Annotated in this window: 54 protein-coding genes (1 of these 54 cut by a window edge); 34 read left to right on the forward strand and 20 right to left on the reverse strand. The window is 66.9% G+C overall.

What is annotated here, in order from left to right; translation table 11 throughout:
• Positions 1–155: 155 nt before the first annotated feature.
• Positions 156–407: a hypothetical protein gene (locus ACQR1B_RS20655; RefSeq protein WP_434833393.1), complete on the reverse strand. Its 252-nt coding sequence runs from the start codon at positions 405–407 to the stop codon at positions 156–158.
• A 12-nt stretch (positions 408–419) separates the two neighbouring features.
• Positions 420–1,181 (reverse strand): DUF899 domain-containing protein, encoded by a 762-nt coding sequence (locus ACQR1B_RS20660; protein ID WP_434833394.1) that lies wholly within the window; start codon positions 1,179–1,181, stop codon positions 420–422.
• 86 nt (positions 1,182–1,267) lie between these two features.
• On the opposite strand from ACQR1B_RS20660, the gene ACQR1B_RS20665 reads away from it, so the two are divergent.
• Both ACQR1B_RS20665 and ACQR1B_RS20670 read left to right on the forward strand, forming a co-directional pair.
• Positions 1,268–2,488, forward strand: a complete 1,221-nt coding sequence (locus tag ACQR1B_RS20665; protein WP_434833395.1) for a helix-turn-helix domain-containing protein — start codon at positions 1,268–1,270, stop codon at positions 2,486–2,488.
• A 36-nt stretch (positions 2,489–2,524) separates the two neighbouring features.
• Positions 2,525–3,169 carry a Vgb family protein gene (locus ACQR1B_RS20670; protein ID WP_434833396.1) on the forward strand — a complete coding sequence of 215 codons (645 nt, stop codon included), beginning with the start codon at positions 2,525–2,527 and terminating at the stop codon, positions 3,167–3,169.
• Between the two features lie 76 nt (positions 3,170–3,245).
• Here ACQR1B_RS20670 and ACQR1B_RS20675 read toward each other — a convergent pair whose 3' ends face one another.
• Positions 3,246–4,385, reverse strand: coding sequence for a hypothetical protein (locus ACQR1B_RS20675; protein WP_434833397.1), 1,140 nt, complete (start codon positions 4,383–4,385; stop codon positions 3,246–3,248).
• A gap of 206 nt (positions 4,386–4,591) precedes the next feature.
• Between ACQR1B_RS20675 and ACQR1B_RS20680 the strand changes: the two genes are divergently transcribed.
• Genes ACQR1B_RS20680 through ACQR1B_RS20705 form a run of 6 tightly spaced genes read left to right on the forward strand, consistent with a single transcriptional unit; the run spans position 4,592 to position 10,849 of the window.
• Positions 4,592–5,413, forward strand: coding sequence for a sugar phosphate isomerase/epimerase family protein (locus ACQR1B_RS20680; RefSeq protein ID WP_434833398.1), 822 nt, complete (start codon positions 4,592–4,594; stop codon positions 5,411–5,413).
• A 47-nt stretch (positions 5,414–5,460) separates the two neighbouring features.
• A complete protein-coding gene (locus tag ACQR1B_RS20685) occupies positions 5,461–7,098 on the forward strand; it encodes an ABC transporter substrate-binding protein (protein WP_434833399.1) in 1,638 nt (545 codons plus the stop codon).
• A gap of 4 nt (positions 7,099–7,102) precedes the next feature.
• Positions 7,103–8,077 (forward strand): ABC transporter ATP-binding protein, encoded by a 975-nt coding sequence (locus ACQR1B_RS20690; protein WP_434833400.1) that lies wholly within the window; start codon positions 7,103–7,105, stop codon positions 8,075–8,077.
• Positions 8,074–9,066, forward strand: a complete 993-nt coding sequence (locus tag ACQR1B_RS20695; RefSeq protein ID WP_434833401.1) for an ABC transporter ATP-binding protein — start codon at positions 8,074–8,076, stop codon at positions 9,064–9,066. The genes ACQR1B_RS20690 and ACQR1B_RS20695 overlap by 4 nt, the downstream gene beginning before the upstream one ends.
• Positions 9,066–9,995 carry an ABC transporter permease gene (locus tag ACQR1B_RS20700; RefSeq protein ID WP_434833402.1) on the forward strand — a complete coding sequence of 310 codons (930 nt, stop codon included), beginning with the start codon at positions 9,066–9,068 and terminating at the stop codon, positions 9,993–9,995. Before ACQR1B_RS20695 ends, ACQR1B_RS20700 begins: the two co-directional genes overlap by 1 nt.
• A gap of 11 nt (positions 9,996–10,006) precedes the next feature.
• On the forward strand, positions 10,007–10,849 hold the full coding sequence (locus ACQR1B_RS20705) for an ABC transporter permease (protein ID WP_434833605.1): 843 nt from the start codon (positions 10,007–10,009) through the stop codon (positions 10,847–10,849).
• An 8-nt stretch (positions 10,850–10,857) separates the two neighbouring features.
• On the opposite strand, the gene ACQR1B_RS20710 is transcribed toward ACQR1B_RS20705, so the two are convergent.
• Positions 10,858–11,046, reverse strand: coding sequence for a hypothetical protein (locus ACQR1B_RS20710; protein WP_434833403.1), 189 nt, complete (start codon positions 11,044–11,046; stop codon positions 10,858–10,860).
• 107 nt (positions 11,047–11,153) lie between these two features.
• Entirely contained in the window at positions 11,154–12,053 is a 900-nt protein-coding gene (locus ACQR1B_RS20715) for an NAD(P)/FAD-dependent oxidoreductase (RefSeq protein ID WP_434833404.1), read from the reverse strand.
• Positions 12,054–12,321: 268 nt separating this feature from the next.
• Between ACQR1B_RS20715 and ACQR1B_RS20720 the strand changes: the two genes are divergently transcribed.
• Complete coding sequence (locus ACQR1B_RS20720; protein ID WP_434833405.1) at positions 12,322–12,516, forward strand: hypothetical protein; 195 nt, start codon at positions 12,322–12,324, stop codon at positions 12,514–12,516.
• A 114-nt stretch (positions 12,517–12,630) separates the two neighbouring features.
• Here the strand turns inward: ACQR1B_RS20720 and ACQR1B_RS20725 are convergent, their stop codons facing one another.
• The 5 genes from ACQR1B_RS20725 to ACQR1B_RS20745 form a co-directional block, all read right to left on the reverse strand.
• The gene (locus ACQR1B_RS20725; protein ID WP_434833406.1) at positions 12,631–13,416 is read right to left on the reverse strand and encodes an ABC transporter ATP-binding protein; all 786 of its coding nucleotides are present in this window, start codon (positions 13,414–13,416) and stop codon (positions 12,631–12,633) included.
• Positions 13,413–14,186: an ABC transporter permease gene (locus tag ACQR1B_RS20730; protein WP_434833606.1), complete on the reverse strand. Its 774-nt coding sequence runs from the start codon at positions 14,184–14,186 to the stop codon at positions 13,413–13,415. Before ACQR1B_RS20730 ends, ACQR1B_RS20725 begins: the two co-directional genes overlap by 4 nt.
• Before the next feature lie 255 nt (positions 14,187–14,441).
• Positions 14,442–15,386, reverse strand: a complete 945-nt coding sequence (locus ACQR1B_RS20735) for an ABC transporter substrate-binding protein (RefSeq protein WP_434833407.1) — start codon at positions 15,384–15,386, stop codon at positions 14,442–14,444.
• A gap of 131 nt (positions 15,387–15,517) precedes the next feature.
• Positions 15,518–16,252, reverse strand: a complete 735-nt coding sequence (hutC, locus tag ACQR1B_RS20740) for a histidine utilization repressor (RefSeq protein ID WP_434833408.1) — start codon at positions 16,250–16,252, stop codon at positions 15,518–15,520.
• Positions 16,249–17,607, reverse strand: coding sequence for a formimidoylglutamate deiminase (locus ACQR1B_RS20745; protein ID WP_434833409.1), 1,359 nt, complete (start codon positions 17,605–17,607; stop codon positions 16,249–16,251). Before ACQR1B_RS20745 ends, hutC begins: the two co-directional genes overlap by 4 nt.
• A gap of 88 nt (positions 17,608–17,695) precedes the next feature.
• Here ACQR1B_RS20745 and hutI point away from each other — a divergent pair, with 88 nt between their 5' ends.
• The 11 genes from hutI to ACQR1B_RS20800 all read left to right on the forward strand — a co-directional run bounded on the left by hutI (position 17,696) and on the right by ACQR1B_RS20800 (position 31,104).
• The gene (gene hutI, locus ACQR1B_RS20750) at positions 17,696–18,910 is read left to right on the forward strand and encodes an imidazolonepropionase (RefSeq protein ID WP_434833410.1); all 1,215 of its coding nucleotides are present in this window, start codon (positions 17,696–17,698) and stop codon (positions 18,908–18,910) included.
• The gene (gene hutH, locus ACQR1B_RS20755; protein WP_434833411.1) at positions 18,907–20,454 is read left to right on the forward strand and encodes a histidine ammonia-lyase; all 1,548 of its coding nucleotides are present in this window, start codon (positions 18,907–18,909) and stop codon (positions 20,452–20,454) included. The genes hutI and hutH overlap by 4 nt, the downstream gene beginning before the upstream one ends.
• A gap of 9 nt (positions 20,455–20,463) precedes the next feature.
• Positions 20,464–22,134, forward strand: coding sequence for a urocanate hydratase (gene hutU, locus ACQR1B_RS20760; protein WP_434833412.1), 1,671 nt, complete (start codon positions 20,464–20,466; stop codon positions 22,132–22,134).
• Positions 22,135–22,227: 93 nt separating this feature from the next.
• Positions 22,228–23,274, forward strand: a complete 1,047-nt coding sequence (gene bchI, locus ACQR1B_RS20765; RefSeq protein ID WP_434833413.1) for a magnesium chelatase ATPase subunit I — start codon at positions 22,228–22,230, stop codon at positions 23,272–23,274.
• Positions 23,271–25,019: a magnesium chelatase subunit D gene (locus ACQR1B_RS20770; RefSeq protein WP_434833414.1), complete on the forward strand. Its 1,749-nt coding sequence runs from the start codon at positions 23,271–23,273 to the stop codon at positions 25,017–25,019. The genes bchI and ACQR1B_RS20770 overlap by 4 nt, the downstream gene beginning before the upstream one ends.
• A gap of 163 nt (positions 25,020–25,182) precedes the next feature.
• Positions 25,183–26,151 carry an alpha/beta fold hydrolase gene (locus ACQR1B_RS20775; RefSeq protein WP_434833415.1) on the forward strand — a complete coding sequence of 323 codons (969 nt, stop codon included), beginning with the start codon at positions 25,183–25,185 and terminating at the stop codon, positions 26,149–26,151.
• Between the two features lie 33 nt (positions 26,152–26,184).
• Positions 26,185–27,090, forward strand: coding sequence for an alpha/beta fold hydrolase BchO (bchO, locus tag ACQR1B_RS20780; RefSeq protein WP_434833416.1), 906 nt, complete (start codon positions 26,185–26,187; stop codon positions 27,088–27,090).
• Between the two features lie 51 nt (positions 27,091–27,141).
• Positions 27,142–28,680: a phytoene desaturase gene (locus tag ACQR1B_RS20785; RefSeq protein WP_434833417.1), complete on the forward strand. Its 1,539-nt coding sequence runs from the start codon at positions 27,142–27,144 to the stop codon at positions 28,678–28,680.
• The gene (locus ACQR1B_RS20790; protein ID WP_434833418.1) at positions 28,677–29,717 is read left to right on the forward strand and encodes a phytoene/squalene synthase family protein; all 1,041 of its coding nucleotides are present in this window, start codon (positions 28,677–28,679) and stop codon (positions 29,715–29,717) included. The genes ACQR1B_RS20785 and ACQR1B_RS20790 overlap by 4 nt, the downstream gene beginning before the upstream one ends.
• Before the next feature lie 18 nt (positions 29,718–29,735).
• Positions 29,736–29,879, forward strand: a complete 144-nt coding sequence (locus ACQR1B_RS20795) for a hypothetical protein (protein WP_434833419.1) — start codon at positions 29,736–29,738, stop codon at positions 29,877–29,879.
• A gap of 73 nt (positions 29,880–29,952) precedes the next feature.
• On the forward strand, positions 29,953–31,104 hold the full coding sequence (locus ACQR1B_RS20800) for an IS110 family transposase (RefSeq protein ID WP_434833420.1): 1,152 nt from the start codon (positions 29,953–29,955) through the stop codon (positions 31,102–31,104).
• Positions 31,105–31,940: 836 nt separating this feature from the next.
• Here the strand turns inward: ACQR1B_RS20800 and ACQR1B_RS20805 are convergent.
• Together ACQR1B_RS20805 and crtD are read right to left on the reverse strand one after the other, a co-directional pair.
• A complete protein-coding gene (locus tag ACQR1B_RS20805) occupies positions 31,941–32,753 on the reverse strand; it encodes a hydratase (protein ID WP_434833421.1) in 813 nt (270 codons plus the stop codon).
• Between the two features lie 47 nt (positions 32,754–32,800).
• A complete protein-coding gene (crtD, locus tag ACQR1B_RS20810; RefSeq protein ID WP_434833422.1) occupies positions 32,801–34,330 on the reverse strand; it encodes a 1-hydroxycarotenoid 3,4-desaturase CrtD in 1,530 nt (509 codons plus the stop codon).
• Positions 34,331–34,449: 119 nt separating this feature from the next.
• On the opposite strand from crtD, the gene ACQR1B_RS20815 reads away from it, so the two are divergent.
• The 12 genes from ACQR1B_RS20815 to ACQR1B_RS20870 all read left to right on the forward strand — a co-directional run bounded on the left by ACQR1B_RS20815 (position 34,450) and on the right by ACQR1B_RS20870 (position 45,404).
• Positions 34,450–35,319, forward strand: coding sequence for a polyprenyl synthetase family protein (locus ACQR1B_RS20815; protein WP_434833423.1), 870 nt, complete (start codon positions 34,450–34,452; stop codon positions 35,317–35,319).
• Positions 35,320–35,664: 345 nt separating this feature from the next.
• A complete protein-coding gene (locus ACQR1B_RS20820) occupies positions 35,665–36,810 on the forward strand; it encodes a methyltransferase (protein WP_434833424.1) in 1,146 nt (381 codons plus the stop codon).
• 91 nt (positions 36,811–36,901) lie between these two features.
• The gene (gene bchC / locus ACQR1B_RS20825; protein WP_434833425.1) at positions 36,902–37,843 is read left to right on the forward strand and encodes a chlorophyll synthesis pathway protein BchC; all 942 of its coding nucleotides are present in this window, start codon (positions 36,902–36,904) and stop codon (positions 37,841–37,843) included.
• Entirely contained in the window at positions 37,840–38,850 is a 1,011-nt protein-coding gene (locus ACQR1B_RS20830) for a chlorophyllide a reductase iron protein subunit X (protein WP_434833426.1), read from the forward strand. Before bchC ends, ACQR1B_RS20830 begins: the two co-directional genes overlap by 4 nt.
• Before the next feature lie 31 nt (positions 38,851–38,881).
• A complete protein-coding gene (gene bchY, locus ACQR1B_RS20835; protein ID WP_434833427.1) occupies positions 38,882–40,429 on the forward strand; it encodes a chlorophyllide a reductase subunit Y in 1,548 nt (515 codons plus the stop codon).
• A complete protein-coding gene (bchZ, locus tag ACQR1B_RS20840; protein ID WP_434833428.1) occupies positions 40,429–41,880 on the forward strand; it encodes a chlorophyllide a reductase subunit Z in 1,452 nt (483 codons plus the stop codon). The genes bchY and bchZ overlap by 1 nt, the downstream gene beginning before the upstream one ends.
• Before the next feature lie 33 nt (positions 41,881–41,913).
• Positions 41,914–42,141, forward strand: coding sequence for a hypothetical protein (locus ACQR1B_RS20845; protein ID WP_434833429.1), 228 nt, complete (start codon positions 41,914–41,916; stop codon positions 42,139–42,141).
• Positions 42,142–42,312: 171 nt separating this feature from the next.
• Positions 42,313–42,540, forward strand: a complete 228-nt coding sequence (gene pufB / locus ACQR1B_RS20850; RefSeq protein WP_434833430.1) for a light-harvesting antenna LH1, beta subunit — start codon at positions 42,313–42,315, stop codon at positions 42,538–42,540.
• A 16-nt stretch (positions 42,541–42,556) separates the two neighbouring features.
• Positions 42,557–42,745, forward strand: coding sequence for a light-harvesting antenna LH1, alpha subunit (pufA, locus tag ACQR1B_RS20855; RefSeq protein ID WP_434833431.1), 189 nt, complete (start codon positions 42,557–42,559; stop codon positions 42,743–42,745).
• A gap of 166 nt (positions 42,746–42,911) precedes the next feature.
• Positions 42,912–43,757: a photosynthetic reaction center subunit L gene (gene pufL, locus ACQR1B_RS20860; RefSeq protein ID WP_434833432.1), complete on the forward strand. Its 846-nt coding sequence runs from the start codon at positions 42,912–42,914 to the stop codon at positions 43,755–43,757.
• An 18-nt stretch (positions 43,758–43,775) separates the two neighbouring features.
• On the forward strand, positions 43,776–44,702 hold the full coding sequence (gene pufM / locus ACQR1B_RS20865) for a photosynthetic reaction center subunit M (protein WP_434833433.1): 927 nt from the start codon (positions 43,776–43,778) through the stop codon (positions 44,700–44,702).
• An 18-nt stretch (positions 44,703–44,720) separates the two neighbouring features.
• Positions 44,721–45,404, forward strand: a complete 684-nt coding sequence (locus ACQR1B_RS20870; protein WP_434833434.1) for a heme oxygenase (biliverdin-producing) — start codon at positions 44,721–44,723, stop codon at positions 45,402–45,404.
• Positions 45,405–45,678: 274 nt separating this feature from the next.
• On the opposite strand, the gene ACQR1B_RS20875 is transcribed toward ACQR1B_RS20870, so the two are convergent.
• Together ACQR1B_RS20875 and ppsR (ACQR1B_RS20880) are read right to left on the reverse strand one after the other, a co-directional pair.
• Positions 45,679–47,853 (reverse strand): GAF domain-containing protein, encoded by a 2,175-nt coding sequence (locus ACQR1B_RS20875; protein WP_434833435.1) that lies wholly within the window; start codon positions 47,851–47,853, stop codon positions 45,679–45,681.
• Positions 47,854–49,224 carry a transcriptional regulator PpsR gene (gene ppsR, locus ACQR1B_RS20880; RefSeq protein ID WP_434833436.1) on the reverse strand — a complete coding sequence of 457 codons (1,371 nt, stop codon included), beginning with the start codon at positions 49,222–49,224 and terminating at the stop codon, positions 47,854–47,856.
• 374 nt (positions 49,225–49,598) lie between these two features.
• Between ppsR (ACQR1B_RS20880) and ACQR1B_RS20885 the strand changes: the two genes are divergently transcribed.
• On the forward strand, positions 49,599–49,973 hold the full coding sequence (locus tag ACQR1B_RS20885) for a c-type cytochrome (protein ID WP_434833437.1): 375 nt from the start codon (positions 49,599–49,601) through the stop codon (positions 49,971–49,973).
• Between the two features lie 12 nt (positions 49,974–49,985).
• On the opposite strand, the gene ACQR1B_RS20890 is transcribed toward ACQR1B_RS20885, so the two are convergent.
• From ACQR1B_RS20890 to ACQR1B_RS20915, 6 genes are all read right to left on the reverse strand, one after another.
• Complete coding sequence (locus ACQR1B_RS20890) at positions 49,986–50,249, reverse strand: hypothetical protein (RefSeq protein ID WP_434833438.1); 264 nt, start codon at positions 50,247–50,249, stop codon at positions 49,986–49,988.
• Between the two features lie 12 nt (positions 50,250–50,261).
• Positions 50,262–51,473, reverse strand: coding sequence for a geranylgeranyl diphosphate reductase (locus tag ACQR1B_RS20895; protein WP_434833439.1), 1,212 nt, complete (start codon positions 51,471–51,473; stop codon positions 50,262–50,264).
• A gap of 3 nt (positions 51,474–51,476) precedes the next feature.
• Positions 51,477–52,811, reverse strand: coding sequence for a BCD family MFS transporter (locus tag ACQR1B_RS20900; protein WP_434833607.1), 1,335 nt, complete (start codon positions 52,809–52,811; stop codon positions 51,477–51,479).
• A 5-nt stretch (positions 52,812–52,816) separates the two neighbouring features.
• On the reverse strand, positions 52,817–53,743 hold the full coding sequence (gene chlG, locus ACQR1B_RS20905; protein WP_434833440.1) for a chlorophyll synthase ChlG: 927 nt from the start codon (positions 53,741–53,743) through the stop codon (positions 52,817–52,819).
• A 13-nt stretch (positions 53,744–53,756) separates the two neighbouring features.
• Positions 53,757–55,124, reverse strand: a complete 1,368-nt coding sequence (ppsR, locus tag ACQR1B_RS20910; RefSeq protein ID WP_434833441.1) for a transcriptional regulator PpsR — start codon at positions 55,122–55,124, stop codon at positions 53,757–53,759.
• Positions 55,125–55,262: 138 nt separating this feature from the next.
• A complete protein-coding gene (locus ACQR1B_RS20915) occupies positions 55,263–56,159 on the reverse strand; it encodes a cobalamin B12-binding domain-containing protein (protein ID WP_434833442.1) in 897 nt (298 codons plus the stop codon).
• A gap of 229 nt (positions 56,160–56,388) precedes the next feature.
• Between ACQR1B_RS20915 and bchF the strand changes: the two genes are divergently transcribed.
• Positions 56,389–56,485: the start of a 2-vinyl bacteriochlorophyllide hydratase gene (bchF, locus tag ACQR1B_RS20920; protein ID WP_434833443.1), read on the forward strand. 503 nt of this gene lie beyond the right edge of the window; 97 of the gene's 600 nt are visible here — the first part of the coding sequence; the start codon lies at positions 56,389–56,391; the stop codon falls past the right edge of the window.

The following is a 56,485-nucleotide window of genomic DNA, read 5'->3' on the forward strand; positions in this document are numbered from 1 at the left end:
TTCCAGGCCATGAAGCGCGGTGCAAACCTCCTCACGCGAGGCGATGTGTGAATCCGGTAGCCCACAAGGGGAGAGGGCAGCGCCGGCTTCTCCGCACACGCGCTCGGGTGAGGGGTCTCTTTCCGCTGGCGATGCGCGCGGAAGCATACCCCGCATCAATCTTTAGGGAAGCTGCCGCTGATGCGCTTCAGCCAGGGCACGAGGTGGAACGCACTCATCAGCAGATACATCACGGTCATGTCGCCAAGTGGGGCGCCGGCCGGCATGACCGAGCAGATCACGTCCGAGCGGCTGTCGCGGGCCATGGCGTTCAGGACCGCCATCAGCGCGAAGGTCGGCGCCGCAGCGAAGCGCAGGGCATCGGCAACGTCGGGCATCATGCGCCGTCTGGAAGCAAAGAACGCCATGGCTTTGCTCCGTCAGCGGGCCGCGTATTCGTCGTGGCGGCGCCACCACACGCCCTGCTCGTTGCGGCCCTTCGGCGCGCGATCGAGCCACTGATAGGCGCCCCACAGCCCGTCGAGGCCGCGGGCGTAGCTCGAATAGGTGTGATAGACGACACCAGCCTCGACGATGAAGGCGCTCAGGCCCGGGCGATCGCGCATGAAGGTCGCACCGTCCGTGCCGGTGCCCGCTGCGACCTCCGCCACCATGGCGGGGACGTCCGACGGCGTCATCGGAGGGCTGGTGCGATAGTTGTGCTCGGTGCCGCCCCGGCGCTGCTGTTCCTCGGTGATCGCGACGTTGAAGTCGAAATTGAAGTCGCTGCTCGCCGACGACGCCCAGGGGAAGCTCCAGCCCATGCGTGACTTGTAGGCCTTCAGCTTGGCCAGCGGCGCGCGCGACACCGCCCACAGCATCACGTCGTGATTGGCGAGATGGACCTGGAAGCCGTTGAAGCCGTCGGCGATCATCGAGCAGGACGGGCAGCCGGCCTGGAAGTCGGGCCCGAACATGAAGTGATAGACGAGGAGCTGCGTGCGGCCCTTGAACAGGTCGGGCAAGCTGGCGGGCCCATCGTCCGTGTCGAAGCGATAGGCCTTGTCGACGCGAACCCAGGGCAGGGCCTGGCGGCGCTGCGCCAGCTCATCGCCGCGGCGGGTGAAGTCCTTCTCGGCTTGCAGCAGGTCGAGCCGTGCCTTGAGCCAGTCTTCGCGAGTTCCAGTGAGATGCATGGTCATGTCGGTGTTCCCTTTGCGTGTTGACCGCAACTGAGACTAGGATCGGCGCGGGAGGCGCCGGGAGTGACAAGTGTGGCGGGATTTACATGGACTCGCTGATATCGGCTGCAGCGCAGGCGCTCGCCGCCGGTGATCCGCTCGGCGCATTGAACCGCGTCGCGCTGCGCGATGATCCTCCGGCGCTGGCGCTGCGCGGCATTGCCATGGCGCGCCTCGGCGATGTCATCAGGGCGAAGGCGTTGTTGCGGCAGGCCGCACGAAGCTTCGGCCCGAAGGCGGCGCTCGCGCGCGCCCGCTGCGCCGTCGCGGAGGCCGAGATCGCGCTTGCTGCGCGAGACCTGTCGTGGCCGACGAAGGCGCTGGCCGAGGCGCGCGAGACTCTCGAGCAGCAAGGCGACCGCACCAATGCCGCCTATGCCCGCAGCCTCGAAATCCGGCGCATGGTGCTCATTGGTCATCTCGATGAGGCCGAGCGTGGACTGGCGGATCTCGATCCCACGCCACTGCACCCGGCGGCGCGCACGATCTACGAGCTGATCGTCGCGGGATTGGCGCTGCGCCGCCTGCAGATCAAGGCCGCGCAGGCCGCGCTGGAGCGGGCCGCGCGTACGGCCCGGCTGGCGCGCAGTCTGGAGCTGCATGCCGAGGTCGAGCGGGCCGCGGCGACGCTGTCAGCGCCGGCCGCGCGATTGATCCAAGGAAGCTCGCAACGGCTGCTGCAACTCGATGAGGTCGAGGCGCTGTTTCGATCGGACAAACTGATCGTCGATGCCTGCCGTCTCGGGGTGAGACAGGGCGACCGGATCGTGCCGTTGGCGCGGCGTCCGGTGCTGTTTGCGCTCGCGCGGCGATTGGCCGAGGAGGTCACTCATGATGTCACGCGGTCGGCGCTGATCGCGGACGCGTTCCGCGGCAAGGAGGCCGACGAGTCGCATCGTGCGCGTCTGCGTGTCGAGATCGGACGCCTGCGCCATCTGCTGAAGGGCATGGCCGATGTGAATGCCACGCGCGATGGCTTTGCGCTGGTGCCGTGCGACGGCCGCGATGTCGTGGTGCTGGCACAGCCGATCGAGGACGAGAACGCCGCCGTGCTCGCCTGCCTCGCCGACGGCGAGGCGTGGTCGAGCTCCGGCCTTGCGCTGGCGCTCGGCGCGAGCCAGCGCACGGTGCAGCGCGCGCTCGATGCGTTGGCCCTGTCGGGCAAGGTGCAGTCGTTCGGCCGCGGCCGCGCGCAGCGCTGGACCTGCCCGGTGGTGCCGGCATTCGCGACCAGCTTGTTACTCCCGGCCTGGTCCTCCCTCGACTAGCGTGACGCTGTCACAACCAGGACATGGACGGCCAGCATGACGAGAGCGCCTGCAGAGATCATCCGCGAATACGGCCCCTTCGACGGCGCCGATCGCGTCAATGGAGTCACCTATGATGGCGGCCAGGTGTGGATCGCCACCGGGGGCAGCATCAAGGCGTTCGATCCCGCCGACGGCTCGGTGCGGAAATCGATAGACCTGCCGTCTCATGCCGGCACCGCTTTCGACGGCCGGCATCTCTACCAGATCGCCGAGGATCGCATTCACAAGGTCGATCCCGACAGCGGCCGCGTGCTCGCGACGATCCCGGCGCCCTCGGGCGGCGGCGATTCCGGGCTGGCGTGGGCGGAGGGCTCGCTCTGGGTCGGCGCCTATCGCGATCGCAAGATCCACCAGATCGATCCGGCGACGGGACGGATCCTGCGCAGCATCCCGTGCACGCGCTTCGTCACCGGCGTGACCTGGGTCGACGGCGATCTCTGGCACGGCACCTGGGAGGATGACGTCAGCGACATCAGGCGCATCGATCCGACGACCGGCGAGGTGCTCGATCAGCTCGACATGCCCGCAGGTACTGGCGTCTCGGGCATGGAATCCGACGGCGGCGAGACGCTGTATTGCGGCGGCGGCGGCAGCGGCAAGGTGCGCGCGGTGCGGCGGCCGAAGCGGGCGCGCAACTGAGAGCGTGCTGTCAACGTACCGAAGTGTCACGAGCAGGCCATTCGTACGCGTACGGATGGTCAGTCTGCTCAGCGACCTACTTGCCGAGCGACGTATAGGCCGCCTTGCGGAAGTTGGCGTTGGCTTCCTCGCGCGTCTGCAACTGCTGGCCGCTACCACCGCCGACCGGTCGGGTCGGTGTGACCACCGAGAACAGGACGAAGCCGCCGGTCTTGCGCGGGAAGATGAAGTACTCGGCGATATCGGACTTCTCGCTGTCCTCGCAGGACGACATGCCGCGGAACACCACGGCGCTGTCGACCAGCTCGCTGTTGCGCGCCGAAATGAACTTGCCCTTGCAGTCGCGGGCATCGTTGCCGATGATCGTGGCGGCGACTTCGAGGCCATCGACATTGCGCTGCGGCGGCACGATCCGGACGAAGCCGGTGGCGTTGTCCGCTTTCCAGGCGACCCCGCCCGACGTCAGCCACACCGGCCGCTCGCCGCCGCCGAGGATCGCCGGATGCGACAACGCCGCCTTCAGAATGAAATTGGAGGCGATCTGCATTGCTTCGAGTTGCAGCTCGGGAGAGTCCTCCGAGGCCCGGGCCGGCTGCACGCCGGCGGACGCAGCCGGCGCGGGGGCGGCCGCCGGTGCAGCCGGGCGCTGCGCCGAGGGCGCGTTCGGTTGAGCGGTGAAATTCGTCGCAGCAGCCAGTCCGCCGGCATTGATCATGCGCACGCAATTGGCCAGTGACGGCAGCAGCACCGACGTGCCGATCAGATCGAACTGGAACAGATTGCCCTGGGCGAAGGCCGACATTGTGCGCGCGGCCCTGAACGCCTTGATCAGGCTGGAATCGTTCGGCATCGGCACGACGACCATGTTGGCCGACCATACGGAGCCTTCGACGTTGTAGGAATTGCGGCCGTCGAAGCTCAGCACGATCGGAAACTTCTGCCCCTGCGACAGCGACCAGGCGGGATTGATGAAGGCGAGAGCCCAATTGTAGGTCGGCAGCGCGAGCACACCGAAATTGATGCCGCTCTTGTAGCTGGCGGAGGCGATGCAGCTGGAGAATTTTCCGGTGCTGTCGTCGGTGTAGGCGCCGCCCGACCAGCCTGCGACGGAGATGGACCCGTAAGGCCCTTTTGCATGCGCCGGCGCGTTCAGCGCGACCATCGTCAGCGCCAGGAATGAAAGCATCGTTCGAAGCAGCGCACGCCGTACCGTCATCCCAATTCCCCGTTTTCGCCGCATTGTTGCAATTCCCGCGGCTACGTCAAGTAGAAGTGGCGCACCGCCGACCATCCCAGAGATACTGCGAATGGCGGCTGCGCCGCCGAGGAGGCACGACATGTCGCGGTGCTCATCCACAGCCCTTCATGGCACCGTCATCGAACTCAGCTAGCGCTCACGAGGTCTCAAGAAGGGATCTCGCCATGTCCGCCAAGCTGCCCATCCTCGGTGCCGCCCTCTCCGTCAAATCCATCCCTGCCCACACCGACTGGCTGCTTGCGCGTCAGCGCGATCTCGAGATCCAGGACTTCTTCCGCGCCGACCTGCTCGACAGCGACTGGCGGAGCACCGCCAAGGAGATCAAGGCGATGCTGGACGGGCACACCGGCCGGCTCGGCATCCACGGCCCGTTCTGGGGCTTCACCATCGCCAGCCACGATCCGATGATCCGCCGCGCCGTGACCAAGCGCCTGCTGCAGGGTCTCGAAGTCGCCGAGTTTCTCGGCGCCACGCAGATGGTGATCCATTCGCCCTATACGACCTGGGACGCCAACAACATCGACATGCTGCCGGACGCTCGCGAGGCGCTGATCGAGCGTGTCAGGGCCACGCTGTCGGACGTCATCGCCTCGGCCGAGCAGGCGAACTGCGAGCTCGTGATCGAGAACATCGAAGACAAGAATCCGCAGGATCGCGTCGGCCTCGCCAGGGCGCTGGGCAGCAGCAAAATGCGGGTGTCGCTCGACACCGGCCATGCCAACTACGCGCATCATTCCACCGGCGCGCCGCCGGTCGACTACTATGTCGACGCGGCCGGCGACATGCTGACGCATGTCCATCTGCAGGATACCGACGGCTATGCCGACCGCCACTGGGCGCCGGGCGAAGGCAACATCCGCTGGGTCGCGGTGTTCCGCGCGCTGGCGAAGCTCACTTCCAATCCGCGCCTGATCCTCGAATTGCGCAACCACGATCACGTCAAGGCCGGCGCGGCCTATCTCGCGTCGCTCGGCCTCGCCGAATAAGCCGTCCTTATCATTTCGCACAGTCGACAACCTCAAGAGAGATTGCCATGACCAAGCTCACCCGCCGCGGCCTGCTCGGCGCCGGCGCCGCGATCGGCGGCAGCTTCATTTTGCCGCGGGTCTCGATCGCGCAAGCCGACAACCGTCCTTCGGTCACCATTGCCGTGCAGAAGGTGACCAATTCGAACGTGCTCGACGTATTGCGCGAGCAGTCCAATGTCGGCGAGCGCGTATTCTATTCGTCGCTGTGGGAAGGGCTGATCTCGAAGAACTTCCGCGGCAATCTCGAAGCCGTTCCCGGCCTCGCCACCGAGTGGAAGCGCATCGACGACCAGACCGTCGAGCTGAAGCTGCGCCAGGGCGTCAAGTTCCACAATGGCGACGAGATGACGGCCGACGACGTCGTGTTCTCGTTCAGCCGCGAGCGCATGTTCGGCGACAGCGAGGCCAAGAGCCGCTCGACCATCAAGGCGTTCGAGAAGATCCCGGCGCCGCGCCCGGGCAAGGAGCTGCCGCCGGACGTGATCGGCGTCGCCCGACGGATCTGGCCGGATCTCGTTCGCGTCGATGCGGTCGACAAATACACCGTGCGCTTCGTCAATGCGACGCCGGACGTGACCATCGAAGGCCGCCTGATGCGCTACGGCTCCGACATCATGAGCCGGCGCGGCTGGGAGGAGGCGGCGAGCTATCTCGACTGGGCGCGCAAGCCGATCACGACGGGCCCCTACAAGATCGTCGAGTTCAAGCCGGACGTGTCGCTGACGCTCGAAGCCCATGACGAATATTGGGGCGGCCGCCCGCCGCTGAAGCGCATTCGTTTCCTCGAAGTGCCCGAGGTCGCGAGCCGCATCAATGGTCTTTTGTCAGGTGAGTATCAGTTCGCCTGCGACATCCCGCCGGACCAGATTGCCGGCATCGAGAACAATGCGGCGTTCGAGGTGCAGGGCGGCACCATCCTCAATCACCGCCTGACCGTGTTCGACAAGAACCATCCGCAGCTCGCCGATCCGCTGGTGCGCCGTGCGTTCACGCACGCCATCGACCGCCAGGCGATCGTCGACAGCCTGTGGGCCGGCCGCACCCGCGTGCCGAAGGGGTTGCAGTGGGAGTTCTACGGCGACATGTTCATCGCCGATTGGAGCGTGCCGGCGTTCGATCCGAAGCTGGCGCAGGACCTGCTGAAGCAGGCCGGCTACAAGGGCGATCCGATCCCCTACCGCCTGCTCAACAACTACTACACCAATCAGACCGCCACGGCCCAGGTGCTGGTCGAGATGTGGCGGGCCGTCGGCCTGAACGTCCAGATCGAGACCAAGGAGAACTGGTCGCAGATCCTGGAGCGGGCGCCGACCCGCGCGGTGCGCGACTGGTCCAACTCCGCCGCGTTCAACGATCCGGTGTCCTCGCTGGTCGCCCAGCACGGTCCGAACGGCCAGCAGCAGCAGGTCGGCGAATGGAGCAATGACGAGCTCAACCGGCTGTCGGAGTTCCTGGAGACCTCGACCGATCGCGACGCGCGCAAGAAGGCGTTCCGTCGCATGCTGGAAATCGCCGAGCGCGAGGACCCTGCCTACACCGTGCTGCACCAGAACGCGACGTTCACCGCCAAGCCGAAGTCGATCAAGTGGAGGGCCTCGCCGGCCTTCGCGATGGACTTCCGCTCCGGCAATTACGGAGCGTGATGCCGTGGCGTCGCTGGTCAGCATCTCCGGCCTGAAAGTCGCCTTTGACGGCACGCCCGTGCTGCATGGCATCGATCTTGAGATCAGCAAGGGCGAGGCCTTGGGCCTCGTCGGCGAGTCCGGATCCGGCAAGTCGGTGACCTGGCTCGCGGCGCTCGGCCTGTTGCCGGCAAAGGCGAAGGTCTCCGGCTCGGTCCGGCTCGACGGCCGCGAACTGCTCGGCGCTGACGGCGCGGTGCTCGATTCCGTCCGCGGCCGGCGTATCGCGATGATCTTCCAGGACCCGGCGAGCGCGCTCAACCCGGTGCTCACGATCCGCCGGCAGCTGTGCGAGAGCCTCGCGCTGCATCGTGGCCTGCGCGGCGAGGCCGCGCGGGTCGAGGCGCTCAGGCTGCTCGATCTCGTCGGCATTCCTGATGCGAACAGGCGGCTGTCCGCCTATCCGCACGAATTCTCCGGTGGCCAGGTCCAGCGCATCATGATCGCGATGGCGCTGGCCGGCCAGCCTGACCTCTTGATCGCCGACGAGCCGACCACCGCGCTCGATGCCACCATCCAGGCGCAGATCCTCGATCTGCTGGCTGCCGTGCGGCGCGAGTTCGACATGGCGATGGTGCTGATCAGCCACGACCTCGGCGTCGTCGCCGAGAATTGCGACCGCGTGTGCGTGATGTATGCCGGCCGCATCGTCGAGCGCGCGCCCGCGTCGCGGCTGTTCGATGATCCCTGGCACCCTTATGCGCAGGGCCTGATCGGCGCGCTGCCGCCGCTCGACGGCATCCGGCGGAAACTGCAGGCGATCCCTGGCACAGTGCCCGATCCGCGCGCGCTCCCCAGCGGCTGCGCCTTCGCACCGCGCTGCACGTTCGCCGGCGACGGCTGCCATGCCGGCGTGCCGCCGCTCGCGCCGTTCGAGCAGGACCGCGCCGTGGCCTGCCTGCGGCCGCAGCGGCTGCCGGTGGAGCTTGCCGCCGAATGACAGCGCCGCTCGTCGAGATCCAGGGGATCTCGCGCACCTATCGGATGCGCTCCGGCCTGTTCGGGCGTCCGACATCGGTCCACGCCGTCGATGGCCTGAGCTTGTCGATTCTGAAAGGCGAGACGCTCGGCATCGTCGGCGAGTCCGGCTCCGGCAAATCCACCACCGGCCGCATGGTGCTCGGGCTCGAGCCGCCTGACCAGGGCCAGGTCCGCTTCGACGGCGCGCCGATTGCCCCGGTCGGCACGGCGGCGTGGCGCGCCCAGCGCGCGCGCATGCAGATGATCTTCCAGGATCCGCTCGGCGCGCTCGACCGCCGTCTTCCGGTTGCCGAGCAGATCCGCGAGCCGCTCGACATCCACGACATCGGCACGAAGGCCGAGCGCGACGCGCGCGTGCATGAATTGCTGCAGTCCGTCGATCTCAACGACAGCCACGGCCGGCGCTATCCCGGCGCGCTGTCCGGCGGCCAGCGCCAGCGCATCGTGCTCGCGCGCGCATTGGCGACGAAGCCGGACTTCCTGGTCTGCGATGAGCCGGTCAGCGCGCTCGATGTCTCGATCCAGGCGCAGGTGGTAAACCTCCTGATCGATCTGCAGGCCCGGCTCGGACTGACCATGCTGTTCATCAGCCACGACCTGCGCGTGGTCCGGCAGATCAGCAGCAAGGTCGCGGTGATGTATCTCGGCCGCATCGTCGAGCATGGCGATGCCGACGATTTGTTCGCGCGGCCTCAGCATCCGTACACGCAGGCCTTGGTGTCGGCCTCGCCGGCGCCGGGCCGCCGCAGCTCCGGTCGCATCGTGCTGACGGGCGATCCGCCGAACCCTGCCGCGCGCCCGTCGGGCTGCGCCTTTCATCCGCGCTGCCGCCATGCGATCGCGCGCTGCGCCGTCGAGGTGCCGCAGCTTGCGGCCCTCGACGATCGGCGACAGGTCGCCTGTCATCTCGTAACCGGCCCGCAATCGCAGACCCAGGATGCCGCGTGATGCTGCGCTACTTCGCCCTCCGGCTGTCGCGCGCGCTGCTGACGATCGCGCTGGTCGTCACCTTTGCCTTCATCGTGCTCAGGCTGTCCGGCGATCCCGCGCTGATGATCATGGGGCCGGAAGCGCCGCCCGAGGTGATCGCCGCGTTCCGCAAGGCCTGGGGCCTCGATCATCCAATCTGGGTGCAGTATCTCGACTACTTCAAGGCGATCGGGCAGGGCGAGCTCGGCCGCTCGATGCGTGACGGCCGCCCGGCGATCCAGCTCGTCATCGAGCGCATCCCGGCGACGCTGGCGCTGACCATTCCCGCGTTCCTGGTCAAGGTGCTGCTGGGCATTCCCGCCGGCATCTATGCAGCACTGCATCGAGGTTCCGCGATCGATCGCGCCGTGATGATTACGGCGGTGGCCGGCTTCACGGTGCCGAGCTTCGTGCTGGCGCTGATCCTGGTGCTGATCTTCGCCGTCCAGCTCGGCTGGCTGCCGTCGGGCGGACAGGATTCGTGGCGTCATGCCATCCTGCCGATCGTCACGCTCGGCTTCGGCGGCGCCGCCGTGCTCGCGCGCTTCACGCGCAGCGCGATGCTCGAGATTCTCGGCCAGCCTTATATCCGCACGGCGTCGGCCAAGGGCGTGCCCTGGCGCAGGGTCATCACCGATCACGCGTTGCCCAACGCCGCGATTCCGACCGTCACCATCCTCGGCTTCATGGTCGGCAGCCTCATTGCCGGTGCGGTCGTTGTCGAGAGCGTGTTCTCCTGGCCCGGCGTCGGCCGGCTGCTCGTCGTCGCCGTCGCCAACCGCGATCTCGCGGTCGTGCAGTGCATCCTGCTGCTGGTCGCGATGACGATGGTCACGTCGAACCTGATCGTCGACTTTCTCTACGGCCTGCTCGATCCGCGGCTGCGCAGCAAGGGAGCCGAGGCATGACCGACGTTGCGATGAAGGCGCCCGCGGCGCGGCGGCTGCGCTGGCCGAACGTTCCCGTCTCGGTTACGATCGCCGTGGGTTGGATCGTGGCGATGCTGCTGCTCGCCATCTTCGCCGACCAGCTCGCGCCTTACGGCTTCACCAAGTTCGACCTGCGCAATCGCCTGTCCCTGCCGGGCAACCCGGCGCATTGGCTCGGCACCGACGAACTCGGCCGCGATGTGCTGTCGCGCCTGGTCGTCTCGATCCGCATCTCGCTCCTGATCGCCTTCGGCGCCACCGCGATCTCCGCCATCGCCGGCACCACGCTCGGCTTTCTCGCGGCGCATTTCCGTGGGCTCGTCGAGCAGTTCGTGCTGATGCTCGCGGACTTCCAGGCCAGCATGCCGTTCCTGATCCTGGCGCTCGCGGTGCTCGCCTTCTTCGGCAACTCGCTGCCGCTCCTGATCGGGCTGATGGGCCTGTTCGGCTGGGAGCGCTATGCGCGCATCGCGCGCGGGCTGGCGATCTCAGCCAATGCGCAGGGGTATGCCGCGGCCGTGCGGCAGCTCGGCGCCACGCCGCAGCGTGTCTACCTGAAGCACATCCTGCCGAACATCGCCTCGACCCTGATCGTCTCGATGACGCTGGTGTTTCCGGAAGTCATCCTGCTGGAGTCCGGCCTGTCGTTCCTCGGCCTCGGCGTGCAGCCGCCGATGACGAGCCTCGGCAACATGGTCGGCTATGGCCGCGAATATCTGACGCGGGCGCCCTGGATCATGCTGGCGCCGGCGGCCACGATCGTGGTGACGACGCTCGCCGTCTCCGTCATCGGCGATTGGCTGCGCGACCGGCTCGATCCGACGCTGCAATAGAGCCGGGCTCAGCAGCGGGCGCGGTAACGAACCTCTGCAGCGTCAGCGACGGCGACATCGGCCGTCTCGCAGACGATCAGGGCGCGACCGGCGTGCTCACCCGCCAGCGCCGTCCATTTCGAGGCTTCCCGCAGCCACAGCTCGCGGCGGGCCGGATCACGTTCGGCCTCCTCGCGGCAGCTCGAGGCCGCCGTCAAACATGCCGATCTCCTGTCCATGCTGGACGGTCCGCCATCTCAACGATAACGACATTAACATAGTACAATACGATTTTGGGTTGTGATCACGTTTTGCGACGGTGGGCTCAGCCCTGTGATGCCACATAGCGCATCGGCAACGAATGATGGGCGTGGCAGGCGGCAACGGCGGCATGGCCGAACGCCACCGCGATCTGGTGCAGGTCCGTGACGACGTCGCCGATGCCATAGAGCCCATCGACGCCGCAGCGCTGCTTGGCATCCACCTCGAGAAACTCCTCGTCGGTGTGCCGCGCGCCCATCCGGATCGCGAGGTCCGACCGGACCTCAGCGCCCATCGCGGGATACACGATGTCGAAGCGTTCGCTGGCGCCGTCGGCGAACGCGGCCGCGATGCTGCCGTTGCGGCGCTGCAGCGAATGCAGACGCGGCATCACGCGGACCCCGGCCGCGGCCAGCTTCTGCCGCGCCGCATCATCCTGCGCGTCATCCGTGGGGATCAGCGTGACATCCGAGCTGTAGACACGCATGAACAAAGCCTTGCCCGCAGCATGACCGAGCGTGCCGATAATCGCGATCTTGCGGCCCGCGGCCTCGAAGGCGTCGCAGACGGGGCAGTAGCGCAGCTCTCCCTCGCGAACCGCCTCGATCCAGTCGGGCAGCGGAAACTGCTTGTCGATGATGCCCGTGGCCAGGATGACCCGCTGCGCCACGATTTCGCCATCCGCGAAGGACGCCAGGAAGTCGCTCCCGGATCTCACGAGCGATGTGACCGTGTCCCTGATGATGGGAACGCGCAGGTCTTCGACCTGGCGCTCCATCCGCTCGAGGAGTTCAGGTCCCGAAATGCCGTCGGGAAAGCCCGGCAGATTGTGACTGCGCGGGATCCAGGCTGCCCTAGATGCACCGCCGTCGACGATCACGACGTCGCGCCGGAACCGCGCCAGATAGATCGCAGCCATCAGGCCGGCCGGCCCGCCGCCGACGATGAGAACCTCGGTGCGCATTGCCGCTGCCCCGCCTTCAAGGATGAGCCGGTCCGCCAGGAGCAAACGTGTGCAACACCCGCACGCAGATGGTCGGCCGCCGTGTCGACTACGCCGCCGGCGAACCCGAGTTCCGCCCCATCACGAACCAAGGAATACATTTTCTCAAACGGCGGCGGAACACGAATGGAACATTTTTATGTCAATGGAACTTAACTTATGTCGCTGCTGCGGCAGCAGCGTCGTGCAAACTCACTCTGAACCAAAGGTTGTGTCGCGGGAAGCATCGATGCGTTTTGTGAATTCTACCGATGAGAGTTTGTTGGCCTATTATGAAAGCGTACGAAAGCAGGTCGCAGCCGACAGCCGGATCGGGGGTCCCTACCGGCTGATCGGTGATCGTGCCAAGCAGTATGCCGACGAATTGCAGGCCGAGATGCGGCGGCGGCAAATGCGCTTCACCCCGATCGACTGGCCGCACTGATCCCTCCGCACGCGGCGTATGATTTGAGGCGGCGCAGTGACCGTTATTGCGCACTCTCCTCTTGCGGGAGAGCGCATGCAGAACAGCGCCGCCAACACGTCGCTGAACCGCGCCTCACGCCTCCGTCGCGACCTTCAGCGCCTCGGCGCGGATTTCTTCCACCAGCCGCTCCTTGAGCGCGACGAATTCCGGTGAGGTCTTGACCTTGTAGGAGCGCGGGTGTGGCAGCTCGATCTTGATGTCGGCCTTGATGCGCCCGGGACGGGCGCTCATCACGAGCACACGGCTGCCGAGGAAGATCGCCTCCTCGATGTCATGGGTGACGAACAGCACCGTCTTCTGGTCGCGCTCCCAGATGCCGAGCAGCATCTCCTGCATCAAGACGCGGGTCTGGTTGTCGAGCGCGCCGAACGGCTCGTCGAGCAGCAGGATCTTCGGGTCATTGGCGAGCGCGCGCGCGATCGCGCAGCGCTGCTGCATGCCGCCGGAGAGCTGCTTGGGCCAGTGGTTCTCGAAACCCTTGAGGCCGATCTGATTGATGAAGCGGTCGGCGACCGCGTTGCGCTCGGTCTCCGATACGCCGCGCTCGCGCAGGCCGAAGGCGATGTTCTCGCGCACGGTGAGCCAGGGAAACAGCGTATAGGACTGGAACACCATGCCGCGGTCGGCCCCGGGCCCGGTGACCTCGCGGCCGTCGAGCAGCACCTTGCCGCTGGTCGGATGGTCGAGGCCGGCGACGATGCGCAGCAAGGTCGACTTGCCGCAGCCGGACGGGCCGAGGATGGTGACGAAGTCGTTGGTGCCGATGGTGAGCGCGACCGGCTCCAGCGCGCGTGTCGGCGCGTGGCCCTGGCGGGCCGGGAAGGTGCGCGTGACTTGATCAATGACGAGCGTGGTCATGCAAGCTTCCACGGGAACAGCCAGGCGTTGAACGCCTTGAACAGGAAATCCGAGATCAGGCCGATCAGGCCGATCACGATGATGCCGAAGATGATCTGCCCGGTGTTGAGCAGCGCCTGGCTGTCGGTGATCATGTGGCCGATGCCCGAGGAGGAGCCGATCAGCTCGGCGACGATGACGTAGGTCCAGGCCCAGCCGAGCACCAGCCGCAGGATCTCGGCGATATCGGGTGCCGCCGACGGCAGCAGCACCCGGCCGATGATGCCGCGATCGCTGGCGCCGAGCGTATAGGCGGCTTCGACGAGGTCACGCCGTGTGTTGCCGACGGTGACCGTGATCATCAGGATGATCTGGAACACCGAGCCGATGAAGATGATCAAGAGCTTCTGCAACTCGCCAATGCCCGCCCAGAGGATCAGCAGCGGGATGAAGGCGGAGGCGGGGAGATAGCGGGCAAAGGAAACGAACGGCTCGAGGAACGCCTCGATCGGCTTGTAGGCGCCCATCAACAGGCCGAGCGGGACGGCGATTACGGCCGCGAGCACGAAGCCGCCGACGACGCGCCAGACGGTCATGCCGATATCATAGAGAAAGCCGAACTTGGTGAGCAGGTCCCAGCCTTCGCGCAGCATGGTCAGGGGATCGGCCAGGAACGTCTTCGGCACATAGCCGCCGAACGTCGCCAGCGACCACGCTGCGACGAATACGACAAAGAAGGCGAGGCCGAGCGCGGTTCTCGATCTGGCGCTGACGGGGTCAAGGGGACGGATCACGGATCAGGGCTTTCGTGGTGGATGCAGCCCGCGACGTGTCGCGGGCTGCCGGTGGGTTTGTCGACTGCGCTTCAGTGCAGGCTGCCGTCGTTTTGCGCGCGATGCGTCAACACCGTCATTGCGAGGAGCGTAGCGACGAAGCAATCCAGAGTCTCAACCTGGGCCCTGGATTGCTTCCGCCTACGCCTGAAGGCTTCGGCGGACGCGTCACTCCGCTCGCAATGACGATCTTTGCGGGGCAGGCGTTCGGGCTTACTTGATGAAGCTCGCATCATAGAGATCCTCGACGTTCGGGATCTGCTTGATGATGCCGACCTCGAGCAGCAGCTCCGCGGCTTCCTTGTTGAAGGTCTTGAACTCGGTCTCGAAGAACTTCTGGCTGGCGGCCTTGTCCTGCCAGCGCAGATACTTCGCCGAATTGCCGAACTGCTCGCCGCTCTGCTTCACGTCGGCGCCCATGATCTCATAGGCCTTGCCCTGGTCCTTGCCGATCATCTCCAGCGCCTCGTAATAGCTGTCGGCGAGCGCCTTGGCGGCCTTCGGGTTCTCGGACAGGAATTTCGGCGTGCAGCCGAAGGTGTCCATCACCATCGGGTAGTCGAGCGTGGTGGCAATGATCTTGCCCTTGTCCGGCGCAGCACGCACTGTCGACAGATACGGCTCGTAGGTCATGGCCGCATCGTTCTGGCCGGCGACGAAGGCCTGCGCGGCGGCGGCCGGCTCGAGGTTCACGATGGTGACGTCCTTCACCGTCAGGCCGTTCTTCTTGAGCATCCAGGCCAGCCCGAAATAGGGCGAGGTGCCCGGCGCCGACGCCGCGACCGTCTTGCCCTTCAGGTCCTTGATGGACGCGACGTCGTTGCGCACGGCCATGCCGTCGGCGCCGTAGCTCTTGTCGAGCTGGAAGATCTGCTTGGTGGCGACACCATTGGCGTTCCACGAGATCCAGGTCTCGACCGTGGTCGCCGCGCACTGCACGTCACCGGCCGCGATCGCCAGATGACGATCCTTCTGCGGGATCTTCTTGATGGTGACGTCGAGGCCGTTCTTCTTGAAGATGCCGGCTTCCTTGGCGAGCGTCAGCGGCGCAAATCCGGTCCAGCCGGAAATGCCGATGCCGACCTTGACGTCATCGGCAAAAGCCGTGGTGGAGGCCAGCAGCGCGGCCGTTACGGCGAGAAGTCCCAATTGGCGCATCGTCATCATCCTTTGCTGTTGAAAGAAGCTGTTCGAGCGGTCCGCAGTTCTGCCGCGGTGGCCGCATGTCTCTGCAAGCGCTGGCAGCCTGCTTGCAAATCTCGTGCTCAGATCTGGCGTGCGTGATGAGGTCATTCACTCCCCCTGAATCGCGCCACCAGCCGATGCTGCTCGCCCGGATAGACCAGCCTGACAGCGGTGAGCGGCTGGTTCTGGCGCCAGGTGTGCCGCTCGATCACGAGGCAGGGTGCTCCGACCGCGATGTCGAGACCTTCGGCAACCACCTCGTCGGCGACGATGGCGCTGATCGCATGCTCCGCTTCGGTCCAAGGCACGTGGTGCAGCAGCCAGGAGCCGGGCGGATCGACCTTGAAGTTGGCCTTGGCCGCGTCGGGCACGGCATCGAGATCGATCAGGCGATCCTCGATCGCGAACGGCAGATTGTCGGCGCTGTGCCGGCAACGGATCGCAATCACCTTGCATGGCGTCTTGACGCCGAGGCGCTCGCGGTCGGCGGTGTTGGCAGTGCGGCGCGTCGATGAGATCAGCTCATAGCCATAGGCGCGGCCGAGCGCGCCGATCTCGGCGCGGATATCCGGGATCTTCAACACCGCCGACAGAAATTGCGGCCGGCGCACGAAGCTGCCGGCGCGGCGGCGGCGCTCGATCAAATCGGCCTGGGCGAGCTCCGACAGCGCCTTGTTGACCGTCATGCGCGAGCAGCCATAGCGCGCCATGATCTCGTGCTCGAACGGGATGCGGTGACCGGGCGGCCATTCGCCGGTCAGGATGCGACGCTCGATGTCCTGCCGAATGGTCTTGTAGAGCGTGGATCCCGGCTTGGTGCTGTCATCGGCGAGGCTCATGCGAGCAGCCTCCGCACCGCCCTGCTGAAGCCGCGCCGGGCCGCGTCGCGCGACCGATGGTGGCCGCCTTGGACGACCTTGACGCCGCCGGCCCAGACGCAGTCGATCGCGTCGTGCGACGTTGCGAAGATCCAGCCGTCGAGCAGCGCATCTTGCGTCCGCCCCGCGAGCGACGGATGCGTCAGATCGAGCGTGACGATGTCGGCGCGGCCGCCGACCTGCAACCCGGAGAGAGGCTGCGCCAGCGCCTGTGCGCCGCCAGCGAGAGCGGCATCAAACAGCGTGCGACCTGTCGACGCATTCGGACCTGACGTCAGCACGTTGCGCTCACGATGCGTCAGCCGCTGGCCGTATTCGAGCTGGCGCAACTCGTCGCTCACGCCGACGAGGACGTTGGAGTCGGTGCCGATGCCGATGTGGCCGCGTGCGCGCAGATAGTCGCGCGCCGGGAAGATGCCGTCGCCGAGGCTGGCTTCGGTGATCGGGCAAAGGCCGGCCGTCGCGCCGCTGCTCGCGAGTGCAGCCGTTTCGTCCGCCGTCATATGGGTCGCGTGGATCAGGCACCAGCGCGCATCGACGGCATGGTGATCGAGCAGCCATTGCACCGGACTCAGGCCGGACCAGGCGAGGCAGTCTTCGACCTCCTTGACCTGTTCGGCGGCGTGAATGTGCACCGGGCCGCCGCCCGCAAGCGGCAGCAGGGCCGTCAACTCATCTGGCGCCACCGCGCGCAGGCTGTGCGGCGCGATGCCGAGATTGGCGCCAGGAAGCGAGTTGATCGCCTTGCGGGAGGCCGTCAGCAGCTTGGCGAACTGATCGACATCGCAGATGAAGCGTCGCTGTCCCTCATGCGGCGTGGCGCCGCCGAACCCGCCATGCGCATAGAAGCTCGGCAGCAGGGTCAGGCCGATGCCGGATGTCCGGGCCGCCGCTGCGATGCGCGCCGCCATCTCGGCGACATCGGCATAGGGCGTGCCGTCGCGATCGTGATGCAGATAATGGAATTCGCCGACCCGCGTAAAACCGCGTTCCAGCATCTCGACATAAAGCTGGGTCGCGACCGCCTCGACATCCTCGGGGCTCATTGACAGCGCGAAGCGATACATCGTCTCGCGCCAGGTCCAGAACGTATCCGTGGAGGGACCGCTGATCTCGGCAAGCCCGGCCATGCCGCGCTGGAACGCGTGACTGTGCAGGCTGGCGATGCCAGCGATTGCGATCTCGTGTTGCTCGTCGTCGGAGGTCGGAGGCACGCCCGCGGCGACCGACGCGATTGTGCCGTTGCTGATGACGATTTGCACGTCCTCGGCCCAACCATGGGGCAGAAGCGCGGATGCGAGGTGCAATGACGCCATGATCGATCAGCCCGCTGGACAGGACGGCGGAGCTGAGTTTATGTATAGACATATCGCCCGTCAAGCTTTCGTGAAGGTGGGAGGCAGCATGTCCCAGCGTTTCGACCGGATCTGGCGCAATGCGCGGCTTGCAACCCTGCGCGAGGGACCGCCGGGCCTTGGCGTGATTGAGCACGGCGTGGTGGCCGCGCGCGACGGCCGCATTGCCTTTGCCGGTCCGCAAGCGGATTTCCCGGCGGATGCCGATGCTGCTGAACGCATCGATTGCGAGGGCCGCTGGATCACGCCGGGCCTCGTCGACTGTCACACCCACCTGGTCCATGGCGGCGACCGCGCGCACGAGTTCGAGCTGCGGCTCGCCGGCGCGAGCTATGAGGAGATTGCGCGCGCCGGCGGTGGCATCGTCTCGACCGTTGCCGCCACGCGCGCCGCCAGCGAGGATACGCTGATCGCGGCAGCGCTGCCGCGGCTCGATGCGTTGATCGCCGAGGGCGTCACGACGATCGAGATCAAGTCCGGCTACGGCCTGGAGACCGCGACGGAGCTGCGCCAATTATCCGCAGCCCGTGCGCTCGGCAACAAACGGCCGATCGGCGTTCGCACCAGTTTTCTCGGCGCACACGCGCTGCCCGTGGAAGCCGCGGGCGACAAGGATCGCTATATCGATCTCGTCTGCACCGAGATGCTGCCGGCGGTCGCCGAGGCCGGCCTGGCCGACGCGGTCGACGCCTTCATGGAGACCATCGCCTTCTCTCCCGCGCAGACGTCGCGCGTGTTTGCCGCGGCGAAAGCACTTGGCCTGCCGGTCAAGCTGCATGCCGACCAGTTGTCCAATCTCGGTGGTGCCGCGCTCGCGGCCGAGTTCGGCGCGCTCTCGGCCGATCATCTCGAGCACACCGACGAGGCCGGCGCCATTGCGATGGCTCGGTCCGGCACCGTGGCCGTGCTGCTGCCCGGCGCGTTCTACTTCATCCGCGAGATGCAGAAGCCGCCGGTCGAGCTGTTCCGCAGGCATGGCGTGAAGCTGGCGCTGGCGACCGACTGCAATCCCGGCTCGTCGCCGCTGACGTCGTTGCTTCTCAGCATGAACATGGCCGCGACCTTGTTCCGCATGACCGTCGATGAATGCCTGGCCGCGGTGACGCGCGAGGGCGCCCGCGCGCTCGGCGTTCTGGCGGAGACCGGCACGCTCGATGCCGGCAAATGGTGCGATCTCGCGATCTGGGACATCAGTCGGCCTGCGGAGCTGGTCTACCGCATGGGCTTCAATCCCCTGCATCAGCGCATCTGGAGGGGCCAATGAGCACGATCATTGCCGCGTCCGGCCGCGTCGGCCTGGATGATCTCGCAAAAGTCTACGCCGGAGCCTCGCTCGCGCTCGAGCCTTCTTATTGGCCTGATGTCGAGGCGGCCGCCGCGATCGTCGCCAAGGCGGCGCAGGGCGCCGAGCCAGTCTATGGCATCAACACCGGCTTCGGCAAGCTGGCCTCGAAACGCATCCCGCCCGACCAGACCGCGCAGCTGCAGCGCAAGCTCATCCTCTCGCATTGCTGCGGCGTCGGTCCCGCGACACCAGAGCCGGTCGTGCGGCTGATGATGGCGCTGAAGATCATCTCGCTCGGCCGCGGCGCCTCCGGCGTGCGGCGTGAGATCGTCGATCAGCTGCAGGCGATGCTGGCGCATAACGTGTTGCCATTCGTGCCGCAGCAGGGCTCGGTCGGCGCGTCCGGTGATTTGGCGCCGCTCGCGCATATGACGGCGGTGATGATCGGCGAGGGCCAGGCGTTTCTCGATGGCCGGCTGGTGCCTGGGCGCGAGGCGCTGGCCCGCGCGGGTCTGACCTCGGTCACGCTCGGGCCGAAGGAAGGACTTGCGCTGATCAATGGCACGCAGTTCTCGACCGCCTATGCGCTCGCTGGCCTGCTGCGTGCGCATGATCTCCTCAACGCTGCGCTCGTCACCGGCGCGCTGTCGGTCGACGCCGCGATGGCTTCGACGGCGCCATTCCGGCCCGAGATTCAGGCGCTGCGCGGTCATGCCGGTCAGATCGAAGCTGGCCGCGTGCTGACGGAACTGCTCGACGGCAGCGCCATCCGCCTGTCGCATCTGGACGGCGACGAGCGCGTGCAGGATCCGTATTGCCTGCGCTGCCAGCCGCAGGTCGCGGGCGCCGCGCTCGATTTGCTGACGCAGGCCGCGCGCACGCTGGTGACCGAGGCCAACGCCGTCACCGACAATCCGCTGGTGCTGGTCGAGACCGGCGAGATCATCTCCGGCGGCAATTTCCACGCCGAGCCGGTGGCGTTCGCCGCCGACCAGATCGCATTGGCCTTGTCAGAGCTCGGCGCGATCAGCGAGCGGCGCATCGCAACGCTCGTCGATCCCGCGTTGAATTTCGGCCTGCCGCCATTCCTGACGCCGGAGCCGGGCCTGAACTCCGGATTCATGATCGCCGAGGTGACCGCCGCGGCGCTGTTCGCCGAGAACAATCAGCGCGCGCTGCCATGCTCGATCGACTCGACGCCGACCAGTGCCAACCAGGAAGACCATGTCTCGATGGCCGCGCACGCGGCGCGGCGGCTGCATGACATGGCGGACAATCTCGCTCATATCATTGGCATCGAGCTGCTGGTCGCCGCGCAGGGCATCGAGCTGCGCGTGCCGCACGGCACCAGTGCTGCGCTGTCGGCCGTGATCGGTGCGCTGCGCGTGCACGTGCCGGCGCTGGAGAACGACCGCTACATGGCCGACGATCTCGCGAAGGCCGCAGCGCTTGTCTCCGGCGGTGTGCTGGCCACCGCCGCGAGCAGCGCACTCGGACGCGATCCGTTTCCCAAGATTGGATGAGAGGGACCCATGAACCGACGCCTGGACAATGAACGGGTGATCCGCGCGCCCCATGGCAGCGACATCAGCGCCAAGAGCTGGCTCACCGAAGCGCCCCTGCGCATGCTGATGAACAATCTCGATCCCGATGTCGCCGAGAAACCGAGCGAGCTGATCGTCTATGGCGGCATCGGCCGCGCCGCGCGCGACTGGGACAGCTTTGATCGCATCGTCGCCTCCCTGCGCAAGCTGGAGGCCGATCAGACGCTGGTCGTGCAGTCCGGCAAGCCGGTCGGCATCTTCCGCACACACGCCGATGCGCCGCGCGTGCTGATCGCCAACTCCAACATCGTGCCGCATTGGGCGACGCTCGATCATTTCAATGCGCTCGATAAAATGGGCCTCATGATGTACGGCCAGATGACGGCCGGCTCCTGGATCTATATCGGCAGCCAGGGCATCGTGCAGGGCACCTACGAGACCTTCGTGGAGGTCGGTCGCCGTCACTACAATGGCGATCTCGCCGGCAAGTGGATCCTGACCGCCGGCCTCGGCGGCATGGGCGGCGCGCAGCCGCTGGCGGCGACGATGGCGGGCGCCTCGATGCTCACGGTCGAATGCCAGCCGAGCCGCATCGAGATGCGGCTGCGCACCGGCTATCTCGATCGCCAGGCCGCCACGCTCGACGAGGCTCTGGCGCTGATGGCCGAGGCCGCGACGACCAGGAAGGCCGTGTCGGTCGGGCTGCTCGGCAATGCCGCGGAGATCTTCCCCGAGCTGGTGCGCCGTGGCGTGCGGCCGGACATCGTCACCGACCAGACCAGCGCGCATGATCCGATCAACGGCTATCTGCCGAAGGGCTGGACGCTCGCCGAATGGGAAGCCAAGCGTGTATCGGAGCCGAAGGCGGTCGAGCAGGCGTCCAAGACGTCGATGGTCGATCACGTCCAGGCGATGCTCGATTTCCACGCCATGGGCATCCCGACGCTCGACTACGGCAACAACATCCGCCAGATGGCGAAGGACATGGGCCTCGCCAATGCGTTCGATTTTCCCGGCTTCGTGCCGGCCTACATCCGCCCGTTGTTCTGCCGCGGCATCGGCCCGTTCCGCTGGGCGGCGCTGTCGGGCGATCCCGAGGATATCTACAAGACCGACGCCAAGGTGAAGGAGCTGCTGCCGGACAACAAGCACCTGCACAACTGGCTCGACATGGCGCGGCAACGCATCAAGTTCCAGGGCCTCCCCGCACGCATCTGCTGGGTCGGGCTCGGCGACCGGCACCGCCTGGGGCTTGCCTTCAACGAGATGGTGGCGCGCGGCGAATTGAAGGCGCCGATCGTGATCGGCCGGGATCATCTCGATTCCGGCTCGGTCGCGAGCCCGAACCGCGAGACTGAGGCGATGAAGGACGGCTCCGATGCCGTGTCGGACTGGCCGCTGCTGAATGCGCTGCTGAATTGCGCCAGCGGCGCGACCTGGGTGTCGCTGCATCATGGTGGCGGCGTCGGCATCGGCTATTCTCAGCATGCCGGCATGGTGATCGTGGCCGACGGCACGGATGACGCCGCGCGGCGGCTGGAGCGCGTGCTGTGGAACGATCCAGCGACCGGCGTGATGCGCCATGCCGACGCCGGTTACGACGACGCCATCGCCTGCGCCGACGCCAATGGTCTCGACCTGCCGAGTCTGGCGCGCTAGCGCGCGCCACCTCCTGGGTTGAACAGCGGCCCCCGAGTGTGGTCTCATGCGCCCGAACGCGACCGGTATGCGTCGCGGCGCAGAGGGACGTCCATGGGAATCGCCTTTCCGTTCGCGGCCATCGTCGGCCAGGACGAGATGAAGCTGGCGCTGATGATCGCCGCCGTCGATCCGAAGGTCGGCGGCGTGCTGGCCTTCGGCGATCGCGGCGCCGGCAAGTCCACTGCCGTGCGTGCGCTCGCCGCACTGCTGCCTCCGATGAGCGCCGTGGTCGGCTGCCCCTATCAATGCGATCCCGCCGATGCCGCCGCGCAATGCGCCGAATGCCGCGCGCGCTCCAAGCCGAGCGGCAAGGCGAAGAAGCCGGCCGCGCTGAAGGCGCATCAGGTGCCCGTGCCCGTGGTCGACCTGCCGCTCGGCGCCACCGAGGATCGCGTGGTCGGCGCGCTCGATCTCGAACGCGCGCTGGCGCATGGCGAGAAGTCGTTCGAGCCGGGGCTGTTGGCGCGTGCCAACAGAGGCTTTCTCTATATCGACGAGGTCAATCTGCTCGAGGATCATCTCGTCGATCTCCTGCTCGACGTCGCGGCATCAGGTGAGAACGTGGTCGAGCGCGACGGCCTCAGCATCCGCCATCCGGCGCGCGTCGTCCTGGTCGGCACCGGCAATCCGGAGGAGGGCGAGCTGCGGCCGCAATTGCTCGATCGCTTCGGCCTGTCGGTCGAGGTCAAGACGCCGGGGGACCTGCCGACGCGCATCGAGGTGATCAAGCGGCGCGATGCGTTCGAGACTGATCCTGCGGCCTTCGTCGCGCATTGGGAGAAGGAGGAGGCCAAGTCGCGCAAGCGTATCCTCGCCGCGCGCGAGCATATCGGCTCGGTGAAAGTCGCCGACCGCGAGCTGGAGAAGACGGCGCAGCTCTGCATGGCGCTCGGCACTGATGGCCTGCGCGGCGAGCTCACATTGATGCGCGCGGCGCGCGCCGCAGCGGCGCTCGATGGCGCCAAGGCGGTCGGTGACGGGCATCTGAAGACCGTGGCTGCGATGGCGCTGCGGCACCGTCTGAGACGCAACCCGCTCGATGATTCCGGCTCGTCGGTGCGGGTCGAGCGCGCGCTCGACGAATTGTTCGCATCGTGAGCGACGGCGCCGCGATCTGGGCCGATGCTGTCATCGCGGCCGCGCTGGCCGCGATCGATCCGGCTGCTGCTTCCATTCTGCTGCGCGCGGGCGCGGGACCGGTGCGCGAGCAGTGGCTCGATCTGCTGCGCGAGCTGATGCCCTCATCAGCGCCGCTGCGCAAGCTGCCGGCGTCGATCTCCGATGACCGGCTGCTCGGCGGGCTCGATCTCGCCGCGACCTTGCAGGCCGGCCGGCCGGTGATGCAGCGCGGCCTGGTCGCCGAGGCCGATGGCGGGGTGCTGATTGCCGTCATGGCCGAGCGCACGTCGCCTTCGACCGTGGCGCATCTATCAGTCGCGCTCGACACCGGCGTCGTCAGCATCGAGCGCGACGGCCTCTCATTGCGCGCGCCGGCGCGGTTCGGCCTGATCGCGCTCGACGAAGGCATCGGTGACGAGCACGTGTCCGCCGCGCTCGCCGATCGGCTCGCATGCCACCTCGATCTCAGCAGGGTTGCGCGCGCCGATCTCGGCGAGAGCCTGTTCACATCGTCCGACATCGCGGCCGCGCGGGCGCTGCTGCCGCAGGTTCGTCTCTCTGACGAAGCGATCGCAGCGTTGACCACGACGGCGTGTGCGCTCGGCATCGATTCCCTGCGAGCGCCGCTGCTGGCGTGTCGCGTCGCGCGGATCGCTGCGGCGCTCGACGGTGCGAGCACGGTCGACGAGCCGCACATCGCCTGCGCGGCACGGCTGGTGCTGGCGCCGCGCGCCACCCGGTTGCCGGCCAATGAGGAGGATGCGGAGCCGGACGCCCAGCCCGATGAGCCCCCGGCTGACGATCAGCAGAACGAGAGTGACAAGCCGATCGAGGACGGTCCGCTGGAGGATCGCGTGCTCGACGCGGCGCAGGCGGCCATTCCACTCGACCTGCTGAAGCGGCTGCAGGAGGAGCGCACCACCCGCGTCCGCAGCAGCAGCTCAAGCAAGCAGGGCACCGCACAGAAGGCGCCGAAGCGCGGCCGTCCGATCGGCGCGCGCAGCGGCGAATGGCGCGCCGGCGCGCGGCTCAACGTGCTCGAGACGTTGCGCGCTGCGGCGCCGTGGCAACCCTTGCGACGGCGGACGCAACGTTCCGGCAATAGCGGCCGCCTGATCGTTCACAAGGACGACATCCGCATCACACGCTTCAAGCAGCGCTCGGGCACCACGACGATCTTCGTTGTCGATGCCTCCGGCTCGTCGGCCCTGCAGCGTCTCGCGGAGGTCAAGGGCGCCGTCGAGCTGCTGCTCGCCGAATGCTACATCCGCCGCGACGAGGTCGCGCTGATCGCGTTCCGCGGCAAGATCGCCGAGCTGTTGCTGCCGCCGACGCGCTCGCTGACGCGCGCCAAGCGCAGCCTCGCGGGCTTGCCGGGCGGTGGCGGCACGCCGCTGTCGGCGGCGATCTGGGCCGCGACCGAACTCGCGCTCGCGGTGCGCGCCAAGGGCCAGGCGCCGACCATCGTGCTGATGACCGACGGCCGCGCCAATGTCGCACGTGACGGCTTGGGCGGACGCAGCGAGGCCGAAGCGGAAGCGCTGGTCGCCGCACGGCAACTTGCACTGACCGGCATCCCCGTCGTGCTGGTCGACACCTCGCCAAGGCCGCAGGACAAGGCGGCGCAACTCGCCGGCGCCATGCAGGCCCGCTACGTCGCGCTGCCCTACGCCGACGCCGCGCGGCTGTCGCAGGCGGTGATGGCCCAGGCCGGCCGGAGCTGAGACGCGTGGAACGGGTCTCATCGGCGCGCGTTCCGAGGAGTGCCTGACAAGATGGGCCGTCACGGATATGATGGTCCAGCCGCTCATGGGAGCGTGATCCCGCCTCGGTCCGCCGGGGCGCTTGTTTCGGCCGTTCGCAGCGATGTCCTCAAAGGAGCATTCCATGCAGCTCGCCACCGCCGAGCCGACCGATCGTGATGCCATGATGCGCGGGCTGACAATGCCGCCGCCTCTGGCCGCACCGCGCTTCGAGCTTGCGGATCCCCAGGTCGGCCGCATCACCTGCTATGCCGACGGTCCACCGGCGCCCTCACGTCAGCCGGCATTGCTGCTGATCCACAGTGTCAACGCGGCAGCATCGGCCTACGAGATCAAGCCGCTGTTCGAGCATTATCGCCGCAGCCGGCAGGTCTATGCGCTCGATCTCCCGGGCTTCGGCCTGTCGGACCGCGCCGACCGCATCTACACGCCGCGGCTGATGACCGATGCGATCCTGCTTGCAGCGAACGAGATCAGCCGACGCCATGGCGGTGCCGCCATCGATGCCGTCGCGGTGTCGCTGGGGTGCGAATTCGCAGCGCGCGCCGGCACCGAGGCGCCGAATCTGTTTCGCACGCTCGGGCTGATCAGCCCGACCGGCTTCGATCGGCGCGCGGAAGCCGCGGCCAAGAAGGGCGGCGACAAGGACGCGACCCGCGCGATGCCGTGGCTGCGCAACATCTTCACCGTGCCGCTGTGGAAGCACCGCTTCTTTTCGCTGCTGACGTCGCGGGCCAGCATCCGCTTCTTCCTGCGCAAGACCTTCGGCCGCAAGGATATCGACGAGGGCCTGCTCGAATATGACTACATCACCACCCACCAGCCCGGCGCCGAGAATGCGCCATACTCCTTCGTCTCCGGCTACATGTTCAGCGTCCACGCGCTGAAGCTCTATCTCGGGCTGGCGATGCCGGTCTGGATGGTGCATGGCGTGCGCGGCGATTTCGTCGACTATGGCGGCAAGCATGCGGTCGAGGGCCTGCCGAACTGGCGCATCCAGGTGATGCAGACCGGGGCGATGCCGCATTTCGAACAGCTTGATATCGTCGTCGCCAGCTACGATGATTTCCTGACGCGTGCTGCCGGTCACTGATCGCGCCAGCCGCGTCCAACCCCGTGGGCCGGCATGAGCGACAAGCCGAATTGGAGCATCGACGGCAAAGACTGGCCCAATCGTGCGGCGAGCCGCTTCGTCGATGCCGCCGGGCTGCGTTGGCATGTCCAGATCATGGGCGAGGGACCGGTCGCGCTGCTGGCGCACGGCACGGGCGCAGCGACGCATTCCTGGCGCGACCTCGCGCCGCTGCTCGCGAGGCGCTTTACGGTCGTTGCGCCGGACCTCTCCGGCCACGGCTTCACCGCGACCCCGCATTGGCAGCGGTTGTCGCTCGACGGCATGGCGCGCGATCTCGCGGTCCTGTGCGAGCAGCTCGCGATCGAGCCCGACATCGCGATCGGTCATTCCGCGGGCGCTGCGATCCTGACGCGCATGACGCTCGATGGTCTCATGACGCCGAAGCTGATCGTCAGCCTCAACGGCGCCTACCTGCCGTTCGGCGGCGTCGCGGCGCAATTCTTGTCGCCGCTCGCCAAGATGATGGCGCTCAATCCGCTGGTGCCGCGGCTGTTCGCCTGGCGTGGCCGCGATCCGGCGGCGGTGCACCGGCTGCTCAAGGGCACCGGCTCGACGATCGATGCAGCCGGCGAACGGCTGTATCGGCGCCTCGTCGGCAGTCCCGGTCACGTCGCTGCCGCGCTGGAAATGATGGCGAATTGGGATCTGCACCCCTTGCTGCACGAGCTGCCGCGGTTGAGGACGGCGCTGCTGCTCATCGCGGCCACCCACGACCGCGCCATTCCGCCGGACGTTGCGCGCCGGGTGCAGCAATTGGTGCCCCAGGCCCGGCTCGAACTCATTGATTGCCTTGGTCATTTGGCGCATGAGGAGCAGCCGGCCCGGATCGCGGGCCTCATCGTCCAGGCAGCCGAGCGGGCCGAAGTCCTTGCGGTGCAGCAGGAAATGTCTAGTTAGATTGACATTTTCGACTGGCGAAAGCGTCAATTTCAATTTACGCTTTCGGTCATGCTCGACGTCTCCACCATCAAGGCCGCTGTTCCGGCTGCGCTCGGAGACCGGCCGCATGCGGTCGTGATCGGCTCCGGGTTCGGCGGCCTTGCCGCAGCGGTGCGGCTCGGGGCGCGCGGCTATCGCGTCAGCGTGTTCGAGCAGCTCGATGCGCCGGGCGGTCGCGCCTATGTCTATCGGCAGGACGGCTTCACTTTCGATGCCGGCCCGACCATCGTCACAGCGCCGTTCCTGTTCGAGGAGCTGTGGCAGCTGTGCGGACGGCGCATGTCCGACGACGTCACGCTGAAGCCGATCTCGCCGTTCTATCGCATTCGCTTTCATGACGGCGCTGTGTTCGACTGTTCGGGCGATCCGGCGGCGATGCGGGCCGAGGTGATCAGGTTCGCGCCCGGCGACGTCGACGGCTACGAGCGCTTCATGCAGGCGAGCGAGGCGATCTTCAGAAAAGGCTTCGAGGAACTCGGCGACGTGCCGTTCCTGTCGTTCATGGACATGGCCAAGATCGCACCGGCGATGGTCAAGCTGAAGAGCTATCGCTCGGTCTATGGCCTCGTTTCGCGCTACGTCCGCGACGAGCGGCTGCGCGTGATTCTCAGCTTCCATCCGCTGCTGATCGGCGGCAACCCGTTCACGACCACCTCGATCTATTGCCTGATCGCCTTTCTCGAACGCCGCTGGGGCGTGCATTTCGCGATGGGCGGCACCGGCGCGCTGGTGGATGGCCTCGTCTCGCTGATCGAGGGGCAGGGCGGCAAGGTGCGTTGTTCGACACCGGTCACCGAGATCACGACCAGCAATGGCGTGGCCACCGGCGTGCGCCTGAAGTCCGGCGAGACGATCGCCGCCGATGTCGTCGTCTCCAACGGCTGCGCCGCCTGGACCTACAAGCATCTGCTGCCATCAGTGCCGCGCCGGCGCTGGACCGATGCGCGCATCGACCGAGCGCGCTATTCGATGAGCCTGTTCGTCTGGTATTTCGGCACGAAGCGCCGCTATGACGACGTCGCGCATCACACCATCCTGCTCGGCCCGCGCTATCGCGAGCTGCTCGACGACATCTTCCGCCGCAAGGTGCTGGCGGCTGATTTCAGCCTCTATCTGCACCGTCCGACCGCGACCGATCCGTCGCTGGCGCCCGAGGGCTGCGATGCGTTCTACGTGCTGTCGCCGGTGCCGCATCAGGAGAGCGGCATCGACTGGGCGGCGACGGCCGAGCCGTTCCGCAAGCGCATCGAGGCTGCGTTGAGCGAGACCTTGCTGCCCGATCTCGCTGGGCAGATCGTGACATCCAGGCTGCTCACGCCGGATGATTTCGAGCATCGCCTGTCGTCCTATCGCGGCGCCGCCTTCGGACTCGAGCCGGTGTTGCTGCAGAGCGCCTGGTTTCGGCCGCACAACAAGAGCGAAGAGGTCGAGCGGCTCTATCTGGTCGGAGCGGGCACGCATCCCGGGGCTGGCCTGCCCGGTGTGTTGTCCTCGGCGCGCGTGCTCGATGATCTCGTGCCCGCGCCGCATGAGCTGGAGCGGCGATGAGCTGGGAAGAAGACATCGCGATCTGTCGTCGGTTGTTGCGGGGCGGATCGAAGACGTTCTTCGCCGCTTCGAAAGTCCTGCCGCGCGCGGTCGGCGATCCCGCCGTCGCGCTGTACGCGTTCTGCCGCGAGGCCGACGACGCCATCGATGGTCCCGGCCGCCGTGTCGATGCAGTCGAGGTGCTGCATGCGCGGCTCGAACGAATTTATGACGGTCAGCCGGACGACAGTCCGGTCGACCGCGCGCTCGCCGGCGTGGTGGCGCATTTTGCAATTCCGCGCGCGCTGCCGGAGGCGCTGCTCGAAGGCCTCGCCTGGGATGCCCAGGGCCGCCGCTACGAGACCTTGAGCGACGTGCTCGCCTATGCCGTCCGCGTCGCCGGCACGGTCGGCGTGATGATGTCGCTCTTGATGCACCGGCGCGACCCCGAGACGATCGGACGCGCCTGTGATCTCGGCATCGCCATGCAGCTCACCAACATCGCGCGCGACGTCGGCGAGGATGCGCGTGCGGGGCGGCTCTATCTGCCGCGGCAATGGCTGCGCGAGGCGGGGCTCGACGTCGAGACCTGGCTGGTCGCGCCGTTCTTCGACGACCGGATCGGGCGCGTCGCCGCGCGGCTGCTCGCGGTCGCCGACGTGTTTTATGCGCGCGCCGCAGCTGGAATCGCTGACCTGCCATGGACCTGCCGGCCGGGCATTCATGCGGCGCGGCTGATCTATGCCGAGATCGGCCGCGAGGTCGCGCGCGCCGAATTCGATTCGCTGTCGCGGCGTGCCTTCGTTTCGATGCCGCGCAAGCTGCAGCTACTCGGCAAGGCGGCGGTGGTGTCGCTGCTGCAGGAGCGGCCGTCGCTGGCGCCGCTGCGGCCGGAGGCGCGGGTGCTGATCGACGCCGTCGTCGCCGCGGATGCACAGCGTCCGCATGCGATCGCGCCGCCGCGCCGGACCGTTCAAGACCGCGCGCTGTGGGTGCTCGATTTGTTCGAGCGGCTGGAGCGGCGCGACCAGCTGTCGCGCTCGGGGCGGACGTCGTAGCTGCGCGGAGACATCGCGATGAACGAGATGGGCGGCCTGCTCGAATTCGTCGTCGTCGCATTGTGCGTCGCCGGCTGGCTTGTGCTGGAATGGCAGGGCCGCCGCCTCGACCGCCAGCGCGCCGAGCGCGAGGCCAGGGAGCGCGAGGCGGAGAAAAAGTAGATTCCATGGGGGAGCGGTGAGCGAGCCCTTCCGATAGGTTTGGGTTTCCACACTCGAACCCTCGGAGAGTCAGATGCAAGCATCGACCATTGGCACGCCCACCGCCGGAGATACTGGCACGATTTTCGTTGCGATTGAACTGAGCCAGAAGACTTGGCTGATCACGGTGCACAGTCCCGACCAGGGGCGAATGTCGCGATACAAGCTGGAAGGTGGCGATCACGCCGGGCTGCTGGCGTTGATCGCCAAGATACGGGCCCGTGCGGCGCAGAAGCTCGGATTGGAGCCGCGGGTCATGAGCTGCTACGAGGCGGGCTATGACGGCTTCTGGCTGCACCGGCTGCTGGTCGCGGAGGGGATCGGCAACCTGGTGTTCGACCCGGCCAGCATCGCGGTCGAGCAGCGGGCACGGCGGGCGAAGACAGATCGGATCGACGGCGAGCTGCTGCTGCGCACGCTGATGGCCCATTTGCGCGGCGAGCCCCGGGTGGTCCGGATCGTCCGGGTGCCGACGGTCGAGCAGGAGGACGCCCGGCGGGTCAGCCGCGAGCGCGACCGCCTGGTGACCGAACAGACGGCCCACACCAACCGGATCAAGGCGCTGCTGCGGCTGTCAGGCCTGGAGGTCGGCAGCCCGCGGCGCGGCAACTGGCTCACCTGGCTCGAGCAGCAGCGCGATTGGCAAGGGCAGCCGCTGCCGCCCCACGTGATGGCGGAGGTCAAGCGCGAGCATGCGCGCCTGATGCTGGTGCGTGAGCAGCTGGCAACGCTGGAGAAGAGCCTGGCGGCCGCGCAGGCGGCTGACGCTCCCGACGCGATGGCCAAGCGGCGGGAGCAGCTGCAACGCCTCAAAGGGCTCGGGCCGGCCTTCGCCACCACCTTGGTGGGTGAGCTGTTCTACAAGGACTTCCGCAACCGGCGCGAGGTCGCGAGCTATTGCGGCCTGACCCCGAGTCCGTGGAAGAGCGGCGGCATCGATCGCGAGCAGGGCATCAGCAAGGCGGGCAATCCGCACGTCCGCCTGAAGACGATCGAGCTGGCCTGGCTCTGGGTGCGTCATCAGCCGGGGAGCGAGCTCAGCCGCTGGTTCCAGACCCGCACGCTCAACGCCGGCAAGCGCGCCCGGCGCATCGCGATCGTGGCATTGGCGCGCAAGCTCGTCGTGGCGCTGTGGCGCTATCTCGAGACCGGCCTGGTGCCCGAGGAGGCGCTGATGAAGGCGTAAACGAACTTCGCGATCAGGCCCGCGGTTCGCCGCGGTCTTGCGAGGATGGATGACGACCGTGCCACCCTAGGGCTGTACCACCAGCCGTCTTGTAGATGGGTCTCATCCTCTTTGGCTTCTCGCCGCAAGCATGCGGAACAAGGGCCCGGATGCCAAGCATCCGACCGGATATGAGGTGATGCAGCGGACAGCTGCAGGATCTTCGCAAGCCAGTCCTCGACCGAGACCGACGATACCCAGGCCGGACATCGCCCTGCCCACCGCAAAGCCGCCGTCCGCTACGGCGCTATATCGAGAGCGCGCGGACGCCGGCTTCGCTCCACCGAACACACACACTCAAGGAAACCAACCGCCCCTCGAAAAAACAACCCGACCTATCAAACGAGACTTGACTCACAAGACCCCATATGAGGGTGGGCAAAGGCGCGCCTCCGCTTTCGCCGTGAGCAAAGATTGGCGCGCGCGCCGTGCCCACCGTGCCTCACATCCGATGCCGATGGTGGGCACGTCGCGCACGCAGCTTCGCCGCGTCCGCGCCTTTGCCCACCCTACGGCAGCGCGCTCCTGAGTTGTCGATATCGTTCCAAATGTATCGACAAACACCGCTGTCGTCGCTGCGAACGCAGGGACCTATCGCCACAGGGAGGAGTTCGAGGCAGGCTCGTCATGATCAGCTCGCACATCATCTCCGCCGCGGAGTATGCGTCCCGGATCGGCGCCGCGACGCGCTGCTGCGCGTCACGGCTTGTCCGGGACGACAGCGTGTGTTGTGGCGCGACGGGAGCCAATCGCCGGGATCGTCACCGGCGGCGGTCAACGCCGCCTCATCCTGGCCCTCACCACCTCGGCATGCGGAACGGCAGCATGGCCTGGACGATCGGCCTCTGGAAGCGGTCGAGGGAGAGGCTCTCGTGCATGACCGCGACGTCCTCGCCGAGGATGCGCGCGGCGAGATGGGAGCGGGCGTAGAACGGGGCGTCCTCCAGGGTGCTCACCACGCGCACTGGCGCGTCGGTGTCGGCGCGGGCGCTGCGGTCGATGCGCCACCGCGTCTTGCGCAGGGGCGTCGCTGCGAACGGAGCGATGCAGTCCAATTGCGCCGAGGGATCGACGTGGAGTGCAATCGTCGCGTCGGCGCCATCGCGAGCGACCGTGTCGTAGGAGATCACGGTGCCGGTGCGCGTCGCCGCGCGCGACCATTGCCAGCTCTGGAAGTCGCGCTCCAGAGGCGCGTCGCCGTGGTTGATGTCGAAATAGCCGTCGCCGCGCCAGTGCAGATCCGGATGATCGAAATCGACCGAGACGCGGCAGCACGGTGCGATCGGCTGCCAGCGGTGGCGCCCCTCCGCATCGAGCGTCAACGCGACCTGGTTGATCGCGGTCGGCACGACGCGCACCTTGCCGCGCAGCGGCAGCGGCCAGGGCACCGAGACCTCGTTGATCTCGATCGCAAGCTCGCGGCCGTTCCAGGCGAGGCTGCTCGGACCGATTTCGAAGCGCGCAGGCTCGCGCGCGATGGCACCGCGGCCGCGCTCCGTCATCGCCCAGCGCCGGGCGCGCTCGCCATACAGCGCGACGTTGAGCGCGCAATGATGTTCGGGATCGGCCGGGCCGCGCCGCCGGGCCCACGCGTAGTACGGCGAGAACACGCTGCCGACGAAGGCGATCAGCGTGATGCCGAAGCGGCCGTCGTCGCTCAGCGCGTCGACATACCACCACGCATAGCCGTCCGGCGCGACGGCGCGGTCGAAGCGAGGTCCAGAATCGCCCTGTTGGCGGCCATCCGCCCCGACAGCGCCGCCATCGGCACGCCCGGTCCCGGATGCGCGCTGCCCCCCGCCACGTAGAGGCCCGGCAGCTTCGTCTGCGCGCCCGGCCGCTGGAACGACGCCATCCAGCCGTGCGAGCTGCGGCCGTACAATGCGCCCCCCGTGCCCGGAAACATCCGGTTGAAATCCGCCGGCGTCGTCACGCGGGTCAGCTCCGGCGTCGTCGCGATGCCGAGGCCGCAGCGCTGCAGCAGGTCGAAGGTCTGGCGGGCACATTGGCTGATCTCCGAGGAATCGAAGCGATGCTGGTCGCCGATAGCGGGCGCGTTGATCAGCACGAACAGCGGCTCGCTGCCGCCGACCTCACGTGGCTGGCCGTCGCGGTCCTGCGCGCAGACATAGACGGTCGGCTCCTGCGGCATCGCGCGGGCGCCGACCAGCTGATCGAACTCGGTACGGCTGTCGCGCGAGAAGAACACGTTGTGACGCACGAGCGGAAAGCCGTCGGTCCGCGCCATGCAGCTCCAGGTCATCGCCGAGAGCGAGCGCGCGGACTCTGGAATTGCGGGCAGCGCCCGTGCGGCGTCCGCGCCGAACAGGCCTTGCGCCAAGGCCGCGACATCGGCGGTCGCAATGACGGCATCGGCGGTGAGCTGCTCGCCATCGGCCAGGCGCACGCCGGCAGCGCGGCCCGCACGTGTAACGATGCCCGCAACCTCGCTGTTGTAGCGGATGCTGACGCCGTGGCGACGTGCCAGCGCCGCCAGGCACGCGGCGAGCTCGTGCATGCCGCCGTCGATCGACCAGACGCCGGCCTGCTCGACATGTGCGACCAGCATCAGGGTGGCCGGCGCATGGAACGGCGATGAGCCGCAATAGGTGGCGTAGCGGCCGAACAGCTGCTGCAGCCTGACATCGCGGAAGTAGCCGGCGAGCGCCTTCCATAGCGTCTGGAACGGGCGGATCGCGGTGAGATCACGAAAGCCGGCATTGCGCAAGAGATGCGTCATGCTCGGCGCCGGCGTGCGGATGAAGGGATCTCTGAGCGTCTCGAAGATGCGTCGCGCATCGCGGCAGAACGCGCGATAGCCGTCGGCTTCGCTGCGCCCGGCGAAATGGCCGATGGCGTCGGTCGACCTGTCCTCGTCGGCGAACAAATCGAGCCGGCTGCGGTCGGTCCAGGCGTGGCGGGCGAGGATCTCGAGCGGGGTCAGGGTGAGGTGATCGTCCAGCGATGATCCGATCTCGGCGAACAGTTCGTCGAACACCCAGCGCATCGTGAACACGGTGGGACCGGAGTCGATGCGCGCGGGCCCGATCGCGATCTGGCGCATCTTGCCGCCGGGTGAGGGCGCACGCTCGAGCAGCGTCACCTCGGCGCCGCGCGCGGCGAGGGTCAGTGCGGCGCTGAGGCCGGCGATGCCGGCGCCCACCACGATCACGCGGTGATCGGCCATCCTCGCTCCTGTCCATCCGATCTGACGCAGAAAACGTCTAGCATGATTTACAGTATGGGTGTAAGTTGAAATTTACACATACGCGAGGCCCCGTGGGCCTCGCGGCAGGGGAGGCGGACATGGACGTGATGGCCCGGATCGAAAAATCCCTCGTCGCAGCGGTCGCACTGGCCGAACGGCCCGGATGTCCGCCCCGCCTGTCGGCCGCCATGCAGGCCGCCGTGTTTCCCCGGGGGGCGCGGGTCCGGCCTCGCCTGTGTCATGCGGTGGCCGCGGCCTGCGGTGACGACGAGCCGGCGGCGACCGATGCTGCGGGATCCGCGATCGAGCTGTTGCACTGCGCCTCGCTGGTTCATGACGACCTGCCATGCTTCGACAACGCCGCGCTGCGGCGCGGCCGCCCGTCGGTGCATGCCGCGTTCGGCGAGCCGCTCGCGGTGCTCGCCGGCGATGCGCTGATCGTGCTCGCGTTCCAGACGCTCGCCAAGTCGCGCTGCTCGCCGCTGCGGCTGGCGCGGCTGATCGCGACCATCGGCGATGCCGTCGGCGTACCGCATGGCATCTCGGCGGGACAAGCCTGGGAATGCGAGCCGCAGATCGACCTGTCGCGCTATCACCGCTCCAAGACCGGCGCGCTGTTTGCGGCCGCGACCGTTTCGGGCGCCGCGGCGGCCGGGCATGAGAATGCGGAGGCGTGGCGCACGCTGGGCGAGACGATCGGCGAGGCCTATCAGGTCGCCGACGACATCCGCGATGCAGCCAGCGACGAAGAGGAGGCCGGCAAGCCGGTCGGGCAGGATGCGGCGCTCGGGCGGCCCAATGCGGTGCTGCTCTACGGGCTCACCGGCGCGGTCAGCTATCTGCACGATCTCGTCGCCGACGGCATCCGCACCATGCCGCCCTGCGCCCACGCGCATGAGCTGCGCATGTTGATGGAGCAGGAAGCCAAGCGCCTGGTGCCGCGCCGCCTGGCGGCGTCGGCGGCGTGATGTTTCGGCCGCGTTGATGGCCACGCTCGCGCCGCACCCGCGGTGCCCACCCTCCCCTGGAGGGGGAGGGTCGCCGCGCATGCGCGCAGCGGCATGCGCGGCGGGGTGGGGTGACAGACTATCCGCGCGTGCGGTGTTGAGAACCTCTGGGGCGCTGATGCAGGTAAGCCCGAGAATCGTTGAACCCATCCGCACTGAGTTCGGGGCCCACCCCGCCCCACCGCGCGCCTTGCGCGCGGTGACCCTCCCCCTCCAGGGGAGGGTGGGCAGCTGTGCGCGTCGATGCGTCGATGCGTTTTGCTCGTGGGTGTCCGTTCAAACTCGGCGAACGGGGCACTGACGGCCATGCCCGCGGCCGTTCGCCACGAGACGCCGGCTGCCACGAGAATCAGTGATCGCTGGCGCGGCTGGCGTGACACACTGCTGGCGAGTGCTGCGTTCCAGCGTTGGGCGGCGGCGTTTCCGTTGACGCGGCCGATCGCGCGCCGGCGGGCGGCGGAGCTGTTCGATCTCTGCGCCGGCTTCGTCTATTCGCAGACCCTGGCGGCCTGCGTGCAGCTCGATTTGTTCGAAGGTTTGCGCGCCGAGCCTCGTGACGTCGCGACGCTGGCGTCGCGCGCGGCGATGCCGCCCGAGGCGATGACGAGCCTGTGCGAGGCGGCGTCCGCGCTGCAATTGCTGGAGCGCCGCGGCGAAGCCCGCTACGGGCTCGGGCCGCTCGGCGCGGCGCTGCTCGGCAATCCCGGCATCGCCGCCATGGTCCGCCATCACGCCGCGCTTTATGCCGATCTCGGCGATCCCGTGGCGCTGCTGCGCGGACAGGACCGCGCGCGCCGCCTCGCGCATTACTGGCCATATGCGCTCGACAAGCGCGCCGACGCGCTGACGCATGACAACGTTGCCCCCTATACGGCGCTGATGGCCGCGTCGCAGCCGATGATCGCGGACGTCGTGCTCGCGGCCTATCCGCTCACCGGCCATCGCTGCCTGCTCGATGTCGGCGGCGGCGACGGCAGCTTCCTCGCCGCCGCCGCGCGGGCTGCACCGCGGTTGCAACTCAAGCTGTTCGATCTGCCAGGCGTCGCCGCGATCGCGCAGGAACGCCTCACCGGGGATGGCCTTGCCGATCGCGCCACGATCAGTTCGGGCAGCTTCTACGATGATCCGCTGCCGACCGGCGCCGATGTGATCTCGCTGATCCGGGTCGTGCACGATCACGACGACGAGGCGGTGGCGCGATTGCTCGCCAAGGTCCGCGCGGCCTTGCCCGACAATGGCGTGCTGCTGCTCGGCGAGCCGATGCGCGATGCCGGCGGCGGGGCCGACGGCGTCAGCGCCTATTTCGAGATCTATCTGCGCGCGATGGGACAGGGCCGGCCGCGCAGCGCCGCGCGCTTGCGCGAGCTGCTGAATGCGGCCGGATTTTCGCAGGTGCGAGCGCTTCGCACGCGAATCCCCCTGATAGCGAGTGTCATTGTCGCGAAAAGCTGACACTCGATATGTAAATTTATATTGACACTCTTCGCAGTCGGACTAACCTGACATCCGTAAGAGAGCGGGCGTCGCCGGGGAGTTTGGCGCTATGGACGCGATCGCCGTGGTACTGGGGAGGCCGAGGCAATTGTCGCTGCAGCAGCTGCAGTTGGCGGACGCCGAGGATTGCCTGACCGTCGACATCGAATGGAGCGCGATCAGCACCGGCACCGAGCGGCTGCTGTACGAGGGGCGCATGCCGTCCTTCCCGGGCATGGGCTATCCGCTCGTGCCGGGCTACGAGGCGGTGGGCCGCGTCGCGCGCGCGGCACCTCATTCTGGTTTTCGAAAAGGCGAGCGGGTGTTCGTGCCGGGCGCGGCGCGCTGCTTCGGCGAGGTCAGGAGCCTGTTTGGCGCCGCCGCCTCGCGTCTCAACGTTCCCCCGCATCGCGTGGTCGCGATCGATGAAACGATCGGTGAGCGCGGCGTGCTGCTGGCGCTTGCGGCCACCGCCTATCATGCACTTGCGATCGGCGGCGACGGCCGCGCCGAATGCGTGGTCGGCCACGGCGTGCTCGGCCGTCTGCTGGCGCGGCTGATCGTGGCGATGGGCGGTGATCCGCCGGTGGTGTGGGAGAGCAATCCCGAACGCGCCGTGGGCGCCATGGGCTATCGTGTCACCGATCCCGCCGCTGATGAGAGGCGCGACTACCGCCTGATCTTCGACGCCAGCGGCGATGCCGGGCTGCTCGACAGCCTCATCTCCCGCCTGGGGCCCCGGGGCGAGATCATCCTCGCCGGCTTCTACAGCGCGCCGCTGACCTTCTCCTATCCGCCGGCCTTCATGCGCGAGGCGGCGATCCGCGTTGCCGCGGAATGGAAGCACGAGGATCTGCTCGCCGTGCGCAACCTCATCGATACCGGTCGGCTGTCGCTGGACGGCCTGATCACGCATCACGCGGACGCCAAGGCCGCGGAGAGCGCCTACCGGATCGCGTTCGACGATCCGTCATGTCTCAAGATGGTCTTGGACTGGAGAGCTGCAGCATGAATGCCCCGACCAAGATCAGTGCCGAGATCAGTGCAATGACGGATGCCCTGCGTGCCGAGGCCGCGATCGAGCCCGATGCGCCGGTGACGGCTGCGCCGAAGAAGACCACGCAGATCATCGCGATCTACGGCAAGGGCGGCATCGGCAAGAGCTTCACGCTCGCCAACCTGTCCTACATGATGGCGCAGCAGGGCAAGAAGGTGCTCCTGATCGGCTGCGATCCGAAGAGCGACACGACGTCGCTGCTGTTCGGCGGCCGCGCCTGTCCGACCATTCTGGAGACCTCATCGAAGAAGAAACTCGCGGGTGAAGAGGTCAAGATCGGCGACGTCTGCTTCAAGCGCGACGGCGTGTTCGCGATGGAGCTCGGTGGTCCCGAGGTCGGCCGCGGCTGCGGCGGACGCGGCATCATCCACGGCTTCGAGCTGATCGAGAAGCTCGGCTTCCACGATTGGGGATTCGACTACGTCCTGCTGGATTTCCTCGGCGACGTCGTCTGCGGCGGCTTCGGTCTGCCGATCGCGCGCGACATGTGCCAGAAGGTCATCATCGTCGGCTCGAACGATTTGCAGTCGCTGTACGTCGCCAACAATGTATGCTCGGCGGTGGAGTATTTCCGCAAGCTCGGCGGCAATGTCGGCGTTGCCGGCATCGTCATCAACAAGGATGACGGCACCGGCGAGGCGCAGGCCTTTGCAGATGCGGCAGGCATTCCTGTGCTGGCCTCGATCCCGGCCGATGACGACATCCGCCGCAAGAGCGCGAGCTATCAGATCATCGGCAAGCCGGGCACGCCCTGGGCGACGCTGTTCGAGCAGCTCGCCGAGAACGTTGCCGAGGCGCCGCCGCAGCATCCGCATCCCCTGACGCATGACGGCCTGCTCGGCTTGTTCAAGGCCTCGGAGGTCGGCCGCGACGTCGTGCTCGAAAAGGCGACGGTCGAGGACATGTGCGGCAGCACGGCCGTCACCAAGCCGTCGCTCGAAGTGATCTACGACAATGTGTGATGGGATCGGCTGAGCAGCGGAATGTAATGCCATGAGCGATCCTGTGGTCCACCAGGCGGTGAGTGCGCAAAGTGGTGCGGAGGCGATGGTGCCGGCGCAGCCCGAGGCGCTCGGCTGTCACGCCGGCAAGGCCGAACTCAAGAAGGCGGCCGATGCCGCCGGCAAGAGCGAGGTGCTGGCACGCTACGCGGCCGACTATCCGGCTGGTCCGCATGACCAGCCGCAGAGCATGTGTCCGGCGTTCGGCTCGCTGCGCGTGGGTTTGCGCATGCGGCGCACGGCGACGGTGCTGTCGGGCTCGGCCTGCTGCGTCTATGGCCTCACCTTCACCTCGCACTTCTATGGTGCGCGGCGCAGCGTCGGCTACGTCCCGTTCAACTCCGAGACGCTGGTGACGGGAAAGCTGTTCGAGGACATCCGCGACGCCGTGTTCAAGCTCGCCGACCCCGCCAATTACGACTGCGTCGTGATCATCAATCTCTGCGTCCCCACTGCTTCGGGCGTGCCGCTGCAGATCCTGCCGAAGGAGATCAACGGCGTCCGCATCATCGGCATCGACGTTCCGGGTTTTGGCGTGCCGACCCATGCCGAGGCCAAGGACGTGCTGGCCGGCGCGATGCTGAACTACGCGCGTCGCGAGGCGGAGCAGGGGCCGGTGCAGGCGCCGCGTGCGCCGCGCAGCGACAAGCCGACGATCACCTTGCTGGGTGAGATGTTCCCGGCCGATCCCGTCGGCATCGGCATGATGCTGGCGCCGCTCGGTCTCGCCGCCGGTCCCACGGTGCCGACGCGCGAATGGCGCGAGCTCTATGGCGCGCTGGACTGCGCGGCCGTGGCGGCGATCCATCCGTTCTACACCGCGTCGATCCGCGAGTTCGAGGCGGCAGGCCGCCCGATCATCGGCTCGGCGCCGGTCGGCTGCGACGGCACGGCGGATTGGCTGGAGGCGATCGGCAACGTCTGCGGCGTCGGACGTGCGCAGATCGACGCGGCCAAGACCGCGGTGCTGCCGGCGATCCGCGCGGCGCTTGCGGCCACGCCGATCCGCGGCCGCATCACGCTGTCGGGCTATGAGGGATCGGAGCTTTTGGTCGGGCGCCTCCTGGTCGAGAGCGGGGCTGATCTGCGCTATGTCGGCACGGCCTGCCCGCGCACGCGCTGGTCGGAGGCCGATTGCGCCTGGCTCGAGAGCCGTGGCGTGCGCGTGCAATATCGCGCCTCGCTGGAGCAGGATCTCGCGGCGGTCGATGAGTTCGCGCCTGATCTCGCCATCGGCACCACGCCGGTCGTGCAGAAGGCCAAGGCGCGTGCGATCCCGTCGCTCTACTTCACCAACCTGATCTCGGCGCGGCCGCTGTTCGGCGTCTCCGGTGCCGGCTCGCTGGCGCAGGTCGTCAACGCGGCGATCGCAGGCAAGGCGCGCTTCGACGAGATGCGCGAGTTCTTCGAAGGTGTCGGCGAGGGCGACAATGCGGGCGTGTGGCACGGCACGCCGGTCGAGCGTCCCGAATTCCGCGACAAGTTCCGCAAGGCGGTCGCGGCGCAGGCCAAGAAGCGCAAGTCCGAGGAGATGGTGTGATGCTGATCCTCGACCACGATCGCGCCGGCGGCTATTGGGGGGCGGTCTACGCCTTCACCGCGATCAAGGGCTTGCAGGTGATCATCGACGGCCCGGTGGGCTGCGAGAACCTGCCGGTGACCTCGGTGCTGCACTACACCGACGGCCTGCCGCCGCACGAGCTGCCGATCGTCGTCACGGGTTTGGGCGAGGACGAGCTCGGCCAGAAGGGCACCGAGCAGGCAATGAAGCGCGCGCGCCGCGCGCTCGATCCGGACCTGCCGGCGGTCGTCGTCACCGGTTCGATCGCCGAGATGATCGGTGGCGGCGTGACGCCCGAGGGCTCCAACATCAAGCGCTTCCTGCCGCGCACCATCGACGAGGACCAGTGGCAGAGCGCCAACCGCGCGCTGAGCTGGCTGTGGAGCGAATACGGTCTGCGCAAGGTCCCCGAGCGCAAGACGCGCAAGGACGGCGAGAAGCCCAGGGTCAACATCATCGGGCCGATCTACGGCACCTTCAACATGCCGTCGGATGTCGCCGAGATCCGCCGCCTGATCGAAGGCATCGGCGCCGAGATCAACATGGTGTTTCCGCTCGGCAGCCATCTCGCCGATGTGCCCAAGCTGGTCGATGCCGACGTCAACGTCTGCATGTATCGCGAATTCGGCCGGCTGCTGTGCGAGACCTTGGAGCGGCCTTACCTGCAGGCGCCGATCGGGCTGCATTCGACGACGAAGTTCCTGCGCACGCTGGGCGAGATGCTCGGGCTCGATCCCGAGCCGTTCATCGTCAGGGAGAAGCACACCACGATCAAGCCGCTCTGGGACCTCTGGCGCTCGGTGACGCAGGACTTCTTCGGCACCGCGAGCTTCGGCATCGTCGCGTCGGAGACTTACGCGCGCGGCTTGCGCAATTTCCTGGAGACCGAGCTCGGGCTGCCCTGCAGCTTCGCGATCTCGCGCTGCGCCGGCGCCAAGACCGACAACGACGCCATCCGCAAGGCCATCCACGAGCGGCCGCCGCTGGTGCTGTTCGGCAGCTACAATGAGCGCATGTATGCGGCGGAAGCCGGCAACCGCGCGATCTACATCCCGGCCTCGTTCCCGGGCACGGTGATCCGCCGCCACACCGGCACGCCCTTCATGGGCTATGCCGGCGCGACCTATGTCGTGCAGGAGGTCTGCAACGCGCTGTTCGATGCGCTGTTCAACATCCTGCCGCTCGCCACGCAACTGGACCAGATCGCAGCGACGCCTGCGCGGCTCGAGCGCGAGCTGCCGTGGGACGACGGCGCCAAGCTTGCGCTGGATCAGATCATCGAGACCCAGCCGGTGCTGGTGCGGATCTCCGCGGCCAAGCGGCTGCGCGACGCGGCCGAGCGCGGTGCGCGCCAGGCCGGGCTCGACAAGGTGACGGAAGACGTTCTCGCGCATGCGCGGTCACAGCTCGCAACGGGCCAGGCCGCATAGGGCGACGAGGATGGGGCGGAGAGGGAGAGGACGATGTCGTTGTACGAACGCATGGATCGTGACGTCGCGCCGAGATCGCGCGAGCGGATCGAATATCTCCTGGTCTACGCGATGTGTTTCGTCGTGCTGATGGTCGAGGGCGTGCTGCGCCGGATCGGCTCCATCATCACGGGACACCGGCCCGCGCCGCTCGGCGCGATCGTCGGTGAAGCGAGGATCAAGGCCGCGAACTGCGCGACCTCGTCGTTCATGGGGCTGTGAGGTCCCACGGGTTTCGAGTTTCCGGGCTGTTCGTTTCCGGCCCCGTGAGCTCTGCAAGGAATTCATGCGGCTCGCCGCATGGATGCCATCCCGGCGACGGGATGGCGATTCGACGCCGTTCATCCCGGTGAGCGGCATTCGGCCGAAAGGCCAACACCAGGAGGTACTACGATGGTGGAACCAAACAAGGGAGGCTCGCTGTCGGGGCTGACCGAAGCGGAGGCGAGGGAATTCCATAGCATCTTCATGACGAGCTTTGTGGTCTTCACGGCGGTTGCGATCGTCGCCCACATTCTCGCCTGGATGTGGCGTCCTTGGCTGCCTGGGCCGGCTGGCTACAAGGCGGCGATGGATGGGGCAACCCACTACGCCAATATCGCACTCTCCTACCTGACCTGACCGAAAGGAGAAAACTATGTGGCGCTTGTGGTTGTTGTTCGATCCCCGCAGGGTTCTCGTGGCTCTCGGCGTTTTCCTGTTCGGGCTGGCATTGGTGATTCACTTCATCCTGCTCAGCACCAACCGGTTCAACTGGCTGGAGGGACCGCGTGCAGCGAAGACGTCGTCGATCTCCGATCCGGCGACGCCGCTGAAGCTCACCTAAGAGCTCGCAATACCCAAGGGAAGCGGACGGGCGCCGGCGGCAGACCCCGTTCGCCCGCTTCCCAGACTTTCTCGTTCGTTGAATTCACGTCCCGTGACATGTCACGTCACACGACACGACGATAAGACACGTAGCATATCGAGCGACGGGCAGCGGAGGCAGACCGATGGCAATGCTCAGCTTTGAACGAAAATACCGCGTCCGCGGCGGAACGTTGATCGGCGGTGACCTCTTCGATTTCTGGATCGGACCGTTCTACGTCGGCTTCTTCGGCGTGACGACGATCTTCTTCACCTTCGTCGGCGTGGCGCTGATCCTCTACGCCACGGCGCTCGGACCGACCTGGAATCTCTGGCAGATCAGCATCAACCCGCCCGACGCCAAATACGGGCTGTCATTCGCGCCGCTCACGGAGGGCGGCTTCTGGCAGCTCATCACGGTGTGCGCGCATGGCGCGTTCGTCTCGTGGGCGCTGCGGGAGGTCGAGATCTGCCGCAAGCTCGCGATCGGCTATCACGTGCCGGTCGCCTTCGGCTTCGCGATCTTCGCCTATTTCACGCTGGAAGTGATCCGTCCGGTGCTGATGGGCTCGTGGAGCTACGCCTTCCCTTACGGCATCATCACTCATCTCGATTGGGTGTCGAACACCGGCTATCAGTTCGGCAACTTCCACTACAATCCCGCGCACATGATCGCGATCACGTTCTTCTTCACGACGTGTCTCGCGCTCGCGCTGCACGGATCGCTGATCCTGTCGGCCGCCAACCCGGGCAAGGGCGAGGAGATGAAGTCGCCCGAACATGAGAACACGATGTTTCGCGATCTGATCGGCTATTCGATCGGCACGCTCGGCATCCACCGCCTCGGTCTGTTTCTGGCGCTGTCGGCCGTGTTCTTCAGTGCCGTTTGCATCGTCATCTCCGGTCCCGCCTGGCTCATGCCCGAAGGCAACGCCTGGTCGGATTGGTGGGATTGGTGGCGCAGGGTCCCGATCTGGTCGCCGCCGCAATGAGTTCAAGGAGAGGTCGTCATGGCCCAATACCAGAACATCTTCACGCAGATCCAAGTTCGTAGTGCGATCTATCCGGGCATCCCGATCGAGCCCGGCGTCTGGGAGCGGCTCGGCAAGGGCAGCTATAATTACTGGTTCGGCAAGCTCGGCGACGCCCAGGTCGGCCCGGTCTATCTCGGCTTCCTCGGCCTCGCTTCGCTGATGTCCGGCTTCGTTGCGATCGAGATCATCGGTCTCAACATGCTGGCGTCGGTGAACTGGAGCCCGCTGGAGTTCATCCGCCAGTTCTTCTGGCTGTCGCTGCAGCCGCCGGCCCCGGAATACGGCCTGCAGATCTTCCCGCCGCTGCAGGAGGGCGGCTGGTGGCTGATGGCCGGGTTCTTCCTGACGACGTCGATCCTGTTGTGGTGGGCGCGCACCTACCGCCGCGCCCGGGCGCTCGGCCTCGGCACCCATGTGTCATGGGCGTTCGCCTCGGCGATCTGGCTCTATCTCGTGCTCGGCTTCATCCGTCCAATCTTCATGGGAAGCTGGAGCGAGGCGGTGCCGTTCGGGATCTTCCCGCACCTCGACTGGACCAATAACTTCTCCATCACTCACGGCAACCTGTTCTACAATCCGTTCCACATGCTCTCGATCGCCTTCCTGTACGGATCGGCGCTCCTGTTTGCGATGCATGGTGCGACGGTGCTGGCGATCAGCCGCTACGGCGGCGAGCGCGAGCTCGAGCAGATCGTCGACCGCGGCACGGCTTTCGAGCGTGGTGCGCTGTTCTGGCGCTGGACGATGGGCTTCAACGCGACGGCCGAATCGATCCATCGGTGGGCGTGGTGGTTTGCCGTGCTTTGCACCTTGACCGGCGGCATCGGTATCCTACTGTCAGGCACCGTCGTCGATAATTGGTTCGAGTGGGGCGTGAAACACGGGCTGGCGCCGCCGCGCTGAAGTCCTGCAGGTCTTGAAATGTTGGACAGAGTTGATTCTGATCAGATCGAGATGGCCGGGCGCAGCACGCGCCCGGCCAGTCTTTTGCAAGCCATGCGCGAGCGGACCAAGGCGCTGCATATGACCGCCGAACGGACCGGTATCGTCGCCGAATTGTTGCGCGGTCGCGGCACGCGCGGCGCGTATGCGCTGCTGCTGCGCAATCTGCTGCCGGTCTATGAAGCACTCGAAGCCGAGCTGTTGCGGCATCGGGATACGCCGGTGACGGGCCGCATCGTTCGGCCCGAGTTGCATCGCGTTGCCGCCATCAAGGCTGATCTCGCGCAGCTCGGCGCCAGCGACCGGCCATTGCTGCCCGAGACGATCGCCTATGTCAGCGCCATCAGGGACGCCGGCGCCGGCTCCGGTCATGCGCTGCTGGCCCACGCCTATACGCGTTATCTCGGCGATCTCAGCGGCGGCCAGATCATCAAGCGCATTCTCGCCCGCTCGCTGAATCTGGAGCGCGAGGCGCTGTCGTTCTACGAGTTTCCTGCGATCGCCGATATCCCGCGCTTCAAGGACGAGTACCGCGATGCGCTGGAGCAGGCTGGCGCCGCGATGGCCGAGCACGACATTGTCGTCGAGGAAGCGGCTACCGCGTTCCAACTGAATATCACGTTGTCGCAAGCGTTGCAGGCGGCGGCCGGCCTCGGGACTTGAGCTAGGCAGGCGCTCTCCACGCGTCATTTCGGGGCGCGCGGAACGCGCGAGCCCGGAATCCATAGCCACGACCGGTCATGAGGATGCGAGATGCGCGTGGCGCTCGTCTCCGACGCACCATGCCCTGTGGTTATGGATTCCGGGCTCATTCGCGCTGCTTCAAAACGGCTTCGCCGTCTTGCGCGCGAATGCCCCGGAATGACGTGTGGAAAGGGCGCGGGCATCGCATGAGCAGCTTGGCCGTCGGGCCAGCGAACGCAGCCGCGAGTTGCGTTCACCCCTCGCTCTGCGAGCGATACCACACCAGATGCTCGATGATCTCGAGCGTCCGCGCCGTCGAATTGCGGATGCTCTCCAGCATTTCCGGCATGCTTCCGGCCTGCGCGCCGTGCGTCACTTCGAGCGCGGCGAGCTGCGCATTCTCCACCGTCGAGGCCGCCAGCTCCTTGTAGATCAGGCTCGCGCTCTGATCGAGCCGAAGGCTTGGCCGGCGCTTGCCGTCGATCTCCTCCTGGAAGCGCGCGCGCGCCGCCTCGGCGGTCTTGCGCTCGGACAGGTCCGAGAAGATCAGCACGAAGCCGAGCACGCGGTCCTGCGGTGCGATCACGGGATCTGCACGGACCATCAGCGGCCGTGGCGGCGCGGTGCCACCGGCGAGCGCCAGCTCGCCGCGCCAGCTCCGCTTGTTGCGCATCAGGTCGTCGAGACTGGCGCGGAATTCCGCCGGCGCCGTGAAATAGCTGCCGAGATCGCGCAGGTGCGGAATGTGCGGATGGGTGGTGCGCAGCTGCTGTTCGAACGCCTCGTTCAGGAGCAGGATGCGGCCCTCGACGTCGGCGATGATGACGGGCTGCTCCGAGCGCAACACCTGGCCGCTGATCGTCGCGAGCTGGTCCTGTGCGATCACCATCCGTACCGAGCGCAGCTGGAGCGCCACGTCCGCCACGGTCTCGCTGATCAAGCGAGCGGAGGCCAGCTCCGCCACGGACCAGGGCTCGGATTTTCCCTCGACCACCTGGTGCCATTGCGCGAACGAGCGGCGCGGTGACAGATCGGAGGGATCGTCGCCGATGATGACCGCCTTGAGCGGATCGCCTCCCCAGGTCACCGTCCTGACCTGCTCCGGCCTGAACCACAGCAGATACTCTCCATCGCTGGCCGACAGAGGCGCGGCAATCAGTCCGCTCGCGCTCGCGCGGAGGTCCATGAAGCCCGGCTCGTCGAGCGTCAGCGACGTGGTTGCGGTGAGCCCCTGCGGCCCGGGGCCCGCCGTCTGGCGGCTGCGATCGAGCCATGCGGCGAGATCGCGGATGCGCTGCGTCGACGGGACGTCGCCGGCGGTGGTGACCTGGCCCTCGAACAGCAGCGCGGCCCCACTGGCGCCCAGCGGCTGCAGCAGTGATTGCGAGCCGTCGAACAGCGCGGCCTGCCATTCGCCATCCCGGGAGACGGCCTCGACCAGCCGCTGCTCCAACCGGCGCACGACCAGTTCGGAATGGCTCTGGGCAAAACTCTCGAGCGCCGCGATGCGGATCGCACAGGTCTCGGCCAGCGCCTCGCAGGCGGCGCGGATGGTGAACGGCACGAAGCGCGGCTCGTAATGATGGCAGGCGATCAGCCCCCACAGCTTGCCGCTGACCATCAGCGAGCAGACCAGCGTCGCGCCGACGCCCATGTTCTGGAGATATTTCTGGTGGATCGGCGACATGCTGCGCAGGCAGCTCAAGGACATGTCGAGGTCGCGTCCGTTGAGCGGAGAGATACGCGGCTGCAACGGCACCGGCGTGTAGTTCACATCGACCAGCAGGCGCACGCGGTTGCGCTCGTAGAGCCTCCGCGCGATCTGCGGAATGTCGGAGGCCGGATAACGGTTGCCGAGGAAGGCTTCCAGATCCGGGCGCCGCCGTTCCGACAGCACCTCGCCGTGCCCTTCTTCGTCGAAACGGTAGACCATGACGCGATCGTAGCCGGTGATCTCCTTGAAGATCGTCGCGGTCTCGTCGCTCAGGCCGAGCAGAGACGACGCCGAAGTGATGTGGTGGAAGGCGCCATCGAGCGCGGGCGCAATGTTGGTGGTCTTTGTCGCCGGCTCCAGCTCGACGATCAGTCCACCGTTCGACGGGCGATGAATCGTGCAGTCGACACGGCGCGGCGGCGAGCCGGTCGTGCATTGCAGGGTCATCGGCTTGAGGTGCAGTGGACCGCTGAGATGGGGCAGGATCTGGAATGGCAGATCACCCCCGAGATCCCGGAGGGGCCGCCCGACGACGGCGTTCGTACCGAGAAAGGCCGCAGCGTTGCCGCTGGCCTGGATCACGACGTTCTCGGGTTCCTTGATCGCCAGCAGGATGCCGTGCGGCTGGATCGAGCCTGCGAGCTGAATCTGCTCGCGCTCGCAATTCATAAGAGTAGCGTGGCCGAAGGCTGGCGTCGTCAGCGGAACGGGCAACTAGCTCCCCTTTTCGGTTTCCTCGCCGTCTTCTTCTGGTTGAGAGAGATTATACCGATCGAGCTTGGCGTAAAGGCTTTGCCGGCTGAGGCCGAGAATTTCCGCAGCCGACGTCCGGTTCCCGTTGGCGAGCTCGAGCGCGGCACGGACGTAGTGCTGCTCGACGACTTCGACCGTGCTCTTCACCAGCTTGCGCAGCGGAGTTTTGCCGACCGATTCGTTGAGGGCGGCGAGCGCAGTCCGAAGGTTGTCATGCTCCGCCGTCGGCGACAACCTCCGGGCAATATTGCGCAGCACGAGGCCGATCCGGCGCTGGCCATCCGGACCATAGGCTGCCGCGGAGATTTCGACCTCCGTCTCGGTTCCCAGCTCGCCCTGGATCGTGGTCGACAGCAGGCGGACGGTGCCGTGGCGCTCGACATTGGAGACCAGCACCGAAAGATCGGCGCCGGGACGGATCAGCCATCGGCTCAGCTTCTCGTCGATCAGCGCGTCTTTCGATCCGATTTCGACCAGTTCCAGAAACGCCCGATTGGCGCGCTTGATGACGCCTGCGACGTCGATGCTGATGACCGCGTCCGGAAGATTGTCGATCAGCGCTTCGGGATTGTCCGGCACCGGCCCGGGCTGGGCGACCTTGCCGATCGGCGCCATCTGCAGCAGGAACATCGGCGCGTTGTCGCTGGTCATCAGCGATCCCCGGAGCATCCAGGGGGTGGCGTCCTCACCGACGTGAATCACGATGCCCGGCGCCTTGCCCTGGTCGCGCACGCGCCTCAGCATCAGCTCCACCGGTTCGCGGTCCTTGGGAGGAATCTCCTGCAGGAACTCGCGGCCGACCAGATTGTCCCTGCGGCGGCCAGAGGCCCCCAGCGCCGCGGCGGCCGTCCGGTTGGCTTCGACGATGCGCAGGTCCGAGACCTTCGTCAGCAGCACGGCCTCGTTGGAGTCCTCGATGACCAGCCGGTAGCGCGTCTCGATCTCGCGCAGCCGCCAGTAATCGCGCTCGATCGTCTGCTGGGCCGAGATCAGCCGGGCCTGGAGCTCCGCGACCGCCTGCAGGTTCTTGCCGATCGCCAGCATGCCGGCACGGCCACCGAGCAGCACGGTGGTGAATTCCATCGGCAGTTCCAAGCCGCTCGGGAACCGCTGTGTGATCTGGCGAAAGGCGGAGATACCGGTCCGCTTGGTGTCCTGCATGATGCGCTCGATCTTCTCGCTCGCATCATCGACGATCTCGGACCAGGGGCGCCCCAGCCACACATCGACATTCTCGGCTGACATGTTCGGAGACAGCGTTGCCTCACGGATCACGCCGTCCATGTCGAGCAGCAATGTCACGTCGGGTCGTGGACCGTGAAACTCGGCCATCGTCTTGGCACCCGTTGAGACGCTCACAGGATCGCGGCCACATCGTTGGCGCGCATTTTGAAGGTGTTGCGCCGCATCCCGCTAACGTATTGAGAGTCTTGAAGATGTCGTTAGTCCACGCAGCGCCCTCAGTGTCAAGGCTTATTTCCGGGCACGCGGCTGTCGCTGGTATTCCTGCGCCTATTGCATGCTCGAACTGCGACGGATTCGCTCACTTTCAGTTCATCGGAACATGACAAGAGTTCGTGACATTGATACGTGTAAGGTCAGATGACCTGAGTAACGAAACGGCGAAATCGGGAGGATCAATGATGCTCAGAGCGGGATTGGTTGTATCTGTAATTATTACAACTTTAGCGGGTGCCGCACTGGCGATGGACGGCGGTGACGCTGCGAAGGGCGAACAGGTCTTCAAGCAGTGCATGACCTGCCACCGCATCGGTCCCGATGCGAAGAACGCGGTCGGTCCGGTCCTGACCGGCGTCATTGGACGAGCGACCGGGACCTATCCCGGCTTCGCCTATTCGGATCTCAACAAGCATGCCGGCGAGGCCGGGCTGGTGTGGACCGACGACAACATCTTCGAATATCTCGTCGATCCCAGCGCGTTCCTGAAGAAGTTCCTCACCGAGAAGGGCAAGACGGACCAGGCGACCGGCTCGACCAAGATGGTGTTCAAGCTCGCCAACGAGCAGCAGCGCAAGGACGTCATCGCCTATCTCAAGACGTTCTCGACCGAGAAGAAATGATTTGGTCGAACGTCATCGCCAGCGCTGCCGCAGGTCGGCGGCGTTGGCGAGACCTGATGCCGCCAGGCACGCCGCAAGCCAGAACCACGGCGCATCCACGAGCACGCAGCGCAGCGCCAGCAGCAGGAACACGCCGGCGAGCAGGTTCGGCAGCAATGCCCGCGGGCTGATGCCGCGACGAGAGCGCCGCCAGACCAGCGCGATGGCGATCAGCTCCACCGCGACGACCGCAAGAATCAGGTCGACCAGATGCGGGCTGCGAAACAGCTCATCCATCGCGCGAAGCCGCTAGGCGGCCCGCGCCAGTCCGGTCAGATGGGCGATGTTCTTGAAGAAGATCCGCACATGCGACAGCGGCTTGGCGCGCACCAGCTCCTTGTTCATGTAGGCGTCCCATGTGAGCTGCTGCACGTCGCGGTCACGGCAGATGGCGACGAAGCGCTCGCGGCGGGCATCGTTCGTGTACCAGTAGCGCTGCATCATGCCGAGGATGAAGAACACCGCGCCATGCTTGCGCATGAAGACCTTGCGGGCCGTCGCCAATGCAGCGGCGTCGCCGGTCTTCAGGAACAGCGCAACGGCATCGGCAGCGGCGCGGCCGCCGGCCATCGCATAGTAGATGCCTTCGCCGGAAGCGGGCGCCACCACTCCGGCCGCGTCGCCGGCCAGCACGATGTCGCGGCCATTGTCCCAGCGCCGCAGCGGCTTCAGCGGGATCGGCGCCCCCTCGCGGCGAATGGTTTCGAGCTCGTCGAGCGCCGCCGCCTTGCGGAATTCGGCGACCGAGCCGCGCAGCGAAAAACCCTTGCAGGCGCTGCCGGTGCCGATGCTGGTGGTCGTCCCATGCGGGAACACCCAACTGTAGAAATCGGGCGACAGCTTGCCGCGATAGACGACATCGCAGCGCGTCGCGTCGAACAGCGGATGGCCCGGATCGGGTGAGCGCACGATCTCATGATAGGCGAACACGTAGCGAATCTCGTCCGCGCCGGGGATGCATTGCCGCGCGACCGCCGACACTGCGCCATCCGCGCCGATCACCGCACGGGCCCGCACGATGTCCGGCCGCAGGCTGCCATCATCCATGCGACGCTCGTAGTGCACGACGGCGGTGCCGTCGGCATCGCGCGCGATCCGGCTGTAGGTGCCGGTCCGGCGGATCGCGCCGCTGTCGGCGGCGCGCGTGCGCAGCCATTTGTCGAAATGTTCGCGATCGACCATGCCGACGAAGCCGCCATCGATCGGCATGTCGACGTCGCGGTTGCTCGGCGACACCATGCGGGCGGAGGAGATGCGCGCCACCAGGAGTTGGTCGGGGATCTCGAACTCGGCGATCAGCCGCGGCGGAATCGCACCGCCGCAGGGCTTGATGCGGCCGGCCTTGTCGAGCAGCAGCACACGCTGGCCCTTGCGGGCGAGATCATTGGCGGCGGTTGCGCCGGCGGGGCCGCCGCCGATGACCACGACGTCGAAGGTTTCCGGGCTGGAAGAGGAAGTCATCGCTCAGGCTCCGATGTTGGCTGGCTGTGGCGCAAGGCTCGTTTGAGCCACGCGTGGGCTCTTGATCCAGATTGCGAGCCAGGCGGCGAGGACGAACAGTGCGGCTTCGGCGGCGAACACCGCCGCATAGGCCGAGGCGGTGGTGGGCATGAAATGGCGCGCGGCGTCCGCCGCGGCCGTGCCGACGAAGCCGCCGATGCCGAACGAGATCGCCTGCGAGGCGCCCCACAGGCCCATCCGCGTGCCCTCGCGGTTGTCGCGTCCTTCGCTGACCATGTTCATCATCGCGCCGATCGCCGCGATCGCGTAGACGCCGTTGGTGATGCCGAGCAAGAGCACGGAGGCGCGCAGCGGCCACGCCGGGCCGATCGTGGCGGCGGCGACGAGGCTGAGCAGCGCCAGCGCCGAGGCGAGGCAGCCGCCGATGATCCAGGGCTGCGGCCGCGTCCGCCAGTCGGCACGCAGGCTCGCCATCGCCGGCATCAGGATCATGCCGATCAGCGCACCCATGTGCTGGACCGAGGACAGCTGCGTGGTCTGGCCCGGCGTCATGCCGAACACGCTGCCGGCGAACGGCTCCAGGATCAGGTCCTGGGCGCTGTAGGCCAGCATCGACACGAAGATGAAGATGGCGAAGCGCCGCGCCTGCGGTTCGCGGCAGATCTCGCGGAAATCGTCCATGAAGCCGCCGCGCTCGGCGGCGGCGGAAATCGAGCCTGCAGAAACCTCCGGCTGCTCGATGCCCCAGACGCCGACCAGGGTCAGCACCATGGCGATGGCCGAGACGGTGCCGGACACCAGCATCAGCCGCTCGCCGGAGAACGGGTCGAGCGCCTTGCCGGCGACGGCCGTCGTGACGATGAAGCCTGCAATCATCATGATCCAGGCGATCGAGGCGGCGGCGCTGCGCCGCTCCGGCGCGGTGCGCTTGGCGAGCAGCACCAGCAGCGAGGTGCCGGCGGCGCCGACGCCGATGCCGATCATGATGAAGGCGATCACGGCCACGACGAGGCCAAGAGCGAGATGGCTCGCCATCAGCGCGGTGGCGGCTGCGGCCAGAAGGCCGCCTGCGGCGAGCACGGCCATCCCGCCGACGATCCAGGCGAACCGGCGGCCGTCGACATCGGAGCCGTGGCCGAGCCACGGCCGCAGCACCTGCATCGCATAGTGGATCGCGACCAGCAGGCCAGGGATCATCGCCGGCAAGGCGAGTTCGATCACCATCACGCGGTTCAACGTCGACGTCGTCAGTACCACCACCGCGCCGAGCGCGGTCTGCACCAGGCCGAGCCTGATGATGCCGAACCAGGACAGGTGAGCAGGTGAGGCCGTGGTCATCCGCATCATGCTGCCAGTCCCGCCAGCGCGAAGGCCGACACCAGCATGCCCAGCACGTAGAGCAGCACGCCGGTCCCGTTGTACCAGGGCGCGAGCTCGCGCGGGCTCGTCATCAGCCGCCGCATCAGGATGAACTGCACCGCGAGCATGGCGGTGACGATCACGGCATGGATGGGACGGCTCCAGGCCAGCAGCAGCGCGATCACGCCGATCTGCGCCAGCGCCATCGTGATGCAGGCCAGACGGGCGGCGGCCTCGGCGCCGAGCATCACCGGCAGCGAGCGGACATTGCTGATGCGGTCGCCGCCGATCGACTTGAAATCGTTCAAGGTCATGATGCCGTGGGCGCCGGCGCTGTACAGCAGCGCGATCGACAGCACCTGCCAGGACGGCGCCTGTGCGCTCATGATCGCCGCCGCCGTGATCCAGGGCAGGCCTTCGTAGCAGAGGCCGACGGCGCTGTTGCCCCACCAGCCGTTCTGCTTCAGCCGGATCGGCGGCGCGCTGTAGGCCCAGGCCAGCGCGAGGCCGAGCGCCGCGGCGGCAAATCCCCAGGGGCCGAGCAGGGTGGCGACACCGAGTGACAGCACGGTCCAGATCAGCGCGATATAGAGGCCCCAGCGTCCGGGAATCCGGCCCGACGGGATCGGGCGGTTTGGCTCGTTGAGCGCATCGACGTGACGGTCGAACCAGTCGTTGACGGCCTGGCTGGTGGCGCACACCATCGGCCCGGCGAGCACGAGGCCTGCGATCACGGTGGGCCAGCGCGGCGCCAGCGGTGCGCCCGACGACACCACGCCGCAGCCGAACGCCCAGATCGGCGGAAACCAGGTGATCGGCTTCAACAGTTCGAGGACCGCCGAGGGATGAAGCCTTGAAGGAAGCCTTGAGCCAAGCTTCGGGGCAAGCGGGACGGGCGCGATCTCGGTCATTGCAACTTTCCACCTATTCCAACTGGCTGTCGTCTTCGGTCGGCTCGGCAAGGCCGTAGCGCCGCAGCTTGACGTAGAGGCTCTGACGGCTGAGGCCGAGCATCTCGGCGGCGGTGGCGCGGTTGTCGCCGGTGAGCTTCAGCGCCGTCTCGATGCACATCCGCTCGATCACGTCGGTGGTCTCGCGCACCAGCTCCTTGAGCGGCACGCGGCCGATCAGTTCGGCGAGCTGCTCGCGCGAGCGCGGAACGTAGCCGTGGTTGCCGCTATCGCCGGTGATGCGCGGGCTGACGTTGCGGATGGTGAAGCCGAGCCGGGCCTGGCCGGAGGCGCCGACCGTGGCGGCCGAGATCTCGACGTCGACCGGCGAGCCATGCTCGCCGCGGACGACGCTGGAGAACAGCTTCACGCTGCCATGCTGGCGCAGATTGGTCAGCATGACCGAGAAGTCGATCGCCGACTTGCCGATCCAGCGGTCGATCGTCTCGCCGAGAATCTGGTGCATGTTCTCGATCTGGGCGAGCTGGAGAAAGGTGGCGTTGGCGTGCAGCAGACGGCCATCCATGTCGGTGATGACGAAGCCGTCGGGAGCCGCCTCGACGAACTGCACCAGTTGCGTATTGACGTCGGAGGCCTTCGAGATCGCCGGCTGCGAGGTCTGCGGCGAGAACCGCAGCAGGTACAGCGACGTCGTGTCCTGCCGGAAGAAGGTGCCGTCGAGCAGATAGTCGCGCCCGCCTTCGAGCCTGATCCGGGCGCGCTCGATCTTGCCCTGCGACCGGATCGCCAGCGCCAGCGATTGCGACATCGACAGGTCGTCGAGCAGCAGGGCATCGGGAAACAGCTTGCCGATCAGGCTGGCGGCGCCGTGGTCGAGCAGGGCGGCCGCGGCCGGATTGGCCTCGACGATGCGATGGCTGGCGGCGTCGATGATCAGCACCGGCTCGGCGGTGATCTGGAACAGGATCCGGTAGCGCGACTCGGCGTTGCGCATGCGCGAGTAGTCGCGCTCGATCGCCACCTGGGCCTCGATCAGCTTCTGCTGGAGCGCGGCGGTGGCGCGCACGTCGCGGCCGACGGCAACGAAGCGGGCCGCGCCCTTGATCGCGACGACCGCGAACAGGATCGGGATGTCCGGTCCGCGCGCGGCCGGATAGCGCACCTCGCGCCAGCGCGACACCTTGCGCTCGGAGGCTTCGGCGAGCAGCAGCTCTGGCTTGGTCTGGCTTTCCTCGGACACTGTTGCTTGCCAGGATCGGCCGATCCACTCGTCTGTGTTTCTCAATTCAAGCGGCAGCCCGGCCTGTTGAAAGGCCAGGTCCTGAATGTTGCCGTCGGCGTCGAGCGCGAGCGCAATGTCGGATGCTGCGGCCACCAGCATGGCCGCAACATCCGCATTGAGATCGCCAAGCGAATCTTTCGGAGCTCTGAACGCCCTCACCAACGCCGTTGTCCTCCCAATCAAGGAGCCTTCGCGCGGCAAGTCTCGTTCCAGCAATCATCTTCACTGCACCCTCAGCTATCGCCGTTCGGTCAGAAGACTGACGACGTGCCGGGCTTGCGAAGCCTCTCTGCTCGGATCGGAGACGACACCGTCGCCGCCGACCAGAAGAACGAGTTCAGGCCGTTCAATAAACGCAGGACCGCAGACCAGCACGCCGATGTCCTGGTTGGAGGACTCGCGTCTGGCCACCCTTATGTTCGAGGCGAGATCGTCGAGCTTCTTGTCGCTGTTGGCGAAGAACTCGACGACATTGAACCATTGCGAGCGGAGCGCCTCGATGAAGCCGCGGTCGGCCGTGTCCGGCTCGATCCAGGTCTCGAAGCCGTCGCGCCGGAAGAATTCGCTGGCGAGCACCAGACCGAACATCATGTGGCCCATCTCGCGCCGGTCGCCGGGCGCCGTCGTCAACAGGACACGCAGTCCCGTCGGCGCCACCGCGAGCTCGGCGCAGAACGCCGGACTGAAGTGCCGCAGCAGCTGCTGCAGCCGCCACAATCCGAGGGTCACGTCGGCGAAGTCGCGCTCGTCATCGGCCCAGAGATGGCGCAGGTGGTTGGCGGTCGGCACCAGGAGATCGAGATAGATCCGCTCCAGCGTCTCGCCATGATCGCGATGCGACTGGATGCAGGCCACCGCGCGATCGTCATCGGCGTCGAGCACCAGCTCGGCGAAGTCGGCGGCCTCCTGCGCGGAGGCCGTGATGATCGCGGGGACGCGTTCGAGCGCAGAGGCGTGAGCCATCACGAGCCGCGGAATGATCTCGGCTTCGATCGCGCCGTTGAGCTGCGGATGGCGCGTGCTGTGCAATGGCACGTTGACGCGCGGCGTGGCCGGCGGATGAAAGCCGGACTGCCCACGCTTCGTCCGAAAGCGGGCTCGCGGAAAACGGACTGTCTCATTGAGCTCGGTCATAAGCGCCTCCCCTCCATATGAGCGCACGTCACTCGTTGCGTCAATATTATCTGACGTCAATTTTGATTGACACTCTTCCTGCCCAGGTCTAGCGTTTCCCCATCGGGCTCGCACTCGGGGATTTGCGATGCGCCACCTGCGAACTGCACAACGTAACGTTGATCAGACCGAGTGCGGTGCACCAGCAGTGTCCCTGTGGTTGTCATCATCGCACCACCCGGCACTGGTGTTGTCAAATCATCTTTACACATCATGTGATGCGCAATTCACGTCCGCCACTGATCCGTCGCTGTGGAGTCAGCTCTGCTACACACCTGAGCCGACGC

The organism is Bradyrhizobium oligotrophicum, from assembly GCF_051168495.1.
GTDB classification, from domain to species: Bacteria; Pseudomonadota; Alphaproteobacteria; order Rhizobiales; family Xanthobacteraceae; genus Bradyrhizobium; species Bradyrhizobium oligotrophicum_A.

Coding starts and splice junctions, on each gene's coding strand:
- ACQR1B_RS20695 (WP_434833401.1), top strand. CDS start 8,074: ATGACAGCGCCGCTCGTCGAGATCCAGGGGATCTCGCGCACCTATCGG.
- hutU (WP_434833412.1), top strand. CDS start 20,464: ATGAACCGACGCCTGGACAATGAACGGGTGATCCGCGCGCCCCATGGC.
- ACQR1B_RS20800 (WP_434833420.1), top strand. CDS start 29,953: ATGCAAGCATCGACCATTGGCACGCCCACCGCCGGAGATACTGGCACG.
- ACQR1B_RS20670 (WP_434833396.1), top strand. CDS start 2,525: ATGACGAGAGCGCCTGCAGAGATCATCCGCGAATACGGCCCCTTCGAC.
- ACQR1B_RS20720 (WP_434833405.1), top strand. CDS start 12,322: ATGCGTTTTGTGAATTCTACCGATGAGAGTTTGTTGGCCTATTATGAA.
- bchC (WP_434833425.1), top strand. CDS start 36,902: ATGGACGCGATCGCCGTGGTACTGGGGAGGCCGAGGCAATTGTCGCTG.
- hutC (WP_434833408.1), bottom strand. CDS start 16,252: ATGAGCCTCGCCGATGACAGCACCAAGCCGGGATCCACGCTCTACAAG.
- ACQR1B_RS20725 (WP_434833406.1), bottom strand. CDS start 13,416: ATGACCACGCTCGTCATTGATCAAGTCACGCGCACCTTCCCGGCCCGC.
- bchZ (WP_434833428.1), top strand. CDS start 40,429: ATGCTGATCCTCGACCACGATCGCGCCGGCGGCTATTGGGGGGCGGTC.
- pufB (WP_434833430.1), top strand. CDS start 42,313: ATGGTGGAACCAAACAAGGGAGGCTCGCTGTCGGGGCTGACCGAAGCG.
- ACQR1B_RS20675 (WP_434833397.1), bottom strand. CDS start 4,385: ATGACGGTACGGCGTGCGCTGCTTCGAACGATGCTTTCATTCCTGGCG.
- ACQR1B_RS20870 (WP_434833434.1), top strand. CDS start 44,721: ATGTTGGACAGAGTTGATTCTGATCAGATCGAGATGGCCGGGCGCAGC.
- ACQR1B_RS20685 (WP_434833399.1), top strand. CDS start 5,461: ATGACCAAGCTCACCCGCCGCGGCCTGCTCGGCGCCGGCGCCGCGATC.
- ACQR1B_RS20845 (WP_434833429.1), top strand. CDS start 41,914: ATGTCGTTGTACGAACGCATGGATCGTGACGTCGCGCCGAGATCGCGC.
- bchY (WP_434833427.1), top strand. CDS start 38,882: ATGAGCGATCCTGTGGTCCACCAGGCGGTGAGTGCGCAAAGTGGTGCG.
- ACQR1B_RS20785 (WP_434833417.1), top strand. CDS start 27,142: ATGCTCGACGTCTCCACCATCAAGGCCGCTGTTCCGGCTGCGCTCGGA.
- ACQR1B_RS20885 (WP_434833437.1), top strand. CDS start 49,599: ATGGACGGCGGTGACGCTGCGAAGGGCGAACAGGTCTTCAAGCAGTGC.
- bchI (WP_434833413.1), top strand. CDS start 22,228: ATGGGAATCGCCTTTCCGTTCGCGGCCATCGTCGGCCAGGACGAGATG.
- ACQR1B_RS20915 (WP_434833442.1), bottom strand. CDS start 56,159: ATGACCGAGCTCAATGAGACAGTCCGTTTTCCGCGAGCCCGCTTTCGG.
- ppsR (WP_434833436.1), bottom strand. CDS start 49,224: ATGGCCGAGTTTCACGGTCCACGACCCGACGTGACATTGCTGCTCGAC.
- ACQR1B_RS20890 (WP_434833438.1), bottom strand. CDS start 50,249: ATGGATGAGCTGTTTCGCAGCCCGCATCTGGTCGACCTGATTCTTGCG.
- ppsR (WP_434833441.1), bottom strand. CDS start 55,124: ATGCTGGTGGCCGCAGCATCCGACATTGCGCTCGCGCTCGACGCCGAC.
- ACQR1B_RS20790 (WP_434833418.1), top strand. CDS start 28,677: ATGAGCTGGGAAGAAGACATCGCGATCTGTCGTCGGTTGTTGCGGGGC.
- pufA (WP_434833431.1), top strand. CDS start 42,557: ATGTGGCGCTTGTGGTTGTTGTTCGATCCCCGCAGGGTTCTCGTGGCT.
- pufL (WP_434833432.1), top strand. CDS start 42,912: ATGGCAATGCTCAGCTTTGAACGAAAATACCGCGTCCGCGGCGGAACG.
- bchO (WP_434833416.1), top strand. CDS start 26,185: ATGAGCGACAAGCCGAATTGGAGCATCGACGGCAAAGACTGGCCCAAT.
- ACQR1B_RS20895 (WP_434833439.1), bottom strand. CDS start 51,473: ATGACTTCCTCTTCCAGCCCGGAAACCTTCGACGTCGTGGTCATCGGC.
- ACQR1B_RS20900 (WP_434833607.1), bottom strand. CDS start 52,811: ATGACCACGGCCTCACCTGCTCACCTGTCCTGGTTCGGCATCATCAGG.
- ACQR1B_RS20655 (WP_434833393.1), bottom strand. CDS start 407: ATGGCGTTCTTTGCTTCCAGACGGCGCATGATGCCCGACGTTGCCGAT.
- ACQR1B_RS20665 (WP_434833395.1), top strand. CDS start 1,268: ATGGACTCGCTGATATCGGCTGCAGCGCAGGCGCTCGCCGCCGGTGAT.
- ACQR1B_RS20795 (WP_434833419.1), top strand. CDS start 29,736: ATGAACGAGATGGGCGGCCTGCTCGAATTCGTCGTCGTCGCATTGTGC.
- chlG (WP_434833440.1), bottom strand. CDS start 53,743: ATGACCGAGATCGCGCCCGTCCCGCTTGCCCCGAAGCTTGGCTCAAGG.
- ACQR1B_RS20745 (WP_434833409.1), bottom strand. CDS start 17,607: ATGGCGTCATTGCACCTCGCATCCGCGCTTCTGCCCCATGGTTGGGCC.
- ACQR1B_RS20680 (WP_434833398.1), top strand. CDS start 4,592: ATGTCCGCCAAGCTGCCCATCCTCGGTGCCGCCCTCTCCGTCAAATCC.
- ACQR1B_RS20815 (WP_434833423.1), top strand. CDS start 34,450: ATGGACGTGATGGCCCGGATCGAAAAATCCCTCGTCGCAGCGGTCGCA.
- hutH (WP_434833411.1), top strand. CDS start 18,907: ATGAGCACGATCATTGCCGCGTCCGGCCGCGTCGGCCTGGATGATCTC.
- hutI (WP_434833410.1), top strand. CDS start 17,696: ATGTCCCAGCGTTTCGACCGGATCTGGCGCAATGCGCGGCTTGCAACC.
- ACQR1B_RS20705 (WP_434833605.1), top strand. CDS start 10,007: ATGAAGGCGCCCGCGGCGCGGCGGCTGCGCTGGCCGAACGTTCCCGTC.
- ACQR1B_RS20820 (WP_434833424.1), top strand. CDS start 35,665: ATGCCCGCGGCCGTTCGCCACGAGACGCCGGCTGCCACGAGAATCAGT.
- ACQR1B_RS20775 (WP_434833415.1), top strand. CDS start 25,183: ATGCAGCTCGCCACCGCCGAGCCGACCGATCGTGATGCCATGATGCGC.
- ACQR1B_RS20830 (WP_434833426.1), top strand. CDS start 37,840: ATGAATGCCCCGACCAAGATCAGTGCCGAGATCAGTGCAATGACGGAT.
- crtD (WP_434833422.1), bottom strand. CDS start 34,330: ATGGCCGATCACCGCGTGATCGTGGTGGGCGCCGGCATCGCCGGCCTC.
- ACQR1B_RS20700 (WP_434833402.1), top strand. CDS start 9,066: ATGCTGCGCTACTTCGCCCTCCGGCTGTCGCGCGCGCTGCTGACGATC.
- ACQR1B_RS20715 (WP_434833404.1), bottom strand. CDS start 12,053: ATGCGCACCGAGGTTCTCATCGTCGGCGGCGGGCCGGCCGGCCTGATG.
- pufM (WP_434833433.1), top strand. CDS start 43,776: ATGGCCCAATACCAGAACATCTTCACGCAGATCCAAGTTCGTAGTGCG.
- ACQR1B_RS20660 (WP_434833394.1), bottom strand. CDS start 1,181: ATGACCATGCATCTCACTGGAACTCGCGAAGACTGGCTCAAGGCACGG.
- ACQR1B_RS20735 (WP_434833407.1), bottom strand. CDS start 15,386: ATGCGCCAATTGGGACTTCTCGCCGTAACGGCCGCGCTGCTGGCCTCC.